Annotated in this window: 51 protein-coding genes (2 of these 51 running past the window's edge); 26 read left to right on the forward strand and 25 right to left on the reverse strand. The window is 60.7% G+C overall.

The window, feature by feature from the left end; translation table 11 throughout:
* Positions 1–300, forward strand: the 3' end of a protein-coding gene (locus tag WIR04_RS11700; protein ID WP_338887056.1) for an arginyltransferase. It extends 417 nt beyond the left edge of the window; 300 of the gene's 717 nt are visible here — the last part of the coding sequence; its start codon lies beyond the left edge, outside the window; its stop codon occupies positions 298–300.
* A 68-nt stretch (positions 301–368) separates the two neighbouring features.
* Complete coding sequence (infA, locus tag WIR04_RS11705) at positions 369–587, forward strand: translation initiation factor IF-1 (RefSeq protein WP_005300033.1); 219 nt, start codon at positions 369–371, stop codon at positions 585–587.
* A gap of 69 nt (positions 588–656) precedes the next feature.
* Here the strand turns inward: infA and clpA are convergent, their stop codons facing one another.
* Positions 657–2909 (reverse strand): ATP-dependent Clp protease ATP-binding subunit ClpA, encoded by a 2253-nt coding sequence (gene clpA / locus WIR04_RS11710; RefSeq protein ID WP_025326755.1) that lies wholly within the window; start codon positions 2907–2909, stop codon positions 657–659.
* A 60-nt stretch (positions 2910–2969) separates the two neighbouring features.
* On the reverse strand, positions 2970–3287 hold the full coding sequence (gene clpS, locus WIR04_RS11715) for an ATP-dependent Clp protease adapter ClpS (protein WP_005325410.1): 318 nt from the start codon (positions 3285–3287) through the stop codon (positions 2970–2972).
* 228 nt (positions 3288–3515) lie between these two features.
* On the opposite strand from clpS, the gene cspD reads away from it, so the two are divergent.
* A complete protein-coding gene (gene cspD / locus WIR04_RS11720; protein WP_005300025.1) occupies positions 3516–3734 on the forward strand; it encodes a cold shock-like protein CspD in 219 nt (72 codons plus the stop codon).
* A 126-nt stretch (positions 3735–3860) separates the two neighbouring features.
* Here the strand turns inward: cspD and asd are convergent, their stop codons facing one another.
* The gene (gene asd / locus WIR04_RS11725) at positions 3861–4973 is read right to left on the reverse strand and encodes an aspartate-semialdehyde dehydrogenase (protein ID WP_338887059.1); all 1113 of its coding nucleotides are present in this window, start codon (positions 4971–4973) and stop codon (positions 3861–3863) included.
* A 329-nt stretch (positions 4974–5302) separates the two neighbouring features.
* Here asd and sugE point away from each other — a divergent pair, with 329 nt between their 5' ends.
* Positions 5303–5617 (forward strand): quaternary ammonium compound efflux SMR transporter SugE, encoded by a 315-nt coding sequence (gene sugE / locus WIR04_RS11730; RefSeq protein ID WP_025326753.1) that lies wholly within the window; start codon positions 5303–5305, stop codon positions 5615–5617.
* An 80-nt stretch (positions 5618–5697) separates the two neighbouring features.
* Here sugE and WIR04_RS11735 read toward each other — a convergent pair whose 3' ends face one another.
* A complete protein-coding gene (locus tag WIR04_RS11735; protein WP_338887062.1) occupies positions 5698–6396 on the reverse strand; it encodes a B3/4 domain-containing protein in 699 nt (232 codons plus the stop codon).
* 310 nt (positions 6397–6706) lie between these two features.
* On the opposite strand from WIR04_RS11735, the gene ycaO reads away from it, so the two are divergent.
* The 3 genes from ycaO (at position 6707) to pflB (ending at position 12021) form a co-directional block, all read left to right on the forward strand.
* On the forward strand, positions 6707–8467 hold the full coding sequence (gene ycaO / locus WIR04_RS11740) for a 30S ribosomal protein S12 methylthiotransferase accessory factor YcaO (protein ID WP_338887064.1): 1761 nt from the start codon (positions 6707–6709) through the stop codon (positions 8465–8467).
* 381 nt (positions 8468–8848) lie between these two features.
* On the forward strand, positions 8849–9697 hold the full coding sequence (focA, locus tag WIR04_RS11745; RefSeq protein ID WP_025326750.1) for a formate transporter FocA: 849 nt from the start codon (positions 8849–8851) through the stop codon (positions 9695–9697).
* A 41-nt stretch (positions 9698–9738) separates the two neighbouring features.
* The gene (gene pflB / locus WIR04_RS11750) at positions 9739–12021 is read left to right on the forward strand and encodes a formate C-acetyltransferase (protein WP_025326749.1); all 2283 of its coding nucleotides are present in this window, start codon (positions 9739–9741) and stop codon (positions 12019–12021) included.
* 122 nt (positions 12022–12143) lie between these two features.
* Here pflB and phnX read toward each other — a convergent pair whose 3' ends face one another.
* Genes phnX through phnW form a run of 3 tightly spaced genes read right to left on the reverse strand, consistent with a single transcriptional unit; the run spans position 12144 to position 15512 of the window.
* The gene (gene phnX, locus WIR04_RS11755; RefSeq protein ID WP_338887067.1) at positions 12144–12983 is read right to left on the reverse strand and encodes a phosphonoacetaldehyde hydrolase; all 840 of its coding nucleotides are present in this window, start codon (positions 12981–12983) and stop codon (positions 12144–12146) included.
* Positions 12976–14373, reverse strand: a complete 1398-nt coding sequence (locus tag WIR04_RS11760) for an aspartate aminotransferase family protein (RefSeq protein ID WP_338887069.1) — start codon at positions 14371–14373, stop codon at positions 12976–12978. The genes phnX and WIR04_RS11760 overlap by 8 nt, the downstream gene beginning before the upstream one ends.
* Complete coding sequence (gene phnW, locus WIR04_RS11765) at positions 14373–15512, reverse strand: 2-aminoethylphosphonate--pyruvate transaminase (RefSeq protein ID WP_338887071.1); 1140 nt, start codon at positions 15510–15512, stop codon at positions 14373–14375. Before phnW ends, WIR04_RS11760 begins: the two co-directional genes overlap by 1 nt.
* 229 nt (positions 15513–15741) lie before the next feature.
* Between phnW and phnR the strand changes: the two genes are divergently transcribed.
* From phnR to WIR04_RS11790, 5 genes are all read left to right on the forward strand, one after another.
* On the forward strand, positions 15742–16449 hold the full coding sequence (gene phnR / locus WIR04_RS11770) for a phosphonate utilization transcriptional regulator PhnR (protein WP_338887073.1): 708 nt from the start codon (positions 15742–15744) through the stop codon (positions 16447–16449).
* A gap of 134 nt (positions 16450–16583) precedes the next feature.
* Entirely contained in the window at positions 16584–17603 is a 1020-nt protein-coding gene (locus tag WIR04_RS11775; RefSeq protein ID WP_338887075.1) for a putative 2-aminoethylphosphonate ABC transporter substrate-binding protein, read from the forward strand.
* Between the two features lie 271 nt (positions 17604–17874).
* Positions 17875–18969 (forward strand): putative 2-aminoethylphosphonate ABC transporter ATP-binding protein, encoded by a 1095-nt coding sequence (locus tag WIR04_RS11780; RefSeq protein ID WP_338887077.1) that lies wholly within the window; start codon positions 17875–17877, stop codon positions 18967–18969.
* Positions 18966–20714, forward strand: a complete 1749-nt coding sequence (locus tag WIR04_RS11785; RefSeq protein ID WP_338887079.1) for a putative 2-aminoethylphosphonate ABC transporter permease subunit — start codon at positions 18966–18968, stop codon at positions 20712–20714. Before WIR04_RS11780 ends, WIR04_RS11785 begins: the two co-directional genes overlap by 4 nt.
* Before the next feature lie 18 nt (positions 20715–20732).
* Positions 20733–22139, forward strand: coding sequence for an FAD-dependent oxidoreductase (locus WIR04_RS11790; RefSeq protein WP_338887080.1), 1407 nt, complete (start codon positions 20733–20735; stop codon positions 22137–22139).
* Between the two features lie 100 nt (positions 22140–22239).
* Here WIR04_RS11790 and WIR04_RS11795 read toward each other — a convergent pair whose 3' ends face one another.
* The 11 genes from WIR04_RS11795 to sdhC form a co-directional block, all read right to left on the reverse strand.
* Entirely contained in the window at positions 22240–22695 is a 456-nt protein-coding gene (locus WIR04_RS11795; protein ID WP_338887081.1) for a YcgN family cysteine cluster protein, read from the reverse strand.
* 328 nt (positions 22696–23023) lie between these two features.
* The gene (locus WIR04_RS11800) at positions 23024–23650 is read right to left on the reverse strand and encodes a LysE family translocator (protein WP_338887082.1); all 627 of its coding nucleotides are present in this window, start codon (positions 23648–23650) and stop codon (positions 23024–23026) included.
* A 107-nt stretch (positions 23651–23757) separates the two neighbouring features.
* Complete coding sequence (locus WIR04_RS11805; protein WP_338887083.1) at positions 23758–24468, reverse strand: AraC family transcriptional regulator; 711 nt, start codon at positions 24466–24468, stop codon at positions 23758–23760.
* Between the two features lie 428 nt (positions 24469–24896).
* The gene (sucD, locus tag WIR04_RS11810; protein WP_139435410.1) at positions 24897–25769 is read right to left on the reverse strand and encodes a succinate--CoA ligase subunit alpha; all 873 of its coding nucleotides are present in this window, start codon (positions 25767–25769) and stop codon (positions 24897–24899) included.
* Positions 25769–26935, reverse strand: a complete 1167-nt coding sequence (gene sucC / locus WIR04_RS11815; RefSeq protein WP_338887084.1) for an ADP-forming succinate--CoA ligase subunit beta — start codon at positions 26933–26935, stop codon at positions 25769–25771. The genes sucD and sucC overlap by 1 nt, the downstream gene beginning before the upstream one ends.
* Before the next feature lie 106 nt (positions 26936–27041).
* The gene (gene odhB / locus WIR04_RS11820) at positions 27042–28232 is read right to left on the reverse strand and encodes a 2-oxoglutarate dehydrogenase complex dihydrolipoyllysine-residue succinyltransferase (RefSeq protein WP_025326738.1); all 1191 of its coding nucleotides are present in this window, start codon (positions 28230–28232) and stop codon (positions 27042–27044) included.
* A gap of 92 nt (positions 28233–28324) precedes the next feature.
* Entirely contained in the window at positions 28325–31135 is a 2811-nt protein-coding gene (gene sucA, locus WIR04_RS11825; RefSeq protein ID WP_307764571.1) for a 2-oxoglutarate dehydrogenase E1 component, read from the reverse strand.
* A 114-nt stretch (positions 31136–31249) separates the two neighbouring features.
* Positions 31250–31966, reverse strand: a complete 717-nt coding sequence (locus WIR04_RS11830) for a succinate dehydrogenase iron-sulfur subunit (RefSeq protein WP_025326736.1) — start codon at positions 31964–31966, stop codon at positions 31250–31252.
* Positions 31967–31983: 17 nt separating this feature from the next.
* Entirely contained in the window at positions 31984–33750 is a 1767-nt protein-coding gene (gene sdhA, locus WIR04_RS11835; RefSeq protein ID WP_025326735.1) for a succinate dehydrogenase flavoprotein subunit, read from the reverse strand.
* Position 33751: 1 nt separating this feature from the next.
* The gene (gene sdhD / locus WIR04_RS11840) at positions 33752–34096 is read right to left on the reverse strand and encodes a succinate dehydrogenase, hydrophobic membrane anchor protein (protein ID WP_005326929.1); all 345 of its coding nucleotides are present in this window, start codon (positions 34094–34096) and stop codon (positions 33752–33754) included.
* Complete coding sequence (gene sdhC / locus WIR04_RS11845; RefSeq protein WP_025326734.1) at positions 34090–34479, reverse strand: succinate dehydrogenase cytochrome b556 subunit; 390 nt, start codon at positions 34477–34479, stop codon at positions 34090–34092. The genes sdhD and sdhC overlap by 7 nt, the downstream gene beginning before the upstream one ends.
* Before the next feature lie 423 nt (positions 34480–34902).
* On the opposite strand from sdhC, the gene WIR04_RS11850 reads away from it, so the two are divergent.
* The 3 genes from WIR04_RS11850 (at position 34903) to WIR04_RS11860 (ending at position 37186) form a co-directional block, all read left to right on the forward strand.
* Complete coding sequence (locus WIR04_RS11850; protein ID WP_041205909.1) at positions 34903–36189, forward strand: citrate synthase; 1287 nt, start codon at positions 34903–34905, stop codon at positions 36187–36189.
* A gap of 95 nt (positions 36190–36284) precedes the next feature.
* A complete protein-coding gene (locus WIR04_RS11855; protein WP_111910967.1) occupies positions 36285–36599 on the forward strand; it encodes a DUF4377 domain-containing protein in 315 nt (104 codons plus the stop codon).
* A gap of 92 nt (positions 36600–36691) precedes the next feature.
* Positions 36692–37186, forward strand: coding sequence for an N-acetyltransferase (locus WIR04_RS11860; RefSeq protein ID WP_338887096.1), 495 nt, complete (start codon positions 36692–36694; stop codon positions 37184–37186).
* 61 nt (positions 37187–37247) lie between these two features.
* Here the strand turns inward: WIR04_RS11860 and fabB are convergent, their stop codons facing one another.
* Positions 37248–38459 (reverse strand): beta-ketoacyl-ACP synthase I, encoded by a 1212-nt coding sequence (gene fabB / locus WIR04_RS11865; RefSeq protein ID WP_111910965.1) that lies wholly within the window; start codon positions 38457–38459, stop codon positions 37248–37250.
* 90 nt (positions 38460–38549) lie between these two features.
* On the opposite strand from fabB, the gene mnmC reads away from it, so the two are divergent.
* Positions 38550–40565 carry a bifunctional tRNA (5-methylaminomethyl-2-thiouridine)(34)-methyltransferase MnmD/FAD-dependent 5-carboxymethylaminomethyl-2-thiouridine(34) oxidoreductase MnmC gene (mnmC, locus tag WIR04_RS11870; protein ID WP_338887099.1) on the forward strand — a complete coding sequence of 672 codons (2016 nt, stop codon included), beginning with the start codon at positions 38550–38552 and terminating at the stop codon, positions 40563–40565.
* 89 nt (positions 40566–40654) lie between these two features.
* Here mnmC and WIR04_RS11875 read toward each other — a convergent pair whose 3' ends face one another.
* Entirely contained in the window at positions 40655–41260 is a 606-nt protein-coding gene (locus WIR04_RS11875) for a DUF922 domain-containing protein (RefSeq protein WP_338887101.1), read from the reverse strand.
* A 321-nt stretch (positions 41261–41581) separates the two neighbouring features.
* Here WIR04_RS11875 and dcuC point away from each other — a divergent pair, with 321 nt between their 5' ends.
* From dcuC to WIR04_RS11900, 5 genes are all read left to right on the forward strand, one after another.
* A complete protein-coding gene (gene dcuC, locus WIR04_RS11880; RefSeq protein ID WP_338887103.1) occupies positions 41582–42934 on the forward strand; it encodes an anaerobic C4-dicarboxylate transporter DcuC in 1353 nt (450 codons plus the stop codon).
* 102 nt (positions 42935–43036) lie between these two features.
* Positions 43037–44698 (forward strand): bifunctional metallophosphatase/5'-nucleotidase, encoded by a 1662-nt coding sequence (locus WIR04_RS11885; RefSeq protein WP_338887105.1) that lies wholly within the window; start codon positions 43037–43039, stop codon positions 44696–44698.
* Positions 44699–45093: 395 nt separating this feature from the next.
* Positions 45094–46737 carry a hypothetical protein gene (locus tag WIR04_RS11890; RefSeq protein WP_338887107.1) on the forward strand — a complete coding sequence of 548 codons (1644 nt, stop codon included), beginning with the start codon at positions 45094–45096 and terminating at the stop codon, positions 46735–46737.
* A gap of 136 nt (positions 46738–46873) precedes the next feature.
* Positions 46874–47377, forward strand: coding sequence for a M48 family metallopeptidase (locus tag WIR04_RS11895; protein WP_338887109.1), 504 nt, complete (start codon positions 46874–46876; stop codon positions 47375–47377).
* A gap of 81 nt (positions 47378–47458) precedes the next feature.
* Positions 47459–48223 (forward strand): DUF2927 domain-containing protein, encoded by a 765-nt coding sequence (locus WIR04_RS11900; RefSeq protein ID WP_338892552.1) that lies wholly within the window; start codon positions 47459–47461, stop codon positions 48221–48223.
* A 126-nt stretch (positions 48224–48349) separates the two neighbouring features.
* On the opposite strand, the gene WIR04_RS11905 is transcribed toward WIR04_RS11900, so the two are convergent.
* Positions 48350–48604 (reverse strand): DinI family protein, encoded by a 255-nt coding sequence (locus tag WIR04_RS11905; protein WP_025326722.1) that lies wholly within the window; start codon positions 48602–48604, stop codon positions 48350–48352.
* Between the two features lie 253 nt (positions 48605–48857).
* Here WIR04_RS11905 and WIR04_RS11910 point away from each other — a divergent pair, with 253 nt between their 5' ends.
* On the forward strand, positions 48858–49127 hold the full coding sequence (locus WIR04_RS11910) for a type B 50S ribosomal protein L31 (RefSeq protein ID WP_139744400.1): 270 nt from the start codon (positions 48858–48860) through the stop codon (positions 49125–49127).
* Complete coding sequence (ykgO, locus tag WIR04_RS11915; protein ID WP_338887115.1) at positions 49124–49249, forward strand: type B 50S ribosomal protein L36; 126 nt, start codon at positions 49124–49126, stop codon at positions 49247–49249. Before WIR04_RS11910 ends, ykgO begins: the two co-directional genes overlap by 4 nt.
* Positions 49250–49317: 68 nt before the next feature.
* Here ykgO and araC read toward each other — a convergent pair whose 3' ends face one another.
* The 4 genes from araC to WIR04_RS11935 form a co-directional block, all read right to left on the reverse strand.
* Positions 49318–50187 carry an arabinose operon transcriptional regulator AraC gene (gene araC, locus WIR04_RS11920; protein ID WP_262109861.1) on the reverse strand — a complete coding sequence of 290 codons (870 nt, stop codon included), beginning with the start codon at positions 50185–50187 and terminating at the stop codon, positions 49318–49320.
* 174 nt (positions 50188–50361) lie between these two features.
* The gene (araH, locus tag WIR04_RS11925) at positions 50362–51363 is read right to left on the reverse strand and encodes an L-arabinose ABC transporter permease AraH (protein WP_338887119.1); all 1002 of its coding nucleotides are present in this window, start codon (positions 51361–51363) and stop codon (positions 50362–50364) included.
* 50 nt (positions 51364–51413) lie between these two features.
* Positions 51414–52910 carry an L-arabinose ABC transporter ATP-binding protein AraG gene (araG, locus tag WIR04_RS11930; RefSeq protein ID WP_338887122.1) on the reverse strand — a complete coding sequence of 499 codons (1497 nt, stop codon included), beginning with the start codon at positions 52908–52910 and terminating at the stop codon, positions 51414–51416.
* A gap of 74 nt (positions 52911–52984) precedes the next feature.
* Positions 52985–53968: an arabinose ABC transporter substrate-binding protein gene (locus WIR04_RS11935; protein WP_338887125.1), complete on the reverse strand. Its 984-nt coding sequence runs from the start codon at positions 53966–53968 to the stop codon at positions 52985–52987.
* Positions 53969–54329: 361 nt separating this feature from the next.
* Between WIR04_RS11935 and WIR04_RS11940 the strand changes: the two genes are divergently transcribed.
* The 3 genes in view from WIR04_RS11940 to araA are tightly spaced (at most 15 nt apart) and all read left to right on the forward strand, a layout consistent with a single transcriptional unit that may run on beyond the window.
* On the forward strand, positions 54330–56006 hold the full coding sequence (locus WIR04_RS11940; RefSeq protein WP_338887127.1) for a ribulokinase: 1677 nt from the start codon (positions 54330–54332) through the stop codon (positions 56004–56006).
* A complete protein-coding gene (locus WIR04_RS11945) occupies positions 56003–56701 on the forward strand; it encodes an L-ribulose-5-phosphate 4-epimerase (protein ID WP_338887130.1) in 699 nt (232 codons plus the stop codon). Before WIR04_RS11940 ends, WIR04_RS11945 begins: the two co-directional genes overlap by 4 nt.
* Before the next feature lie 15 nt (positions 56702–56716).
* Positions 56717–57671, forward strand: partial view of an L-arabinose isomerase gene (araA, locus tag WIR04_RS11950; RefSeq protein WP_338887132.1) — the 5' portion only. The gene runs 545 nt beyond the window's last position; the window shows 955 of its 1500 coding nt (coding positions 1–955); its start codon is at positions 56717–56719; its stop codon lies beyond the right edge, outside the window.

Raw genomic sequence — 57671 nt, forward strand, 5'->3', positions numbered from 1 at the left:
CCACCGCTCTACCTGGAAATTCGCAAGGAAGGACGTCTCATCGGGGTGGCCACCACGGACCTGCTCCCCCACTCCATGAGCGCCATGTATACCTTCTTCGATCCGGACTATGCCGACCGCTCGCTGGGCACCTTTGCCATTCTGAGCCAGTTGGAACTGGCCAGGCGCACCGGTCGCAGCTGGCTGTATCTGGGCTACCTGGTGGAGGCCTGTCGCAAGATGAATTACAAACGCCAATACCTGCCCCACGAGCTGCTGGTACAGGGAGAATGGAAAAATATCGACACCAAGCCCGAGTAAACTTTACACATAGCCTTAAATCCGGCATGATCCAGCGGTTTTTTGTTGTGGCTTATCAAGAGGATTCAATGGCTAAAGAAGACAGTATTGAGATGCAGGGTACCATTCTCGAAACCTTGCCCAATACCATGTTCCGTGTGGAACTGGAAAATGGTCACGTGGTTATCGCTCATATTTCCGGCAAGATGCGCAAAAACTACATCCGTATCCTGACTGGGGACAAAGTAACGGTGGCTCTGACTCCGTACGATCTCTCCAAGGGACGTATTGTTTTCCGCTCTCGCTAAGCCAGGAATTCAGCAAAAAACCCCAGCCTCTCGGTTGGGGTTTTTTGTCGTTTCTGGCCTCAATCACATTTAGTGAGAGACAGCTTCAACATTGACCTGGAAGTCAAAGCTGAGGCTGTTATTCACCAGCTCCACTCTCACCACTCCGCCTTCGACCAGTGAGCCAAACAGGATCTCATTGGCCAACGGCTTCTTGAGGTGCTCCTGAATGACCCGTCCCATGGGTCTTGCACCCATTGCCCGATCATAACCTTTCTCGGCCAACCAGTGGCGCGCCTCTTCAGATACCTCCAGTGACACCCCTTTGGCATCCAGCTGTACCTGCAGTTCGACGATGAACTTGTCGACGACCTGATGGATCACCGCCATGTCCAGATGGTTGAACCAGATGGTGTGATCGAGCCGGTTGCGGAACTCCGGGCTGAACGTCTTGTTGATCACCGCCATGGCGTCGTGGCTCATGTCCTGCTGCTGGAAGCCAATGGACTTGCGCTGGGTCTCCTGCACACCCGCGTTGGTGGTCATCACCAGGATCACGTTGCGAAAATCGGCCTTGCGTCCGTTGTTGTCCGTCAGGGTGCCGTTGTCCATAACTTGCAACAGCAAGTTGAAGACATCCGGGTGCGCCTTCTCGATCTCGTCCAGCAGCACCACCGAATGGGGATGCTTGAGCACAGAATCGGTCAGCAAGCCGCCCTGCTCGAAACCCACATAACCCGGAGGCGCCCCGATCAGGCGGGAGACGGTATGGCGCTCCATGTATTCGGACATATCAAAGCGCAGTACCTCGACTCCGAGCGCCTTGCCGAGTTGCTGGGTGACTTCGGTCTTGCCTACCCCGGTCGGGCCGGCAAACAGGAAGCAGCCCACAGGGCGACGCTCGTTGCCAAGGCCGGAGCGTGACAGCCGGATGGCATCGGTCAATACGGTGATGGCCTTGTCCTGGCCGAACACCACCATCTTGAGGTTGCGCTCCAGGTTCTTCAGCACCTCCTTGTCGGAAGAGGAGACTGATTTCTCCGGGATGCGGGCAATCTTCGCGACTATGGCCTCGATTTCCGGCACATTGATCACTTTTTTACGCTTGCTGACCGGCAGCAGACGTTGCCCCGCCCCCGCCTCGTCGATCACGTCGATGGCCTTGTCCGGCAGGTGACGGTCATTGATGTACTTGGCGGAGAGCTCGACCGCGGCACGGATGGCCTTGACGGTGTAACGAACGCCATGGTGCGCCTCATAACGGCTCTTGAGCCCCATCAGAATACGGGTGGTGTCATCTATGCTCGGCTCGACGATGTCGATCTTCTGGAAACGGCGCGCCAGAGCCCGATCTTTTTCAAAAATCTGGGAGTATTCCTGATAGGTGGTGGATCCCACGCAGCGCAGCAGACCATTGGAGAGCAGCGGCTTGATGAGGTTGGCCGCATCCAGCTGGCCGCCAGAGGCTGCACCCGCCCCAATGATGGTATGGATCTCGTCGATGAAGAGGATGGCACCTTCCTGGCGTTCAATCTGCTTGAGCAGCACCTTGAGACGCTTCTCGAAGTCACCGCGGTACTTGGTGCCTGCCAGCAGGGAGCCCATGTCCAGAGAGTAGATGGTGCTGTTTGCTATCACCTCGGGCACGTCACCCTTGACGATGCGATAGGCGAGCCCCTCGGCGATGGCGGTCTTGCCCACACCGGCTTCCCCCACCAGCAAGGGATTGTTCTTGCGGCGACGGCACAACACCTGGATGGTACGACTCAGCTCCTGATCGCGACCGATAAGCGGGTCGATGCGCCCCTCCAGCACCAACTGGTTGAGGTTGGTGGCGAAGCTCTCGATCTGGGCGGAGGAGACCTCATCGTCGGACTCGGCATTGTTGCCGCCACTCTCGGGCTTGCTGTCTTTGCGCACCCCGTGGGAGAGGAAGTTCACCACGTCCAGCCGGCTGATCTCGGCCTTTTTCAGGAAGTAGGCGGCCTGGGACTCCTGTTCGCTGAAGATGGCGACCAGCACATTGGCGCCGCTTACCTCGGTATTGCCCGACGACTGGACATGGAACACGGCACGTTGCAGCACGCGCTGGAAACCAAGGGTCGGTTGGGTTTCTCTGTCTTCGTCATCGCGGGGGATGAGCGGGGTCGTTTGATTGATGAATGCGCGAATTTCCTTGCGCATCTGCTCCACATCCGCACCACACGAACTCAGCGCCTCATGGGCTGAGCTGTTATCCAGCAGGGCTAACAACAGGTGCTCGACGGTCATGAATTCGTGGCGCTCGTCACGGGCCAGTTTGAAAGCCTCGTTCAGCGTCTTTTCTAGATCTTTGTTCAACATAGGCACCTCCCCTCAGTACAGCAACAATGCGGTGTCGTTATCGCCATCAAGTCATCAGATTCAAGCCTTTTCCATGGTACATAGCAGTGGATGTTCGTTATTACGTGAATAGGTGTTGACCTGGACCACTTTGGTCTCGGCAATCTCGGCGGTAAATGTGCCGCAGACTCCCTTACCACTATAATGCACGCTCAGCATGACCTGAGTCGCCTTCTCCAGATCCATACCAAAGAACCTTTGCAGCACCTCCACCACGAACTCCATCGGTGTGTAGTCATCGTTGTTCAAGACGACCTTGTACATGGGTGGCGGTTGCAGCTTCGTTTTCTCTGCTTCTGCAATCTCTTCATTAGCAAAGAGTTCTTTCTGCTTGCTCATAGTTGCGCTTTGGTACCTCTAGATTACTACCGTCTCGCTCAAGATTGTCAATAGACTTGTTAACCAGATCACATCGGTTGTTAACAACTTCTTGACTCGCTTAAAAGTTGGACTAGATTGGTTACTTGCTAATCGGCGCCCGTCTGCTACGGGGTGATGCTCTAGTTATATAAGGCTGGCGCAGGTTACTCAACGACTTCAGGGTAATCAATAAAAGGATGTAGATGTATGGCAACCGGAACAGTCAAGTGGTTCAACAACGCAAAAGGATTTGGGTTTATCTGTCCGGAAGGCGGTGGTGAAGACATCTTCGCTCACTACTCCACGATTCAAATGGAAGGTTACAAGACCTTGAAAGCGGGTCAGGCAGTCAACTTTGAACTGCAGCAGGGGCCGAAAGGAAATCACGCCTCTGTCATCGTGCCAAACGAAGCACAGAACATGTAAGAGTCAAACTGGATAAATTAAAAAACGGCATCCCGCAAGGATGCCGTTTTTTTATGTCGCTCGCTGCACCGACACAATAAGAAAGGCCAGGCCTTCCTTATTGTGTGCTCTTGCAAGCTATCCCTGTCAGCGGGCCAGCAGGATGTTGAGCATGCGGCGCAGCGGCTCGGCGGCGCCCCACAGCAGCTGGTCACCCACGGTGAAGGCGGCCAGGTATTCCGGGCCCATGTTGAGCTTGCGCAGACGACCGACCGGGATGTTGAGAGTGCCGGTAACGGCGGCCGGGGTCAGCTCCCGGGCCGTAACGTCGCGATCGTTCGGGATCACCTTGACCCAGTCGTTGTGAGCGGCCAGCAGGGCCTCGATCTCGGGGAGCGGCACGTCTTTCTTCAGCTTGATGGTGAAGGCCTGGCTGTGGCAACGCAGGGCGCCGATCCGCACGCAGAGGCCATCCACCGGAATGGCGGCATCTTCAATGCCGAGGATCTTGTTGGTCTCGGCCTGACCCTTCCACTCTTCGCGGCTCTGGCCGTTGTCGAGCTTGGTGTCGATCCAGGGGATGAGACCACCGGCCAGCGGCACACCAAAGTTGTCCACCGGCAGGGTGCCAGAGCGGGTTTTCTCGGTGATCTTGCGCTCGATGTCGAGGATGGCGGAGGCAGGATCCGCCAGCTCTACCGCCACTTCGTCGCGCAGCAGCCCCATCTGGGTGACCAGCTCGCGCATGTGGCGCGCGCCACCGCCCGATGCGGCCTGATAGGTGGCCACACTCACCCACTCAACCAGATCGCCCTTGAACAGGCCACCCAGGGCCAGCAGCATCAGGCTGACGGTGCAGTTGCCGCCGACGAAGGTCTTGATCCCCTTGTCCAGCGCCTCGTCGATCACGTCGCCGTTGACCGGATCCAGGATGATGACGGCATCTTTCTCCATGCGCAGGGAGGAGGCGGCATCAATCCAGTAACCCTGCCAGCCGGAGGCCAGCAGACGGGGGTAGACATCCTTGGTGTAGTCGCCACCCTGGGCGGTGATGATGATCTCCTGTGCGGCCAGCGCCTCGATATCGAAGGCGTCCTGCAAGGTACCGGCATCGACGCCGAAATTGGGGGCGGCCTCACCGGCCTGGGAGGTGGTGAAGAAGGTGGGTTGAATGCGGGCAAAATCCTTCTCTTCCTGCATCCGGCTCATCAGTACCGAACCCACCATGCCACGCCAACCGACCAAACCTACTTTTTTCATAATTTCCTACCCTGGATAGCTGCTGTAAAAATGAAGTCTCATACGCCGTGATCCCTTGCCGGACGCGGGTCCGTTCACAAATTGGCCACAAGCATGATGTGTAATTAATGCGTCTGTCCACATTACGGATTGTGGCGACGGGCGCAAGTCGAATTGCGCAATAATCTGTGTCATTTGCCGCAATAACCATGGGTTCCGGGCTACCGCGCCTGGCGGACTCCCTATCGGTCAGGCATCATGAAGCCCGACTGGCAACCACTGCCCCCTGGGGACGACCCCAAGGCCTTCTTGACTCGCAGGGACGACCCTGCCCCGCGTGGAATACTCATATGCCCTGGTTACTCCTGCTACTGGCCGGCCTGTTCGAGGTCGCCTGGGCCATCGGCCTCAAGTACACCGACGGTTTCAGCCGTCCCCTCCCCACCCTGCTGACCCTCTCTGCCATGGGGGTGAGCGTGCTGTTGCTCGCCATGGCGGTCAAACAACTGCCACTTGGCACCGCCTACGCGGTCTGGACCGGCATAGGCGCGGTCGGCACTGTGTTGATGGGGATCTGGCTGTTCAACGAGCCGGCCACCCTGGCCCGGGTGCTTTGCCTGCTGCTGATCATCGGCGGTATCCTGGGGCTCAAGTTTATCGGCTGATAACGAGATGGAAGCGTAGTCCCGCGGCGCCCCACCGGCGCGTATAAAAATGGCCACCCAGGGTGGCCAATATGTTTTCCTCATGCTCCGTCGGGGTTTCCTATCAATACGCTCTCTATCCGGGCGCCCGGCATCATCTGCCTCAACCCCTCGATCAGCCGATCACCGGCCTCCTGCAGCGCCGCCAGCGGCATTTCAGGCAAGCTTTCCAGGATGAACCACATCTGCCCGGACTCGGCGCTGAGCCGGGTTCTGGTCCCCTGACGCCAATTCCAGCGGCGACAGGTCACGCCTCTGTCATCACACCAGACCACCTCGCCAGGTTCGGGGGTCTCGTGGGCAGGGGCCCCCTCCTTCATGGTGTCAAACAGTTCGGTGCCATCGGCAATGATCAACCGGGGCGACCCCTCATAAGCGGTGAGATCCTCCCCACCGACGGGGATGGCGTATTCGATGCTGATGGCGTTGTAGAGATCGACGACGGGATCGATGCAAGGCAGGCTGCCCTCCCGTTGCACCCGCTTGAGCAGCGCTTGTGCCGAACAGGGGGTCCGCTGGGGCTTGGCACCGAAGCGTTTGAACACCTCGCCCCAGGCGGACAGATGATCCTGTGCCCAGGGCGCACCGCCCGCCGCAACGGATTGACAGGCCCGCGCCAGCGCTTGTGCGCCGACGTTGCGATCGACCATGGTGGCCCCGTCGACCTGGATGCTCAGGGCCCGGAATCCCGGGGCCAGCCTGGTCACCCTGGTATCAATCTGTGGTGTCATGAATGGCATAGCAACTCCCAATAAATGATCCGTGGCGAAGGCGATAACGGTAGACGAGGCCAAGTGGCCCATGCCCGGAGGGCACGCGCGCGATGCTTGTCACCACGAGGAAACAAGTCGGGCCCATGATGGACTGCGGCATGACATAAAAAAAACTACTTTTTCTTAATGTTGTTCAGGAGAGCTAATAACTCAGACCATGCCGGCCACCGACGGCAACCTGACCCGCACCTGGAAGGGGATTGTCCTGGCCGCTTTTCCCGCCACTCATGCTATTATCTGCGACCGAACATGAGCCATTAAAAATCAGGATATTGTGATGACCGACCACACTTTTATTCCCGGCAAGGACGCGGCGCTGGAAGACTCCATCGAGCGGTTCCAGACCAAGTTGCAGGCCCTGGGATTTGATATCGAAGAGGCCTCCTGGCTCAACCCCGTGCCCAACGTCTGGTCCGTGCACATCCGGGACAAAGAGTGCGCCCTCTGCTTCACCAACGGCAAGGGAGCCAGCAAGAAGGCGGCCCTGGCTTCGGCCCTGGGGGAGTATTTCGAGCGTCTCTCCACCAACTACTTCTTCGCCGACTTCTATCTGGGGGAGCAGGTTGCCAATGGCGACTTCGTCCACTACCCGAACGAGAAGTGGTTCCCCATCGAGGGTGACCAACTGCCCGCCGGCCTGCTCGACAGCTTCACCCGCAAGTTCTACAACCCGGATGGCGAAGTGACTGCCGACATGCTGGTGGATCTGCAATCCGGCAACGAAGAGCGCGGCATCGTCGCCCTGCCCTTCGAGCGTCAGTCCGATCATCAGACCGTCTATATCCCGATGAACATCATCGGCAACCTCTATGTCTCCAACGGCATGAGCGCCGGCAACACCAGGAACGAGGCCCGCACCCAGGGCTTGTCCGAGGTGTTCGAGCGCCACGTGAAGAACAAGATCATCGCCGAAGCCATTAGCCTGCCCGAGATCCCGAGCGAGGTGATCGCCCGCTACCCCGGCATCAAGGCCTCCATCGATGCACTGGAAGCCGAAGGCTTCCCCATCTACAGCTTCGATGCCTCTCTGGGTGGCCGCTATCCGGTCATCTGCGTGGTGCTGCTCAACCCGAGCAACGGCACCTGCTTTGCCTCCTTCGGCGCCCACCCGCGCTTCGAGGTGGCCTTCGAGCGGACCGTCACCGAGCTGCTGCAGGGCCGTGGCCTCAAGGATCTGGACGTCTTCGTGCCGCCGTCATTCGACAACGAGCAGGTGGCTGATCACCACAATCTGGAGACCCACTTCATCGACTCCTCCGGCCTCATCAGCTGGGACCTGTTCAAGCAGGAAGCCGACTTCGAGTTTGCCGACTGGGACTTCCGCGGCAGCTCCCAGGAGGAGTTCGATCACCTGATCGGCATCTTCCACGAGCTGGAGCAGCCGGTCTACATCGCCGACTACGAGCACCTGGGCGTCTACGCCTGCCGCATCCTGGTGCCGGGCATGTCCGACATCTATCCGGTCGAGGATCTGCTGCTGGCCAACAACACCATGGGCGCCCACCTGCGGGAAACCATCCTGGCCCTGCCGTCCCTGGAGTGGGACGCGGAGCAGTACATGGCACTCTTTGATCAGCTGGATGAAGAGGGTCACGACGAGCGCACCCGGGTGCGCGAGCTGCTTGGCATCGCCGCCGCCAAGGGCACGGCCCTGCATACCCTGCGGGTGGGCGAGCTCAAGGCCATGCTGGCGCTGGCCGCCGGTGAGCTGGAAAGCGCGCTGGATCTCATCGACTGGACCATGGAGTTCAACCAGTCGGTGTTCCCGGCGGATCGCGCGAACTACTACCGCGCCCTGCGCGCCTGCGTCGAGCTGTTCCTGGATGAAGAGCGTGACCCCGAGCAGTACCGCCCGGTGTTCGCCCGCATGTTCGGGGAAGAGACGCTGGCGCAGGCCTGGGCCCATGCCCGCGGCGAGGCTCGTTTCCACGGGCTGGAGGCGGCCGATCTGTCCCTCTCCCAGTTCCCGCTGCATCAGAAATTGCTCGCGGCCTACGAGAAACTGCAAAAAGCCAAACGAATCCATACATGGAACTGATATGCTAGTGTGACGAAGGGGCCTGATGGCCCCTTCTGTTTTATGGGCTACGCTTTGGCGGGCCCTTACTCAAAGATGAAATAAATAACAAAAAATACCTCTTAGGGGGTTGTCAAATTGAGGTTCATCATGTTCGGGAGGCGTAAAGGTGCATTGCCGGTGCTTTTTTTGATGCGAAAGATATAAATTCTTAAAAATCATAAGATTAAAAACAGACCCATTTCTGTTTCACCTGAAACCTGGTGTAAAGTCAAGCTTCCAGGTGAAGAAAAAACCTGTAGTAAAATTACATTCACAATCTGTAATTCTTGATCGGAGTCAATTTTGGGGATCAACCCCTTTGTTATGATTTCCACAGGCAAAATATGCAGGTACTGAGAATTGAAAGCAGAATCTCCCTTTGATTGTCTGAAGCCCGAAGCCATAGCCGCGCTGGCAGAAGACATTACCTATGCCAAGGCAACCAAGCCCGCCCACAAGGTCATTCCTCTGGCCATCACGGCAGGTGCTTTCATCGCCATCGCATTCGTGTTCTATATCACCGTCACCACGGGATCGAGCGGCATGGCCTGGGGAATGTCCAAGCTGGTCGGCGGTCTCTGTTTCTCCCTCGGTCTCATTCTGTGCGTACTGCTCGGTGCCGAGCTCTTCACCTCCACCACCCTTACCCTGGTGGCCAAGGCCGCCAACCGCATCAGCTGGGCTCAGCTGTTCAAGAACTGGGGTCTGGTCTACTTCGGCAACCTCATCGGCGGGCTTATCATAGTTGCGCTCATCATCATGTCGGCCGAATACACGGCGGCGGATGGTCAGTGGGGGCTGAATGCCATGAAAGTGGCCCAGCACAAGATCCATCACAGCTTCTTCGAGGCCCTGGCCCTTGGCATCCTCTGCAACCTCATGGTGTGTCTCGCCGTGTGGATGGCCTTTGGTGCCCGCACTGCCACCGACAAGGTGATGGTGATGCTGCTCCCCGTCGCCATGTTCGTGGCCTCCGGCTTTGAGCACAGCATCGCAAACATGTTTATGATCCCGGTCGGCATCGCCATCCATGCGGTAGCAGGCCCGGAATTCTGGCAGGCCATCGGCCAGGACCCGGCCACCTTCGCCGACTTGACCGTATCCAACTTCGTCCTAAACAACCTCATTCCGGTCACCCTTGGTAATATCATTGGTGGCGGCGTCATGGTTGGTCTGACTTACTGGTTTATCTTCCGTCGCCATCATTAAGGATGGCGGCAGACACATAAATACCTTGAGAGGTAATGAAAATGGCAGAACTTAACGAACAGTTCCAAAAAGCATGGGAAGGCTTCGCGGCCGGTGAATGGCAGACCTCTGTCAACACCCGTGACTTCATCCAGAAGAACTACACCCCGTATGAAGGTGACGAGTCCTTCCTGGCTGGCGCGACCGAAGCTACCACCAAGCTGTGGGACAAGGTCATGGAAGGGATCAAGATCGAGAACCGCACTCACGCGCCGGTCGATTTTGATACCGACCTGCCCTCCACCATTACCGCTCACGATGCCGGCTATATCGATCAGAGCCTGGAGCAAATCGTTGGTCTGCAGACCGACAAGCCGCTCAAGCGCGCCATCATCGCCAACGGCGGTATCAAGATGGTCAAGACCTCTTGCGAAGTCTACGGTCGTCAACTTGACCCCATGGTCGAGAAGATCTTCACCGAGTACCGCAAGACTCACAACCAAGGCGTGTTCGACGTTTACACCAAGGACATCCTGAACTGCCGTAAATCCGGCGTCATCACCGGTCTGCCGGATGCCTACGGCCGTGGCCGCATCATCGGTGACTACCGCCGTGTTGCCCTGTACGGTATCGACTTCCTGATGGCCGACAAGCTGGCCCAGTTCAAGTCCCTGCAGGCCGACCTGGAAAACGGTGTCAACCTGGAAGCCACCATCCGTCTGCGCGAAGAGATCTCCGAGCAGCACCGTGCCCTGGCCCAGATGAAGGTGATGGCCGCCAAATATGGCTGCGACATCTCTGTACCGGCCAAGACCGCCAAAGAAGCCGTGCAGTGGACCTACTTCGCCTACCTGGCGGCAGTCAAGTCCCAGAACGGTGCCGCCATGTCCTTCGGTCGTACCTCCAGCTTCCTGGACGTCTACATCGAACGTGACCTGAAGAAAGGCCTGCTGACCGAGCAAGAAGCCCAGGAGCTGATGGACCACATGGTCATGAAGCTGCGTATGGTTCGCTTCCTGCGTACTCCTGAATACGATTCACTGTTCTCCGGCGACCCCATGTGGGCAACCGAGACCCTGGCCGGTATGGGCGTTGATGGCCGTACCCTGGTCACCAAGAACAGCTTCCGTATGCTGAACACCCTGTACACCATGGGCCCGTCCCCTGAGCCGAACCTGACCATACTGTGGTCCGAGAAGCTGCCGGTCGGTTTCAAGAAGTACTGCGCCAAGGTATCCATCGAGACCTCTTCCGTTCAGTACGAGAACGATGACCTGATGCGTCCGGACTTCAACAACGATGACTATGCCATCGCTTGCTGTGTGTCCCCGATGATCGTCGGCAAACAGATGCAGTTCTTCGGTGCCCGTGCCAACCTGGCCAAGACCATGCTGTATGCAATCAACGGCGGCATGGACGAGAAGCTCAAGATCCAGGTCGGCCCGAAAACCGAAATGGTCAAGTCCGAGTACCTCGACTACAACGACGTGATGGATCGTCTGGATCACTTCATGGACTGGCTGGCCAAGCAGTACGTCGCCGCCCTGAACATCATCCACTACATGCACGACAAGTACAGCTACGAAGCCTCCCTGATGGCGCTGCACGACCGTGACGTCTATCGCACCATGGCTTGCGGCATCGCCGGTCTGTCCGTGGCAGCCGACTCCCTGTCTGCCATCAAGTACGCCAAGGTCAAGCCGGTTCGTGACGAAGATGGCGTTGCCATCGACTTCGAAATCGACGGCGAGTACCCGCAGTTCGGTAACAACGACGCTCGCGTCGATGACATCGCCTGTGACCTGGTCGAGCGCTTCATGAAGAAAATTCAGAAGCTGAACACCTACCGTGGTGCCGTGGCGACCCAGTCCGTGCTGACCATCACCTCCAACGTGGTGTACGGCAAGAAGACCGGTAACACCCCGGATGGCCGTCGCTCCGGTGCGCCGTTCGGCCCGGGTGCCAACCCGATGCACGGTCGTGATCAGAAGGGTGCTGTTGCGTCCCTGACTTCCGTCGCCAAGCTGCCGTTCGCCTACGCCAAAGATGGTATCTCCTATACCTTCTCCATCGTACCGAACGCCCTGGGCAAAGACATGGAAGCCCAGAAAGCCAACCTGGCCGGCCTGATGGATGGTTACTTCCACCATGAAGCCAACCTGGAAGGTGGTCAGCACCTGAACGTCAACGTGATGAACCGTGAAATGCTGCTGGACGCCATGGAAAACCCGGAGAAATATCCGCAGTTGACCATCCGCGTATCCGGTTATGCCGTTCGCTTCAACTCTTTGACCAAAGAGCAACAGCAAGACGTCATCACCCGTACCTTCACCGCCTCTCTGTAATAGCGTCTCGGTGAACAAAAACCGGCGCCAAGGCGCCGGTTTTTTTATGTCTGCTCTTCAGGGCTCAGGGGCTTGCAAGGCCGATGACAACCCAAGCCTCCCCTTCCCTCTCACCACCTTGTTCAGGGCCGCTCCCCTGCCGCCAGACGGCGATTGATATCGGCGATGACGGGGGCTATGTCGGCCAGGGTATCGATCACATAGTGGGCACCCGCCCCCCGCAGCTTGGCCTCTGCCGGTGCGCGCCGGGCGGCTATCTCCACCTCGCTCATGGCATCAAATTCTTCCCAGGTGGCACCGAACTCGTTGCCGGAAACCGACAGACCTACGGTCCACATACCGGCGTTCAGCCCCTCGCTGATACCCGGCACGGCGTCATCGACCTTGATGCAGCGATGCACTGCACTCACTCCCAGCTCAATCAGGTTGGCCAGCGCCATCCAGGGGCCGGGGCGCCCACCGGCCTTGAGATCGTCGGTGGCAACCCAGTGATCGGGGCGATAGCCGTGATCGGCCGCCGCCGGTACCAGCGCCTCCATCACCGGGCGGGGATAGCCGGAGCAGGAGCCAATGCGCAGCCCTTTTGCTCGCAGCCCATCCAGCACCGGCAGCACGCCCGGGATGGGGGCGGCGAAGCGGGTCACGGCGGCAATCTGCAGCGGCATAAAGGTGTGATAGAGGTGGTCCACCTCGGCGTGGCTCATGGGGTGGCCGAAGCGGGCCTGCCAGCGCGCATCCACCGAGGAAAGACGGCCCAGGGCGGCGATATGATCCCACTTGCCAAGGCCCATGGGCTGGCGCGCTTCCTCCAGGCTCACGGGGAAGTCATAGGCGCGGGCGAAGGCCTCGACGAAGATGGAGGTGGGGGCGAAGGAGCCAAAATCGACGACGGTGCCGGCCCAATCGAGGATCAGTGCCTCCACATCGGTGCTCGGGTCTGCGGCAATCTGCAAGTCAGTCATGGTGATGTTCCTGTTTCGGTGAAAGGGCGATCTCGCCAAGGGCGTGATCGAGAATGTTGATGGCGCGCACCAGATCGGCGCGGGCGATGTTGAGCGGGGGCGAGAGCTGGATGACATTGCCCTGGGAGACCTTGAAGCTGAGCCCAAGCGCCAGACAGCGGTAGAGCAGCCGCTCGGCGGCTCGGCTATTGCGCGCTCGACTCTGGTGATCGACCACCAGATCCAGCGCCCACAAGAGGCCGATGCCGCGCACCTGACCGATCAGCGGGTGGCGCTCGGCAAGCGCCGCGAGCTCGCGCGCCATAAAGCGGCCATCCTCCTGCACCTTGGCCAGCAGCCCCTCTTCACGGATGGTGGCTATGGTGGCGAGGGCCGCCGCGCAGCCGATGGGGCTCTTCTCGTGGGTGTAGTGACCGAGCGAAATAGCCGCAGCCTGATTGAAACGATCCCGGGTGATAAGCGCGGCAAAGGGCACTACCCCGCCCCCCAACCCCTTGCCGAGACAGATGATGTCCGGCTCTATGCCAAACTCCTCGAAGCTGAACCAGTGGCCGGTGCGCCCCAACGCATTGGGGATCTCGTCGACGATCAGCAGCACCTTGTGGCGATCGCAGATCTCCCGCACCCGCCGCCAGTAGGCCTTTGATGGCACCTGCACATCGGTGTTGCGGATGGGCTCGGCGATAAAGGCACCAATGCCCCCCTCCTTCTCGATGACGTACTCCAGATAATCGGCGTAGTGCACGTCATCCTCTTCCCCGCGATACCAGACACCGCGATAGCGGGTGGGGGGGGCAATGCGCTCCACCCCGGCCATCAAGGGGCCCATGCCCGCGCGAAAACAGGCCTCGCCACCGACCGAGATGGCATCGAGGGAGGCGCCGTGAAAGGCATCCCACAGGGACACCACCTTGCTGTTGCCGGTGATAAAGCGGGCGAGCTTCAAGGCAATGCCCACCACCTCGCTGCCGCCGGGGGCGAACAGCACCCGGTTGAGATCCCTGGGAGCCAGCTCGGCCAAGGTGCGGGCGCAGTCGATGGCGACCTGATGGGTGTAGCGGCGGGGCGCGAACGGCAGATCGGCGAGTTGCTGCTGCACCGCGGCCACCACCTTGGGGTGGCCGTGGCCCAGCTGATGGACGCTGTTGCCGTGAAAATCGAGGTAACGCTCGCCCGATACGCTGGTCAACCAGCTCCCCTGCGCGCGCTCAAGCAGATCGAGACAGGGGGTGGAGAGCGCCTGATGGAGGAAGTAGCGGCTATCCTCCGCCAATCCCGCCTGCACCGCCTCGCTCTGGCCTGTCCACCAGCGTGCCCGTCCCTCCCCCAGATTGATGTCCCCTTCGCTGTCGGCCCGGCCGCTGCACTGAAGAGCATCGCGCATCATCATCACGCCTCCCCTTGCCAGTAGCAGGCGCTGGCCATGGCGGCAAGCAGGGCACGCACCCGCTCTGGGGTCACGTCGCCGATATTGCCGATCCGGAAGCAGTCAGCCTGGGAGACCTTGCCCGGATAGATGACAAAGCCCTGCTCCTTGAGCCGCTGATAGAAGTCGGCGAAGCGGTAGTCCGGGTGAGCCGGGGAGTAGAAGGCGGTGATGATGGGGGATTGCCACTGCTCGGGCAGCAGCGGCGCAAAGCCGAGTTCAGCCATCCCCGCCACCAGAATGCGCTGGTTCTCGCTGTAGCGCTGATGGCGGGCGGCAATGCCCCCCTCCTCTTCCAACTCGCGCAGCGCCTGGGCAAAGGCGAGCACTGTGTGGGTGGGCGAGGTAAAGCGCCACTTGCCCCCCTGCTGCTCCATGGTCTGCCACTGGGCATGCAGGTCGAGGGAGACCGAGCGGGCGCGACCGGCGCAGGCCGTCAGCGCGGCGCGACGGGCGATGACGAAGCCAAAGCCCGGCACCCCCTGAATGCACTTGTTGGCGGAGCTGATGAGAAACTCGATGCCAAGGCGCCCCATGTCGATGGGGATACCGCCAAAGCTGCTCATGGCATCGACGATAAGGCGAATGCCGCGGCGCTGGCAGAGTTCAGCCACCTCTTCAAGGGGGTTGAGCATGCCGGTGGTGGTTTCGCAGTGCACCATGGCCAGATGAGTGATCTCGGGGTGGCGCACCAGCATGGCGTCGATGGCGGCAGGCTCGGGGCGAGTGGTCTCGCCGCAGTCGAGCTCATGGTGGCGCAGGCTGAGGCAGCGGGCCATCTCCCCCATGCGAGCGCCGTAGGCGCCGTTGTTGATGATGAGCAGACACTCGTCGGCACCGATGGCCGACCCCAGCACGCTCTCCACCACATAGCTGCCGCTCCCCTGCAGCAACACGGCGCTGTAGTCACTTTCATATTCCGGGCCAGTGGCCAGCCGCACCAGCTCGCGGCGGATGGGCTCCACCACGCCGAGGTTGTAGTCCGCATCCCAGGTGCAACTGTCTTGCAGCATGGCGGCGCGCACAGTGGCGGTGGTCGAGAGGGGGCCCGGGGTCAGCAGCAGGTAATCGACGGCGGCGGGGGCCGCAGGAATATGGGTCATGACTTCGCTCCTTTTGGTATATACCAGAATGAGCGCATTGTGGGTAACTGCCCCGTCAAGGTCAAAGGGGTGGGGCCATGTGCAACAAAAAATTCATTTTCGGCGCCGGGATCGCGATAATCTAGGAAGCCTGAACAACAGGGGCAACACTGGTATCTACCAACGCATTATATCGCCTCCATTTAGCGACCAACCCGGTGCCCCAACCACTGCCCAGCCAAGGATTTTCATGAGCAAACCCCAATACCTGCAGATCAAGGATGCCCTCGCCAACCAGATCCTGGCGGGGGGCTTGGCCCCCAACGACAAGCTCCCCTCCGAGCGGCTGCTGGGGGAGCTTTACGGCACCACCCGGGTCACCATCCGCGAGGCGCTGGTGCAGCTGGAGGCCAACGGCCTTATCTATCGGGAGGATCGCCGCGGCTGGTTCGTCACCCCGCCGCGCTTTCGCCTCAATCCCAGGCGCACCTCCAACTTTCACCAGATAGTGCGGGAGCAAGGGGGCGAGCCGCGCACCGAGCTGCTGGAGAAAAGCCGCCAGGCGGTGCCGCCGGCGTTGATGGCACGGCTGCAGCTCAAGCCGTTCGACAGCCTGTTTCTGCTCAAGCGGCTGCGCTATGCCAACGGGCGCGCCATCTGCTATTGCGAAAACCACTGCCTGCCAGAGCGGGTGCCCGGTCTGCTGGAGCTGGATCTTGCCGGCAGCCTGACCGAGATCTACCAGGCCCATTACGATCTTCACTACGCCCGCATGCAGGTGCGCTTCTTCCCCACCGCCCTGCCGGATGAGGTGGCCAAGGCGCTGGGGGCCACCGCCGGGCTACCCGCCCTGCGCCTGGAGCGGCTCAACTTCGATCAGCACGGTCGGGTGCTCGACTTCGATCTGGAGTACTGGCGCCACGACAGCCTGGAGATAGAGGTGGATACCCAGGATTAGGAACAGACAAGTTAAGTACGGCAAATCGAGTGCGGCAAAACGTCACTGAGCCGTCACCGTACCGTCATAAAGTTCCCCTAGCCTCTGCTTCGACCAATCTGGTTTATACCAAGCCAACCAAAATGGAGAAGAGGATGAAACAGGGAACCCATTTGCTGGCCGCCGCCGTGCTGGCCGCCATGACAACCCCGGCACTGGCCGCGACCGATCTCACCGTCTACACCGCCTTCGAGCCGGAGCAGCTCGGCGAGCTGAAGACGGCGTTTGAGCGCCAGCACCCGGATATCAACATCAAGTGGGTGCGCGACTCCACCGGGGTGGTCACCGCCAGGCTGCTGGCTGAAAAAGCCCAGCCCAAGGCCGACGTGGTATGGGGACTGGCGGCCACCAGCCTGATGCAGCTCGATCAGCAGCAGATGCTCAATGCCTATGCACCGAAAGGGCTGGATAAGCTCGACAGCCGCTTTCGCGACAGCAAGGCCGAGCCCCACTGGATCGGTCTGGACGCCTTCTTCAGCGCCATCTGCTTCAACAAGGTAGAGGCGGAGAAACAGGGGATCCCGGCCCCCACCAGCTGGGCCGACCTCACCAAGCCCATCTACAAGGGCAAGGTGATCATGCCCAACCCCAGCTCCTCCGGCACCGGCTACCTGAGCGTCGCCGGCTGGCTGCAGACCATGGGCGAAAAGCAGGGCTGGCAATTTATGAACGGCCTGCACCAGAACATCGACCGTTACACCCACTCGGGCTCGGCCCCCTGCAAGCTGGCTGCCAGCGGCGAGACGGTGATCGGCATCTCCTTTGACTTCCCGGCCACCAGCCTCAAGGCCAAGGGGGCCCCCATAGAGGTGGTGTTCCCGAAAGAGGGTTCGGGCTGGGACATGGAAGCCGCCGCCATCATCAAGGGCACCCCCAAGCTGGAGGCCGCCAAGCAGCTGCTCGACTTTGCCGCCACCGAACAGGCCAACGCCCTCTACAACAAGTCGTTCGCAGTGGTCGCCATCCCTGGGGTCGCCCAACCGAGAGCGGGCTATCCGGCAGATATCAAGGGGCAAATGATCGACAACGATTTTGCCTGGGCTGCCCGCGAGCGCAACGCCATCCTGACCCAGTGGAGCGCCAGCTTCGACGGCAAGTCGGAAGCCAAACAGTAACAGTGACAGGAGCGGTTTGTGCACCCCAGACAAACCGCTGCCAATAAACTGCTTGTCGAAGGCCAACAGCTGTTGGCCTTCGCTTTCTGGGTTTCGCTCCCTGTTTTTGTTTCACCCTCGATTGGCGACGCCTCGCCCATCTGCATAGGGCCAAGCCACCTGCCGAATGTCCGCCGTCATCTGACTGTCATCGAGCTGTCATCCCGCGATCACCTGACCGTCACACTTTACCCGCAAACTGGTATATACCAAATCAGTAGCGAGTCGAACCATGACCCAGCCCTATCTGGACATTCAACATCTCAACAAGCAGTTCGGTGCTTTTCAAGCCCTCAAGGGGATCTCTCTGACCATTGAGCCGGGGGAGTTTATCTGTTTTCTCGGCCCCTCCGGCTGCGGCAAGACCACATTGCTGCGAGCCATCGCCGGGCTGGATCTGCCGGACAGCGGCGAGATCTGGCAAGGGGGACGGGAGATCTCCCTGCTACCTCCCCAGGAGCGGGACTTTGGCATAGTGTTTCAGTCCTATGCCCTCTTCCCCAACCTGACGGTGGCCCAGAACATCGCCTTCGGCCTTGAGAACCAGGGGCTGGCACGGGATGCCATCAAGGAGCGGGTGGATCACTGGCTGGCTCTGGTGGATCTCGATGCCCAGTCCCACAAGTACCCGAGCCAGATCTCCGGCGGTCAGCAGCAGCGGGTGGCGCTGGCCCGGGCGCTCGCCCTCTCCCCCGGTCTGCTACTGCTGGACGAACCGCTCAGCGCCCTGGATGCCCTGGTGCGCACCCACCTTCGCAGCGAGATCCGCGCCCTGCAGCAGCGCCTCGGTATCACCACCATCATGGTGACCCACGATCAGGAAGAAGCCCTGACCATGGCGGACCGCATAGTAGTGATGGAAGGCGGCCGCATCGTACAGGTGGGCACACCGCAGGAGATCTACCACCAGCCTGCGAGCCGCTTCGTGGCAAGCTTCGTCGGCACCATGAACTTCCTCGAGACCCTGGTGCTCGGCCCCACTCAGGTGCGCCTCAACGAACAGCCCTTGACGCTCGCCAACCAGGCAGCTGCCGGCAGCAAATTGCAGGTGGCGATCCGCCCCGAGGCGATCACCCTGGGCGCCCCCCATGAGCCTTTTCCTGGTCAACATGGCGTAGAAGCGCAGATAGATCAGGTGGAGTTTCTGGGTGCCGCCCAGCGCCTTATCTGCACCGCCGACACCTATCTGGGCCCACAGCAAATTCTGGTAGAGCGCCCGACCCAAGAGCTGCCCCACCACGAACGGGGTGGCTGGCGAAGCGGCATGCGCTGCTCCCTGCACTGGCCCGCCGGAGCGATGCAGCTGTTTGAAGGAGAGCGCCCATGACCGCCCCCCTCGCGACCTCCTCTCTGCTGCCGCCAGCGACAGCCCGGCAAGACGCCCGCTGGCAGCGCCTTTGTCGCGGCTGGAGCCGGGATCAGCTGCTGCAACTGATCCTGCTGGTGCTCGGTATCGCCCTGCTGGTGGGGGGCCTCTTGCTGCCGCTGCTCACCATGCTGCAAAAGAGCCTGCAGGATGAAAACGGCCTCTCGGTGGGCCTTGCCAACGTCAAAGCCTACTTCGACTCCCCTCATCTGGGGCGCACCCTCGGCAACACCCTCTGGCTCGGGGTGCTGATCACCGCGCTGGTCGTGACCATCGCCTTTGGCTACGCCTATGCCCTCACCCGCACCTGCATACCGGGCAAGCCCCTGTTTCGCCTCATCGGCCTGATCCCGCTCTTGATGCCCTCCCTGCTGCCCGCCATCAGTCTGGTCTACTGGTTTGGCAATCAGGGGATCGCCAAGGGGCTACTTGGCGGCGAGAGCATCTACGGCCCCATCGGCATCGTCATTGGCCTTGGCTTCTGGTGCTTCCCCCACGCCCTGATGATCCTTATCACGGCACTGGGTCAGAGCGATGCCCGCCTTTATGAAGCTTCCCGGGTGCTCGGCAGCAGCGGCTGGCGCACCTTTGTCACCGTCACCCTGCCTACCGCCCGTTATGGCCTGCTCAGCGCCGCCATTGCCGTCTTCACCCTCACCATCTGCGACTTCGGGGTGGCCAAGGTGATTGGCGGCCAGTACAGCGTGCTGGCCACCGACATCTACCGGCAGGTGATCGGCATGCAGAACTTCTCGCTGGGCGCCGTTGCCAGCGTCACCCTGCTGCTGCCGGCGCTGCTCAGCTTTGCGCTGGAGCACAGGGTACGCAGCAAGATGCAGGAGCAGAGCAGCACCAAGGCGGTGCCCTATAGCCCCACGCCCCATCGGCTGCGGGATCTGCTGGCACTCGGCTGGTGTTCGCTGTGGGCCCTGCTGTTTCTGGCGCTGGTGGGCATGGCGGTCTATGGCTCCCTGGTACAGTTCTGGCCCTACAACCTCGGGCTGACGCTCGATCACTACGCCTTCGACAGCAACAGCGTTTACGGCTGGCAGCCCTTTACCAACACCCTGCAACTTGGCCTCTATACCGCGCTTATCGGCACAGTGCTGGTGATGGTGCTGGCCTGGGCACAGGAGAAGGGACGTCACTTCCCATGGCTACGCCAGTTGCTGCATCTGCTCGCCATGTTGTCACTGGCGGTACCCGGCATGGTGCTGGGGCTCGGTTACATCTTCTTTTTCAACGGCAACCCGCTCTTTGGCAGCCTCTACGGCACTCTCTATGGCACTCTGCCGCTGATGGTGCTCTCTTGCGTCATCCACTACTACACAGTGGGTCATATGACGGCGCTGACCAGCCTCAAGCAGTTGCCCAAGGAGCTGGAGTTGGTGGCCATCTCATTGCGCATTCCGCTCTGGAAGGCGTTCTGGCGGGTCACCCTGCCCGCCTCCCTGCCTGCGCTCTTGGAGATCTTCATCTATCTGTTCGTCAATGCCATGACCACCACCTCGGCGGTTATCTTCCTCTACTCGAGCGACAGCGTGCTCGCCTCCATCGCCGTGCTCAATATGGAGGATTCCGGCGATACCGCCGCTGCTGCCGCCATGGCCACCCTGATCCTGCTGGCCGCCGCCACCGTCAAGCTGCTCCAGCTCTTTTTGAGTCGCGCCCTGCTGGATCGCACCCAGCGCTGGCGCCACCAATAACCTTATCGAGGAGTCATGATGTCCACTCTCCCCTTCTGGCTGGCCGAAGCGCTCGCCGCCGAACAGCCCGAGCCCCCCACGCCCCTTCAAGGCCAGCACGAAGTGGATGTCTGCATCGTCGGCGGCGGCTTTACCGGGCTCTGGAGCGCCATTGCCCTTAAACAGGCCGAGCCTCACTTGCGTATCCTGGTGCTGGAAAAAGATCTGTGCGGCAGCGGCGCCTCCGGGCGCAATGGCGGCTGCCTGCTCATCTGGTCGGCCAAATACCTGACGTTAAAGCGCCTCTTTGGCGAAGAGCAGGCTGCCTGGCTGGTGCAAAGCTCCGAGCAGGCGGTGCACGAGATCGCTCGCTTCTGCGAAAAGCACAACATAGAGGCAGAGCTGAGGGTCGAGGGCACCTGCTACACAGCCACCAGCGAGGCACAACGCGGCCTGATGGATCCGGTAGTGCGGGAGCTACAGCAGGCCGGCCTTAACCAGTGGCAGGCGATTGAAGAGGATGAACTGGCGAGCCAGAGCGGCTCCCAGGTTCATCTGGAGGGGCTCTACAGCCCCCACGCGGGCTCGGTGCAACCGGCACTGCTGGTGCGCGGCCTGCTGCGGGTGGTGCGGGAATTGGGGGTCGAGGTCTATGAAGGATCGCCTATGCAGCGCCTTGAGGCGGGCAAGCCTGCACGGGTGCAGACGCCAGAGGCCATCGTCCACGCCCGCAAGGTGGTGCTGGCCCTCAACAGCGCCATGACGGCGCACTTTCGCGAGTTTCGCCGCAGCATAGTGCTGGTCTCCTCGGATATGGTGATAACCGAACCCGCGCCACAGGCACTTGCCGCCCAGCAGCTCGCGCACGGCCGCTCCGTGGTGGATGGCCGCACCTTCGTGCACTACTACAGATCCACCCCGCAAGGGCGGCTGATGCTGGGCAAGGGGGGCAACACCTTCGCCTTTGCCAACCGCCATCTCGCCGAGTTCGATGCCCCCAGCCGTTATCTTGCCCCTCTCACCTGTACCCTGCGCCGCTTTTTTCCTGCCCTCAAGGATGTGCCCATCGCCGCCAGCTGGTGCGGCGCCTCCGACCGCTCGGTGGATGGCCTCCCCTTCTTCGGCCACTGGCGAGCGCAGCCCAACGTTGTCTACGGCCTCGGCTATTCCGGCAACGGGGTGGCGCAGAGCTGGATCGGTGGCCAGATCCTTGCGGCCCTGGTGCGCGATGAAGTGCGGGAAGAAGACAAGCCGTGGCGCGAATGCGCCCTGGTGAGCGGTCCGCGCGGCTATTTTCCACCCGAGCCGTTTCGCTGGCTGGGGGCCATGGCGGTGCGCAACGCCATCCGGCGCAAAGAGAAGGCGGAAGATGAAAACCGCCCAGTGCCCTGGTATGACAAACAGCTGGCCAAACTTGCCGATGCGGCGGGCAAGGCCGACAAATAGGGGCCGCACGGCACGCCAACATGCAGAAGGGGCAGGAGAGTATGACTCCCCTGCCCCTTCGCAGTTAGTACGGCGGATGGCCCGATAGACAGGCCTGGCGTTAGCTGGCCCAGGTGATGATGTGATCTATCCAGTCGCCAGCATCCACCTCGTGCACCACCTTGCCGCGCACCGACTGACCGGCCTGATGCATGGCGCTGCGGCTGCCGGTGATGAGCGGGTGCCACTCAGGCAGGCTCTGCCCCTCCGCCAGCAGGCGGTAGGCACAGCTCGACGGCAGCCAGTCATACTCGGCAATCTTGTCGAAGGTGATCTGCAGGCAGTCCGGCTCTTTTTTAAAGCGGTTCCCGTAGTCGGAGCACTGGCAGGTCTTGGTATTGAGCAGGTTGCAGGCCACGTTGGTGAACACCAGCTCCTCGGTGTCCTCGTCGATCAGCTTGTTCAGGCAGCACTTGCCGCAGCCGTCGCACAGGGACTCCCACTCGGACATGGTCATCTGTTGCAGGCTCTTCACCTGCCAAAAGGGGGCGTTCTGCACGGGTTCACTCTGCTGCATAAAAGTTGGCTCACTCAATACACTGACAAGCGCGTGGTTATACGCCCTATGGCCTGATTTTTCAAGGTTGGCGGCTATGACACGATTACGAAGCGAATGCTGCCAACAGTAGAAACAGAGGTTATCTCGATGCAATGCAGTCGTAACCTGACAGTCCAAGCACCTCTGACTGAAGGGGCTATACAGAGTCGATTCATATCGTTCTGTATCATTATCTTCCTTAATTCAGGAACGGTGGATAACCCAATATTTCCGCGGTCAAAAGGAGGTGATCCCAGAACTACTACAAAACATCCCACAGGGTATTGTCACCATTTAGCACTGTGATTCATATCTGGCTAGATAATACTAGGTTTAACGCCATTCCTATTAATACAATGCTGCAAGACTTGTTTAGTCCGACTTGAACTGCCGGTCGAGATTGTATCCAAGGAGATAATACTCCAGCCATGTAGCCTATCGGCAACTTTACAAACAATGTAAGCAATGCAAATGCTGCCCCTAAATATAATAATGTCTGCATCGGTTGAGTACTGTCCGCACTAACAAACTGAGGAAGATATGCAAAATAGAAGACTGCTATCTTTGGATTACTTATATTAGAGAACATTCCTTTAAAGAAAAAGGAATACATGCTTCCACCGGTTTCTTCCACATTGTTGAAACCAATTGCTGGCGCTTTAAATAGTTTTATCCCAAGATAGAATAGGTAAGCTGCACCAATATATTTCATAATATTAAAGGCGAACTCAGATGTTTGTAACAAAGCACCTAATCCTAACGCTACCAAAAGCGTATGACCCAACAATCCAGTCGCGACTCCAGAGGCTGTAATCATGCCAGCCTTAGAGCCTCTGGCTATTGAATTGGATAGTACTAACACCATATCTTGCCCTGGAGCCAAGACGATTAATAATGATGTGGTTACAAAAAGGAATACTGCTGAGTCTATCATGGATGATCATCTCAAGTTCTATATCAAGTTTCTAAAAGATACCATTATATTTTCACCTCTAGTTTGTTGATAAGCCGATTTAGTATTGCCAAAAGCTGATTGTTGTATTATCTCGCTCTCAGCTTTCTGGGCGGATAGCCGAAGTACTGACTAAATCGAGAACTAAATGCAGATGAGTCCTGATATCCGACATCACCAGCTATAACATTGATAGGGTAGTCAGTATTGACCAGCAGTGCTCTTGCTTTCTCCATTCTCAGGTGTAACAGATATTGCCCTGGTGTTTGACCTGTTTCTTTTTTAAATAACGCCTTGAATTGACTTATGCTCAGACAAGCCACTGATGCCAATTCATCTAGTGAAGGTGACATACGGATATCGTTTTCCAAGAGTTCTATTGCTCGGGAGATTCTCTTATCTGTATTAAGTAGAAATGGTTGTTCACTCAGAAGCTGGAAAAACCATTTCCCCATACTGCTTTCCAGTGTCGGACTAGTTCGGTACTCAAGTTGCTTTTGAACAAAGAAGCAGAAAGCTTGAACAGGCTCAGAGATTTTCACAAAAGATTCTTGTAGCTTCTCTATATTTGCAGGAAGTTCACTTAGATCTGCAACCAGAAAATATGACCCTTTTTCTGGTGCAAATGTGTGCTCATCCCCTGCAAGAGTTATGATACATTGTCCAGGAACCCCTCTTCCTGTATGCCGGCCTGTATGCATGTCAACAGCCCCGATCAAAGGGAACACTAGTTGGTGATGATCATGTGCATGAGTATGTGATACAAACGTATATGAGCGAATTGAAAGTTTAGCCGTCATATGTACACCAACGTTGTGTGCATCCATTCGCCAACGGATTTATCTTAGCTGACGTGCATTGAAGAGATGGATGATGTATGTAACGTGCTAGACTAGCATTAATTCTTTTAAGATATCAAGTATGCCGTCTTGTCAATGGCTTCTTATTATCTACACCTCCTTTTATTGACGAGCAGATAAATAAAGGCATGCAAATGCCATATATCCCCTCAGTTCTGCCTGTTTCTGCGCTATTGGCTCATAAACGTTCATCCTTGGCAATTACTCTAACTGAAGGAGTCATCTGTAATAATGGTAATCAGCGCTGAGGTTAAAATAGTGAAGCGCATTTAGACACTATTGGAAAGGATGTCCATATAAGGTTTTCAATCATAAAAAAGCCGACCCTAAGGTCGGCATTTTCAATTAGAGATAACAGGCTAAAGAACTTACCAGCCGGTTACTTCACGCAGGGCCTTGCCGATATCGGCCAGGGAGCGCACGGTTTTTACGCCGGCATCTTCCAGGGCGGCAAATTTCTCTGCTGCCGTGCCTTTACCACCGGCGATGATGGCGCCCGCATGACCCATGCGCTTGCCAGCAGGGGCGGTGACACCCGCGATGTAGGAGACCACCGGCTTGGTGACGTTAGCCTTGATATAGGCCGCGGCTTCTTCCTCGGCGCTACCGCCGATCTCGCCGATCATCACTATGGCTTCAGTCTTGGGATCGTTCTGGAACATCTCCAGGATGTCGATGAAGTTGGAGCCCGGGATGGGGTCGCCACCGATACCGACGCAGGTGGACTGGCCGAAGCCCTCGTCCGTGGTCTGCTTGACCGCTTCGTAGGTCAGGGTGCCGGAGCGGGAGACGATGCCCACCTTGCCCGGCTTGTGGATGTGGCCCGGCATGATGCCGATCTTGCACTCACCCGGGGTGATGACGCCCGGGCAGTTGGGCCCTATCATGCGCACGCCGGTTTCCTGCAGCTTCACCTTGACCTGCAGCATGTCCAGGGTCGGGATGCCTTCGGTGATGGTGACGATGAGCTTGATGCCCGCGTCGATGGCTTCCAGGATGGCGTCCTTGCAGAACGGGGCCGGAACATAGATGACGGAGGCGGTGGCGCCGGTGGCTTCCACGGCGTCACGGACTGTGTTGAACACCGGCAGGCCCAGGTGAGTGGTGCCGCCCTTGCCTGGGGAGACGCCGCCGACCATCTGGGTACCGTAGGCAATGGCCTGTTCGGAGTGGAAGGTACCCTGACCGCCGGTGAAGCCCTGGCAGATCACCTTGGTGTCTTTGTTGATCAGAACGCTCATTATTTGGCCTCCGCTGCTTTAACCACTTGCTGAGCTGCGTCAGTCAGACTCGTTGCGGCGATGATATTGAGGCCGCTGTCGGCCAGTTTACGGGCACCCAGTTCGGCATTGTTGCCTTCCAGACGCACTACCACGGGCACCTTGACCCCCACTTCCTTGACCGCGCCGATAATGCCTTCCGCGATCATGTCGCAGCGCACTATGCCGCCGAAGATGTTGACCAGCACGGCTTGTACCTTGCTGTCAGACAGGATGATCTTGAAGGCCTCGGTCACGCGCTCCTTGGTGGCGCCGCCGCCGACGTCCAGGAAGTTGGCCGGTGAACCGCCGTGCAGGTTGACGATGTCCATGGTGCCCATGGCCAGACCGGCGCCGTTGACCATGCAGCCGATGTTGCCATCCAGCGCCACATAGTTCAGCTCCCACTGGACGGCGTGCGCTTCGCGGGGGTCATCCTGGGAAGGATCGTGCATCTCGCGCAGCTTGGGCTGACGGTACAGGGCGTTGGCGTCGATGTTGATCTTGCCGTCGAGGCAATGCAGGTTGCCCTTGTCGGTGATGACCAGGGGGTTGATCTCCAGCAGGGCGAAGTCGCAATCCAGGAACATCTGGCCCAGACCCATGAAGATCTTGGTGAACTGCTTGATCTGATCGCCGACCAGACCCAGCTTGAAGGCCAGCTCGCGGGCCTGGTAGGGCTGCGGGCCCACCAGGGGATCGATGGCAGCCTTGTGAATGAGTTCCGGGGTTTCGTGGGCGATCTTCTCGATGTCCACGCCACCCTCGGTGGAGGCCATGAAGACAACGCGGCGGCTGCCACGGTCAACCACGGCGCCGAGGTAGAGCTCCTTGGCGATGTCGGTGCAGGACTCTACCAGGATCTTGGTGACCGGCTGACCGTTGGCGTCAGTCTGATAGGTCACCAGATTCTTGCCGAGCCAGTTCTGGGCGAAGGCACGGATCTCGTCCTTGCTCTTGGCCAGCTTGACGCCGCCCGCCTTGCCGCGCCCACCGGCGTGGACCTGGCACTTGACGACCCAGGTATTGCCGCCAATCTTGTCGGCCGCTTCGGCCGCTTCCTGCGGGGTAGCGCAGGCATAACCTTCGGAGACCGGCAGGCCATACTCGGCAAACAGCTGTTTTGCCTGATATTCATGCAGATTCATAGATGCTCTATCCGTGTTGTAGGTATTTCCGTCCGGGGCTCGTGTTTCTCAATCCCCTGTGAATGGGGGCCTGGGCGGCCCCTCGTTATCTTTCAGTCACTCTTGCTCAGACATCCAGCAGCAGACGGGTCGGGTCTTCCAGCAGCTCCTTGATGGAGACCAGGAAGCCCACGGACTCGCGGCCGTCGATGATGCGGTGATCGTAGGAGAGCGCCAGGTACATCATCGGCAGGATCTCGACCTTGCCGTCGACGGCCATGGGTCTGTCCTGGATCTTGTGCATGCCCAGAATGGCGCTCTGGGGCGGGTTGATGATGGGGGTAGACATCAGGGAGCCGAACACGCCGCCGTTGGTGATGGTGAAGTTGCCGCCGGTCAGTTCGTCCACGGTCAGCTTGCCGTCACGGCCCTTGCCCGCCAGATCCTTGATGGCCTTCTCGATGTCGGCGAGGCTCATGTTGTCGCAGTCACGCAGCACAGGGGTCACCAGACCACGGGGGGTGGAGACGGCGATACTGACGTCGAAGTAGCTGTGATAGACGATATCGTCACCGTCCAGCGCCGCGTTCACTTCCGGGTAGCGCTTGAGGGATTCGACAACGGCCTTGACGTAGAAGGACATGAAGCCGAGCTTGATGCCGTGCTTCTTCTCGAAGATCTCGCCGTACTGCTTGCGCAGCTTCATGATGGGCGCCATGTTGATCTCGTTGAAGGTGGTCAGCATGGCGGTGGTGTTCTTGGCCTCCAGCAGACGCTCGGCGATGCGCTTGCGCAGACGGGTCATGGGCACGCGCTTCTCGGTGCGACCAGCCAGCGGGGCTATGGGCGCAACCGGTGCGGCAGCCACTGCAGCGACGGGGGCTGCCGGCTTGCCCAGGTTCTTGATGAAGGCATCCACGTCTTCCTTGGTGACGCGACCACCCTTGCCGGTGCCGGTCAGCTTGGCCACGTCGATGTCGTGCTCGGCCACCAGGCGGCGCACTGAGGGGCTCAGGCCGTCGGCAGCGTCATCGGCTGCCACTTCCACCGGCTTCTCCTTGGTCTCTTCACCGGCCACCGGGGCCGCCTTGAGGATGGCGATCAGCTGGCGGGAGAGCACTGTCGCGCCTTCCAGTTGCAGGATGTCACCCAGCACGCCGGCTTCCGGCGCGGGGACTTCCAGCACGACTTTATCGGTTTCGATGTCAACCAGTACTTCGTCACGGGCAACCAGATCACCCGGTTTCTTGTGCCAGGTGGCGATGGTGGCGTCCGCCACTGATTCCGGCAGGTCCGGTACCTTGATCTCGATAGTCATGTAATCAGTTCCTTGTTACTTCTTGGCCAGCAGGCTTGTTCCAGAGACGGAGAGGGTCGGCTTCACGGAGCCCCCTCCCCTTCACAACTCGTTTATTCCAGGGTCAGCGCGTCTTCCACCAGGGCTTTCTGCTGCTTGGCGTGGACAGACATGTAACCGACGGCCGGTGAGGCCGAGGCCGGGCGACCGGCGTAACGCAGACGGGCATTGCTTGGCAGCACGCTGTCATAGTGATGACGGGTGCTGTACCAGGCGCCCTGGTTCTGCGGCTCTTCCTGACACCAGACGAAATCGGTGACGTGGGCATAATCGGCCAGGATGGCGCGCACTTCCTCTTCCGGGAAGGGGTAGAGCTGCTCGATCCGCACCAGGGCCACGTCCTGCTGCTCCGCCTTGCGACGGGCATCGAGCAGGTCGTAGTAGACCTTGCCGGAGCAGAAGACCACCCGCTTGACGGCTTTCGGATCCAGGGCGTCGATCTCGCCGATGGCGTTCTGGAAAGTGCCTTCCGCCAGTTCGTCGAGCTTGCTCACCGCCAGCGGGTGGCGCAGCAAGGACTTGGGCGTCATCACGATGAGCGGACGGCGCATCGGGCGCACCACCTGGCGGCGCAACATGTGGAACACCTGGGCAGGGGTGGAAGGCACGCATACCTGCATGTTGTGCTGGGCACACATCTGCAGATAGCGCTCCAGACGGGCGGAGGAGTGTTCCGGGCCCTGCCCCTCGTAACCGTGGGGCAGCAGCATGGTCAGACCGCACATCCGGCCCCACTTCTGCTCGCCGGAGGAGAGGAACTGATCCACCACCACCTGGGCGCAGTTGGCGAAGTCGCCGAACTGGGCTTCCCAGATGGTCAGACCGGCCGGCTCCGCGCTGGCGTAGCCATATTCGAACGCCAGTACCGCGTTTTCGGTCAGCACCGAGTCGTAGATCTCGAACGGACCTTGCTCGTCGTGCAGGTTGCACAGCGGGGTATAGGTGCTGGCATCGGTCTGGCTGTGCAGCACGGCGTGGCGATGGAAGAAGGTGCCACGGCCGGAGTCTTCCCCGGTGAAGCGGATACGGGAACCCTTGTCCACCAGGGTGGCGTAGGCCAGGGTCTCGGCGAAGCCCCAGTCCACCAGCTTCTCGCCGGCGGCCATCAGGCGGCGATCTTCGTAGATCTTCTCGACCTGGCGTTGCAGCACATGGGTCGCCGGGTACTGGCTGATGCGCTCGCCGAGGGACTTGAGGTGATCCATGGGCACTGTGCTGTCATAGGGCATGGCCCAGTCGTGACCCAGGTACGGGGTCCAGTCCACGGAGTGCAGCTCCATGGGACGCCACTCCTTGCTCACCCGCTCGCCCCGATCCAGGGTATCGCGATAGTCGTTGACCAGGGTGGTGGCCAGCTCGGGAGTGATGGTGCCTTCGCCAATCAGCTGGTCGGCGTAGATCTTGCGCGGCGTCGGGTGCTGCTTGATCTTCTGGTACATCAAGGGCTGGGTCGCGCTCGGCTCGTCCGCTTCGTTGTGACCGTGACGACGGTAGCAGACCAGCTCGATCACCACGTCGCGCTTGAAGGTATTGCGGTAATCCAGCGCAATCTGGGTCACCAGCACCACGGCTTCCGGGTCGTCCCCGTTGACGTGCAGTACCGGCGCCTGCACCGCCTTGGCGATGTCGGTACAGTATTCGGTGGAGCGCAGGTCACGTTGATAGGAGGTGGTGAAGCCGACCTGGTTGTTGATGACGATGCGCACAGTGCCGCCGACGCCGTAGGCACGGGTCAGGGACATGTTAAAGGTCTCGGCCACCACCCCCTGCCCCGCGATGGCGGAGTCACCGTGGATGGTGATGGGCAACACGCTGGAGCCGTCCTTGTCACCGCGTCTGTCCATGCGAGCACGCACGGAGCCGATGACCACGGGGTTGACGATCTCGAGGTGGGACGGGTTGAAGGCCAGCGCCAGGTGGACGTTGCCGCCCGGGGTGGCGAAGTCGGAGGAGAAGCCCATGTGGTACTTCACATCCCCTGTGCCCCAGGACTCGCCGTGCTTGCCGGCGAACTCGTCGAACAGGTCCTGGGCGCGCTTGCCCAGCACGTTGATCAGCACGTTCAGGCGACCGCGGTGGGCCATGCCGATGACGGCCTCCTTGCAGCCCTGCTCACCGGCGCGGCGGATCAATTCTTTCAGCATGGGCACCATGGCATCACCCCCTTCCAGGGAGAAACGCTTGGCCCCCGGGAACTTGGCGCCCAGGTATTTTTCCAGCCCTTCGGCGGCGGTCAGGCTCTCGAGGAAGCGGGTCTTCTCCTCGGTGCTGTAGTTGCCCTTGGCTTCGATGGATTCAAGACGGTCTTGCAGCCAGCGCTTCTCCTCGGTGGAGGTGATGTGCATGTAGTCTGCACCTATGCTGCTGCAGTAGGTTTTCTTCAGCGAGGCGTAGAGATCGGAGAGCACCATGGTCTCGCGACCGATGGCGTAGGAGCCCACATTGAAGGTGGCTTCCATGTCTGCGCCCTGCAGGTTGTGGAAGGCGGGATCCAGTTCGGCAACGGTTTCACGGGTCCAGAGGCCGAGGGGATCCAGATTGGCATTCTGGTGACCGCGGAAGCGGAAGGCGTTGATCAGCTGCAGTACGCGCACCTGCTTGGCATCCACCTGGGGATCGGAGACCGGAGCGCTGTAACGGGAGGGATCCTTGGCCAGGCGGCGGAAATAGTCGCGAACCTGGGAATGGGGTTGTTCAACTGCATGGCCATTGACCTGGGGCAGCTCGCTAAACAGGCTGCGCCACTCATCGGCCACGGAGTCGGGGTTTTCCAGGAAGGATTCGTACAAATCCTCAATGTAGCTTGCATTCGCACCAGCCAGGTGAGATGACTCCAACCAGGCCTTCATCACGCCGTTATGCATTTCTATCCCTTGTACATCTTGTTCACTGCAGCGCAGCTTGTAGGGTCATAGCCATCCCGGGACGGGATGGCTATCCAGAGGTCGGGCCCGGCGCAAGGCGTCCTGGCCCTGGTATCAAACAGCCCGGTTGAGCAACATCGACTTGATCTGACCGATGGCCTTGGTCGGGTTCAAGCCCTTGGGACAGACGTTCACGCAGTTCATGATGCCGTGGCAGCGGAACACGCTAAAGGCGTCATCCAGGTTGCCCAGTCGTTCAGTGGCGGCGGTGTCGCGGCTGTCTGCCAGCCAGCGGTAGGCGGCGAGCAGCCCGGCCGGGCCGATGAACTTGTCCGGGTTCCACCAGAAGGAGGGGCAAGAGGTGGAGCAGCAGGCACAGAGAATACACTCGTACAGGCCATCCAGCTTGGCGCGCTCTTCGGGGGATTGCAGGTGCTCACGCACGGGCGGCAGTTTTTCATCGTTGATGAGGAAGGGCTTGACCTTCTCCCACTGGGTGTAGAACTGGGTCATGTCGATCACCAGATCGCGGATCACTGGCAGACCAGGCAGGGGCCGGATGACGACCTTGTTGCCCTTCTTCAGCAGATCGGAGAGCGGGGTGATGCAGGCAAGACCGTTCTTGCCATTCATGTTGAGACCGTCTGATCCACAGACCCCTTCGCGGCAGGAGCGGCGGAAGGAGAGCGTGGGATCCAGCTCTTTGAGCTGGATCAGTGCGTCGAGCACCATCATGTCGGAACCTTCAGGAATATCAAGACGATATTCCTTCATATGCGGGACGTTATCAACATCCGGGTTGTATCTGTAAACAGAGAATGTGACGTTCATTGTGGTTGCCTCCGCAATCAGTAAGTCCGCACCTTGGGTGGGAATGCCTCACGGGTTTTCGGAGACATGTTGACAGCACGACGGGTCATGGACTCGGTGTCCGGATGATAGAGGCTGTGGCACAGCCAGCTCTCGTCGTCACGCTCCGGGAAGTCGAAGCGGCTATGGGCGCCCCGGCTCTCGGTACGGAAGTTGGCGGCAACCGCGGTGGCAAACGCCGTCTCCATCAGGTTGTCCAGCTCCAGGCACTCGATGCGCTGGGTGTTGAACTCCTTGGAGGTGTCGTCCAGACGGGCATTCTTGAGGCGCTCGCGGATGAGTTTCAGCTCGGCCAGCCCTTCTGCCATGGCGTCCCCTTCACGGAACACGGAGAAGTTGTTCTGCATGCAGCGTTGCAGGTCACGGCGGATCTCGGCGGGATCCTCGCCATCGCGGTTGTTCTCCCAGCGATTGAAGCGGGCCAGCGCCGCGGCGATATCGGATTCGGAGGCCTCGCGACCATGATCCATCTCGCCCAGGGTCTCCACCAGGTGCATGCCGGCGGCACGACCGAACACCACCAGATCCAGCAGGGAGTTGCCACCCAGGCGGTTGGCACCGTGCACGGAGACGCAGGCTATCTCCCCCACCGCGAACAGGCCGACCACAGGGACGTCGTTGCCGTCTTTATCCTGAGTCAGGCACTGGCCGTTCACGCTGGTCGGCACGCCGCCCATCATGTAGTGGCAGGTCGGGATGATGGGAATGGGTTCCTTGACCGGATCCACGTGGGCGAAGGTGCGAGAGAGCTCGCAGATGCCCGGCAGACGGGATTCCAGCACCTCTTTGCCGAGGTGATCCAGCTTGAGCTTGATGTGCGGACCCCAGGGACCGTCACAACCACGGCCTTCTCGGATCTCGATCATGATGGAACGAGCCACCACGTCGCGACCGGCCAGGTCCTTGGCGTTCGGCGCATAACGCTCCATGAAGCGCTCGCCATCTTTATTGAGCAGATAGCCGCCTTCACCACGGCAACCCTCGGTCACCAATACCCCTGCCCCGGCGATGCCGGTGGGGTGGAACTGCCAGAACTCCATGTCCTGCACGCCAACCCCGGCACGCAGTGCCATGCCGACGCCGTCACCGGTGTTGATGTGGGCGTTGGTGGTGGACTGGTAGATACGACCGGCGCCGCCGGTGGCGAGCACCGTGGCCTTGGCCTTGAAGTAGACGACTTCACCGCTCTCCATGTCGATGGCGGTACAGCCAACGATGTGGCCATCCTGGTTCTTCACCAGATCCAGGGCATACCACTCGGAGAAGACGGTGGTCTTGTTCTTGACGTTCTGCTGATACAGGGTATGCAGCAGGGCGTGACCGGTCCGGTCGGCCGCGGCCGCGGTACGGGCCGCCTGCTCGCCGCCAAAATTCTTGGACTGACCGCCGAAGGGGCGCTGATAGACAGAGCCGTTGTCGAAACGGGAGAAGGGCAAGCCCATGTTCTCCAGCTCATAGATGGCCTCGGGGCCGGTCTTGCACATGTATTCAATCGCTTCCTGGTCACCGATGTAATCGGAGCCCTTGACGGTGTCATACATGTGCCACTGCCAGTTGTCGTCATGGGCATTGCCCAGGGCGACCGTGATCCCGCCCTGGGCGGAAACCGTGTGGGAACGAGTCGGGAAAACCTTGGAAAGCAGTGCGCAGCTCTTGCCGGACTGGGCAATCTGCAGCGCGGCGCGCATGCCGGCACCACCGGCACCGATCACGACCGCATCAAATTCACGAGTTGGAATAGTCACCTTACACACCCCACAGCACGACGAAACCCGTCATCAGATAGACGAACAGCACCACCACCAGCGCAAACTGCAGCGCACCGCGCAGCCCGACCGGCTTGATATAGTCGGTCAGCACCTGCCACAGACCGATCCAGGCGTGGATCAGGACGCACAAGAGCGTCAGCAGCGTGAAGACCTTGGTGAAGGTTGTGGCGAAGAAGCCGGTCCACACCTCGTAGGTAATGTCGTTGAAGGCGACAAAGCCGACCAGATAGAGGACGTAAGCCGTCATGATGAGGGCGGTGGCGCGGATCAGGATGTAATCATGAACACCGCTGCGCCCGAAAGTTGCAGAATTGGTTACCATACCAGTACCCCCGCCAATACCGCCAGAATCCCGGTAATCACGAAGCCCACCCGGGCACTCTGATTCGCGGAATCCAGCTCTTCCCAATGCCCCATGTCCATGACCAGATGACGCAGGCCGCCCACTATGTGGTATGCCAGCGCAGTCAGGATCCCCCACAACACGAACTTGACCAGGAAGTTGTCCATGATGGCAACGACGGTTTCAAATCCTTCGGGAGAGGAGAGTGAAGTACCAAGCATCCACAGCAAGATGGCCAGCGCCACAAAGGTGATGACCCCTGAGACACGGTGCAAGATGGAAGCGATGGCGGTGACAGGAAAGCTGATCGTTTGCAGGTCGAGGTTTACAGGTCTCTGTTTATTTTTCACGGCTTTGCCCACTCAGCTCCATTGAGCACGTTAGTTATTGTTTTCACACGCTTTGAGGGCTAGGAGTGGCATTTGTTAGGTTTTTGTTACCAAAACAACTCAGAAAAGCCAAAAACAACATTTTAGATATCACATCTGGCTTTGCGAAAGCGTTTCAAACACCGACGGCCATCACCCACGAGGCGCAGTATATCGGCGGCCTTAACCAATGACAATCAATTAGCTACATAGAAAACCCAAAACCGTAAACCAGATCTCACAACCGCTTTAACAAGTCATTAATGATCATTCAAGAAAATTGACAAGAAGGTGGTTCTCTGGTTCAAATAAGGCGCTCCAGCCGCCGTGGTACGGGTAAGAACCTTTGCCAGCGTCATGAAAGTCGTAATAAAGTAGGGCTGGAACCAAATTATAAAAGAGCAAAGGAGACGTGCTATGGCTGATAAGATAGCCACCCTACATCTGCCCGGAAAAGAGCCGGTAGAACTACCGATCCTGTCCGGTACTGTTGGACCCGATGTAATCGATGTCAGAAAACTGGGCGCGCAAGGGTATTTCACCTTCGACCCCGGCTTTATGGCCACCGGTGCTTGCAAATCATCCATTACCTATATCGACGGAGATCAGGGTGTCTTGCTGCACCGTGGTTATCCCATCGCCCAGTTGGCCACCCAGGCCAGTTACCTGGAAGTCTGCTACATACTGCTGTACGGCGAGGCGCCCACCAAGACGCAATACGCGGAATTTGAACGCCTGGTCACCCGCCACACCATGGTGCACGAGCAGATCGCCTTCTTCTTCCGCGGCTTCCGCCGTGACTCCCACCCCATGGCGATCATGTGCGGTGTGGTCAGCGCCCTGTCCGCCTTCTATCACGATGCCCTCGACATCAACAACGAAGAGCATCGCGAGATCTGCGCCTTCCGTCTGCTCTCCAAGATGCCGACCCTGGCTGCCATGTGTTACAAGTACTCCATCGGCCAGCCCTTCATGCAGCCGCGTAACGCCCTCTCCTATGCCGGCAACTTCCTGCACATGATGTTTGGCGTACCGACCGAAGAGTACAAGGTCAACCCCATCGTCGAGCGGGCCATGGATCGCATCTTCACTCTGCATGCGGATCACGAGCAGAACGCCTCCACCTCCACCGTGCGTCTGGCCGGCTCCTCCGGCGCCAACCCCTTTGCCTGTATCGCCGCGGGGATTGCCTCCCTGTGGGGTCCGGCCCACGGCGGTGCCAACGAAGCCTGCCTCAAGATGCTCGAAGAGATTGGCTCCGTGGATCGCATCCCCGAGTACATTGCCAAGGCCAAGGACAAGAACGATCCCTTCCGTCTGATGGGTTTCGGTCACCGGGTCTACAAGAACCACGATCCCCGTGCCACCGTGATGCGCGAGACCTGCCACGAGGTACTGACAGAGCTGCAGATCAAGGATCCGCTGCTGGATGTGGCCATGGAGCTGGAGCGCATCGCGCTGTCCGACCCCTACTTCATCGAGAAGAAGCTCTACCCGAACGTGGACTTCTACTCCGGCATCATCATGAAGGCCATCGGCATCCCCATGTCCATGTTCACCGTGATCTTCGCCATCTCCCGCACCATCGGCTGGATAGCCCACTGGAACGAGATGCACTCGGACCCGGATCAGAAGATCGGTCGTCCGCGTCAGCTCTATACCGGCCTGGCCCAACGGGATTTCACTCCGCTCGATCAACGCTGATCCGGCAAGTTGTCATGGTTTGTTACAAAGGCGGTCATTGACCGCCTTTTCATTTGAGGGTTTAATCGCGCCCTTTTACGCCAAGGACACCCGTCATGAAAGCTCCCCTGCTCCTCTGCTCCGCCCTGTTGCTCAGCGCCTGCCAGAGCACCCCGACCACAGAGACCCTCTATATCCAGGACAAGCTGGCCGACTGCGTCGGTGTCGCCCCCATGAAGTGCATGCAGGTGCGCAGCCAGCCCGGTGAGAGCTGGACCCTCTTCTACCAGCAGATCGAGGGCTTCACCTTCGAGCCAGGTTTCCGCTATCAGCTGGAAGTGCGTACCGAACAGCTCACCGACGTGCCGGCAGACGCCTCCTCGGTGCGCTATCAGCTGATCAAGGTGGTGAGCAAAGAGGCCATTCGCTGAGCCTTGAGGGCCCCGGTTCCGTTTGCGCGCCCCTTGGGTTATGCTGACCCCTTCTTTCAAGGGTTGACCAGGGGCGCACGCCCCCCAGTACGATGATCAAGATAAGAACCATACGCCCCCCAGACTGGCCCGCCATCATGGCCATTCAGAGCGAGTGCTACCACCAACTGGAGCCCGAGCCCCTCGAGGTGATGAGCAACAAGGCAGAGCTCGCCCCCGCCTGCTGCTGGGTCGCCGAGCGCCAGGGCAAGGTGCTGGGCTATCTGCTCTGCCATCCCTGGCGCGCCCACTGCCCTCCTCCGCTCTCGCAACCCTTGCAGTCCCTCACCGACCACGAGGAGTTCTACCTGCACGATCTCGCTGTCAGTGGCGAGGCGCGCGGTCTGGGGGTGGGCCAGCGGCTGCTCGCCACTGCCCTCGCCTTTGCCAGCGATGAGGGTTACCAGCATGCCGGGCTGGTGGCGGTGCAGGATGCCCCGGCCTTCTGGCGCAAGCAGGGCTTCGTGCCAGCCAGGACCCCCAAGTCGCTGGAGGAGTATGGCGAGGGCGCCGTCTATATGCGGCTACCTTTGACCGAACCGGCCTGAGACCCAGTTCAAGCCAATAAAAAAGGCGCCTTGCGGCGCCTTTTTTCACTTCATCGGTTCATCAAGCCTTGAACTTGCTGAAGACCAGGGAGGCGTTGGTACCGCCAAAGCCGAAGCTGTTGGACATGACGGTATTAAGATCGGCGGTTTCGTAGGCGCGCACTATGGGCAGACCCACCGCCTTCTCGTCCAGGTTCTCGATGTTGATGCTGGGGGCGATGAAGCCGTGTTCCATCATCAGCAGGGAGTAGACGGCCTCATGCACACCGGCGGCGCCCAGGGCATGACCCGTCATGGCCTTGGTGGCGGAGAGCTTGGGCGCATTGCTGCCAAACAGGGTCTGGATGGCTTCAAGCTCCTTGGTATCACCGACCGGGGTGGAGGTACCGTGGGTGTTGATGTAGTCCACGGAGCCGACGTCCTTCATCGCCATCTTCATGCAACGCACAGCGCCTTCACCGCTCGGGGCGACCATGTCGTAGCCGTCGGAGGTGGCACCGTAACCGGTGATCTCGGCGTAGATGTGGGCACCGCGGGCCAGGGCATGTTCCAGCTCCTCGACCACCAAGATACCGCCGCCACCGGAGATGACGAAACCATCGCGGTCCGCATCATAGGTACGGGACGCCTTTTCAGGGGTGTCATTGTACTTGGTGGAGAGGGCGCCCATGGCGTCGAACTGTATGGTGGAAGACCAGTCCAGCTCCTCGCCGCCGCCGGCGAAGACGATGTCCTGCTTGCCAAGCTGGATCAGCTCCAGTGCGTGACCTATGCAGTGGGCAGAGGTGGCACAGGCGGAGCTGATGGTGTAGTTGACACCCTTGATCTTGAACGGGGTGGCCAGGCAGGCAGAGGTGGTGGAGGACATGGTGCGCGGCACCATGTAGGGACCCACGCGCTTGACCCCTTTCTCACGGGCAATGTCCGCAGACTCGGAGGTGTTCTTGCCGGAGGCGCCGCCGGATCCGACCACTATGCCGGTACGCTCGTTGGAGACCTGATCCTCTGGCAGACCCGCGTCAGCGATGGCCTGCTCCATGGACAGATAGGCATAGGCCGCAGCGTCACCCATGAAACGCATGACTTTACGGTCGATCAGTTCAGACGGATCGAGTTTGATGTTACCCCAGACACGGCTGCGCAGGTTGTATTGTTCAAACTGCTCGGAATAGGTGATGCCGGATTTGCCTGCTTTCAGGGAGGCCAGCACCTCTTCCTTGTTGTTGCCGATACTGGAGATGACGCCGATACCGGTGATCACTGCTCTTCTCATTAATTCATCTCGTCTGGAAAAACTGGCACCGAGTCTACCCGCTTTCGGCTGCCAAACTGGTCTGCTTTCACGTAGAATGCCCGCGAATTTATGACGCGAGCAGAGGAAAACGTGAGTCAAACATCCTTACATCATGCCCGATTGGACTGGAATGAAGCGGGAACTCCAGTCTCCAGTGAGTTCGGGGATGTGTACTTTTCCAATGATAACGGTCTAAGTGAAACCCGCTACGTCTTTTTATTGCAAAATCGCCTACCGGCACGATTTTCGCACCACGATAGTGACAGTTTCGTGATTGGCGAAACAGGTTTCGGCACAGGTCTTAACTTTCTGGCGACAATGGCCGCCTTCCTGGAACAGGCGCCCCAATCAGGCAACGGCTCCCGCCTGCACTTCATCAGCTTCGAGAAATACCCCCTGGCCCAGGCCGATCTGCGCAAGGCCCTGGCGGCCTGGCCCGAGCTCGCGTCCTTAAGCCAGCCTCTCATCGACCAGTGGCCGCTGCCGGTATCCGGCTGCCACCGCCTGCTGTTTGCAGACGGTCGCATTCGCCTCGATCTCTGGCTTGGCGACATCAAGGAGATGCTGCCCCAGGTGCCTCACGGGCCCCAGGGCCTGGTGGATGCCTGGTATCTGGATGGCTTCTCGCCGGCCAAGAATCCCGAGATGTGGACGCAAGCGCTGTTCGATGGCCTGGCTCGCCTCGCCCGCCCCGCCGCAACCCTCTCGACCTTTACCTGCGCCGGTTTCGTGCGCCGCGGCCTGATTGACGCCGGCTTTGCCATGAAGAAGGTGAAAGGGCACGGCAGCAAGCGGGAGATGCTGGCAGGGATGCGAGAGGGCAAAGTGCCTGAGCAGAGCATCTCCCCCTGGTATGCCCGCCCCGCCGGCCGGGACGGCGAGGTGCTGATCATCGGCGGCGGCATCGCCTCGGCCATGACGGCACTCTCCCTGGTGGAACGGGGCCGCAAGGTGACCCTGTTGTGCGAAGAGGGCGAGCCGGCCACCGGCGCCTCCGGCAACCGGCAGGGTGCGCTCTATCCCCTGCTCAATGGGGAGCACGATGCGCTGTCGCGCTTCTATTCCCTGGCCTTTGGCTATTCCCGCCAGCGGCTGCTGGCGCTGGCCGAGCGCCATCCCGTCGCCTTCTCCCTGTGCGGCGTCACCCAGCTTGGCTATGACGAGAAATCCGCCGCCAAGCTCGCCAAGATGGGTCAGGGTCCCTTCCCCCCCGAGCTGATGCATGCCATGTCAGCCACTGATGTCGAACAGGCTGTCGGCCTGCCCTGCGGCCATGGTGGCGTCAGCTACCCCCTGGGGGGCTGGCTCTGCCCAGCGGATCTCACCCGCGCCGCCCTGAAAGAAGCGCAAGCCAGCGGCCTGCTGCGCCTTGAGTACTACACACCGGTGAGCACCATTAGCGAACTGGCGGACGGCTGGCAGGTGGAGAGCCAGGATGGCCGCCAGTGGCTGGCCCCCAACCTGGTGGTGGCCGCCGGTCACCAGCTGCCCGCCCTGATCCCCTTTGCGGAGTTGCCGCTCTACCCGGTGCGCGGTCAGGTGAGCCATGTACCGACCACGGCGCGGTTAAGCGAGCTCAGGACGGTTCTCTGTTACGACGGCTACCTCACCCCGGCCCACGACGGAGCGCACTGCATCGGGGCCAGCTATGGCCGCAACCAGAGCACCCTCGCGTATAGTGCCGAGGAGCAGGCCCAGAACCAGGCGCGGCTGCAAGCCTGCCTGCCGGATCAAAGCTGGCCTGCCGAGGTGGATGTGAGCGGCAACGAGGCGCGAGTGGGAGTGCGCTGCGCCAGCCGGGATCACCTGCCGGTGGCGGGGCCAATCGCCAGATTGGCAAGCCTGGCGGATCACGATCTCAAGGCCCCCGCTGATCGGCAGAGCGCGCTGCCCCTCCACCCGGGTCTGTTTGTGCTGGGGGCCCTCGGCTCCCGGGGCCTGTGCTCGGCACCGCTCTGCGGTGAGCTGGTCGCGAGCGAAATTTGCGGTGATCCGCTGCCGCTGGCCGCCGATCTGCTGGAGGCGCTGCATCCCGCCCGCTACTGGGTGCGCAGGCTGCGCAAGGGCAAGCCGCTACGGGACTAGGCCAAGGAGGCGCGGCGGCCGCCGCACCATTCAGCGCACCAATAAAAACGGGCTTCCCCAGGGAAGCCCGTTTTTATTGGTGATGACGCTCAACTGCCCTCTGGCCAGCTGACCCCGAGCTTGCGCCCCCGATCGGTCTGCTGCGCCAGGGTGGCGAATCGATCGCGGGTCGCCTCCAGCACTGCCTGTCCCTGTTGCCAGCCCTGATACTGCAAGGCGGCACAATCCTGGGCGACGGGCAGCTGGGCGAGCCGGATGCCGAGCTGGCTGACGCTCTCCAGCAGAATGTCCTTGTGACGGCTCTCGTAGTCGAACATGGCCGCCACCAGCTTGTCCCACTTCTGCCGCTCCGCCGCAGACGCCCTGGCCTTGTCCATCCAGTTCGGCACCCTGACCTGGATGCGGGCCGTCACACTGGCCTTATCCAGCTCGCAGCGCGCCGGGGTCGCCCTGGTCTGCAACTGCCAGGAGAGCTGATAGCTGGCCCTGCCGATATGGCCGTCCGCCTGAGTAGGCGACAAGGCGGTGATCTGGCGCATCACGGCGGCCACATCGGCCCCAAAGACCCGGTAGAACTGGAAATCGACCTTGATATCGGGCGCCACCCGAATACCTGCATAATGGGAGGGTGCAGCTCCGATTGAGGCGGCATATATGAGGGCCGCCACCACCCCTGTCTTGCTGAAGAGTCCCATCGCTGTGCTGCCTTGCTCCTTGTGAGTCCGGCGTAATTTCAATTAATAATCAATGAATTAATAGTCAGTGTGGGAGATTAACCGTGATCAGGGCTGCTGTCACCTGCTCTCGGAGCCGGGAGCGGCAAAGGGACGGGATCCGACCCTGCTCCAGATGGGGATTTGCAAGGGAGATCACAGCCAGCCACCATCCTCATGGTGAATTACTCCTTATGAGGTAATAATCCCGGCGTTTTTGTTGGCACATGTCAGGCTAGCCAGTCCAACCCTCTGCTCAGCCCGCTAGATGCCCGACGTCACTCCATACTCAGGAACCTATTTATGATGGAACTCCTTATTGGCACCCTGGTCACCCTGGCCGTGGGTCGCTACATCTTCAAGGACTATTCGGCGACCGGGGTGCTGCTCGGCGGTGGCCTCTTGCTGCTGGCGATCACCGCCTTGATGGGCAAGGCGGTGCTGCCTGCCAGCGTCGCCTCCACCGGCCACGTGGCCACCGATGTATTCGAATACGTGCGCTTCCTGCTGGTGGACAGGGGCGGCGGCCTCGGCATGCTGATCATGGTGCTGTGCGGCTTTGCCGGCTACATGAGCCACATAGGCGCCAACACCATACTGGTGAAGCTGGCCAGCAAGCCCCTCGGCATCATCAAGTCCCCTTACATATTGCTGGTGGCTGCCTACCTGGTGGCCTGCGCCATGTCGCTGGCGGTGAGCTCCGCCACCGGCCTCGGCGTGCTGCTGATGGCGACCCTGTTCCCGCTGATGGTCAACATGGGGATCTCCCGTGGCGCCGCGGCCGCAGTGTGCGCCTCCCCGGCCGCCATCATACTGTCTCCCACCTCGGGGGACGTGGTGATGGCCGCCCAGGCCGCCAACATGGAGCTCATCGACTTTGCCTTCAAGCTGACCCTGCCCATCTCCCTGACGGCCATAGCCGCCATGGCGGTGACCCACTTCTTCTGGCAGCGCTATCTGGACAGAAAGTCCGGCGAGCACAACGAGGCGGTTGCCCCGAGCGATCTCATCACCGATGCCCCCGGCTTCTACGCCATACTGCCGTTCACCCCCATCATCGGCGTGCTGCTGTTTGACGGCAAGCTGGGCCCCAAGCTCGACATAGTCACCATCATCGTCATCTGTCTGGTGCTGGCCGCCCTGCTGGAACTGGTGCGTAAACGCAACGGCAAGGAATTGCTGGACGGCCTGCAGGTGTGCTGGCGCAGCATGGCTGACGCCTTCGCCGGCGTGGTCATGCTGCTGGTGGGGGCCGGGGTCTTCGCCCAGGGGCTGATGGGGCTCGGCTTCATCGCCAACCTCCTGGATCTGGCCCAGAGCTTTGGCACAGGCGGCATCGTCATCATGCTGGTGCTGGTGGTCATCACCACCCTGGCCGCCTTCACCACGGGGTCCGGCAACGCCCCCTTCTACGCCTTCGTGGAGCTGATCCCGCACCTGGCCACCAGTCTGGGTGTCAACCCCGCCTACCTGGTCATCCCCATGCTGCAGGCCTCGAACCTGGGTCGCACTATTTCGCCGGTCTCCGGGGTGGTGGTCGCCTGTGCGGGCATGGGCAACCTCTCCCCGTTCGAGGTGGTCAAACGCACCTCTATGCCGGTCGCCGTCGGCCTGCTGGTGGTGATCCTCGCCACCCAGATCCTGGTGCCTGCCTGAGTACCGTCTGACTCTTTTCCAGCCCGGCGTCTGCCGGGCTGGCATCCCCCCCACCCCTTGCAGTAGACTCGGTGCTCTTTTTCCCCTAAGGAGGACCGAGCCTTGAGTATTACGGTTCAACTTGCCCACTTCAGTGACTGCCACTCCCATTTCGATGGCGCGCCCATGCGCTTCTCCCCAGAGGGTAAGTCCGAGTGGCGTACCCAATGTGGCGGCTACGGCCGCATCCTGACCCGGCTGACCGCCCTGCGCCAGCAGGCCGCTGCCGCCGGCCAGACCTGCCTGCTGCTGCACGGGGGTGACACCTTCCAGGGGTCGCTCTATTTCAACCGCTTCAAGGGACGGGCCAACGCCGACTTGCTCGGCCTGCTGCGACCTGATGCCATGGTGATCGGCAACCATGAGTTCGATCTCGGCAACGGTCCGCTGGTGGAGTTTTTGCGCCAGCTCGACTATCCGGTGCTGGCCGCCAACCTTGACAGCAGCCAGGAGCCGGCCGATGCCCCGCTGCGACTGCACGGCTTGCCTCACCTGTTTGATGCCAGCCGCCCCTGGCACAGGCGCGTCATCGACGGCGTCCCCTTTGCCCTGCTCGGCATCACCTTGCCGCAGATGGCCGCCATCGCGAGCCCGGATCCCCACACCCGCTTCCACGGCATAGAGGAGACCCTCAGCGCCGCCCTCGGCGAGATCAAGGCCGAAGGAATAAAGCACATCATATTGCTCAGTCACCTGGGGCTGGAGCAGGACAAGCGGCTGGCGGCCCGCTTCCCCGAACTCAGCCTGATTGTCGGCGGCCACACCCACAGCCAGCTGGGGGATCTGGCCCCGCTCGGGCTGATAAGCGAGGGAGACTACCCCTTGATGATCGAGGGGGTTGCCATACTGCATGCGGCCCACAGCGCCCTCTGTCTCGGGGTGTGCGAGCTGGAATTTGATGAGCGCGGGCGAGTTTGCCAAAGCCACGGCCAGCTGGAGTGGCTGCCCTGGCAGCCCTGGCCCTTTGCCTCTCCCCCGCCGGCAGGCCTCCATTTCTGCGAGCCGGCTGCCGAGCTCGAGCAGCACCTGGCCAAGCGTTACCAGCCCGAGCTCGAGACCATGACCCGGCGCATAGTGACCCGCCTCGCCGGGCCACTGCACCATCAGCGCCTGCCCGATGTCGCCCTGCCCGCCGGCAGTCAGGTCGCCCCCCTGGTGGCCCAGGCCATGCTGGCCGGCGCCCGCGAACAGGTGGGTCAGGTGGATTTCGCCCTGCACAACGCAGGGGGGGTGCGCTGCTCGCTCGAGCCCGGGCCCCTCAGCGAGGCAGACATCGCCGGGCGCCTGCTGCCCTTTGCCATTCCGCTCACCCTCTACCGGGTGCACGGCCATGAGCTGGCGGAGGCGCTGGAAGGTGCCATCGACAACGCCACCAACAACGGGGTGGTCGGCAATGGCAGCGGCAGCTTCCCCTATACCGCCGGGATGCGCTTCTGTTATCAGGCAGACAGGCCCAAGGGGAGCCGGATCACCCGCCTCGAATGGGAGGTGAGCCCGGGTCAGTGGCAGAGCGTCGAGATGGATGCCATCTATCGGGGGGTCTCCAGCGCCTACACCGCCTCCGGCAAGGAGGGCTACACCGCCCTGGCCCGCACCCTGACCCAGCACAATCAGGAGCTCGGCATCACCCTGGCCGATGCCTTTATCCGCTGGGCCCGCCATCTGCCCGAGCTGGCCCCCCTGCCGCCGCTGGTGGAATACCAGGGCGCCAGCCCCATGGCCTGAGTCCTCTCACCGGGCCATCTCCTGTCAAGGCGCCGCTTTTCTTCGTGAGAGCGGCGCTTATTACATTTTTTCGAGCACAGTCCCCAGCCCCATTGCAGCGGATTGCCGGCCTCGGCAACACCAGGCAACAGCGGGTCCCGCTAATCATTTAGCCCACTGCAGGCACTGAAAACGCTACTTTTATACATTATTTCAAACACATCACCCCAGCCTATTGCATCGGACTGCCGACCTCGGCAACACCAGGTACCGCCGTTCGTCTTGTGCAATTCAGGCACTGAAAACGCTACTTTTGTACATTATTTCAAACACATCACCCCAGCCCATTGCATCGGACTGCCGGCCTCGGCAAGATAGGCCCGCTTTTACGTCTTTCCCGCAGGAACAGGTCATCCATGAATCACGCCATCCGTTTTACCCCTCAGCGCTACAACCCCGGGCTCAAGCCGCCGGTTGTCCTGCTCACCGCCCTGATGGCGCTGCTGTTTTGCTTGCGCAACCCGCTGTTCCACGGCATGGCACCAGGCTTTGATGCCTCCCTGTTTGCTGTGATGGGCAAGATGTGGAGCGAGGGGGGCGTGCTCTATCGGGACATGATCGACATCAAGGGCCCCATGATCTTCGCCCTCGACGCCCTCGGTTACCATCTGGGGGGCTTCTTCGGGATCTGGCTGCTGGAGTGGGTCCTCTGCTGGCTCGGCCTGCTCGCCAGCTGGCAGGCCTTCTCCCAGCTGGGGCTCTCCCTGCGGGCCCGCCTCGGCAGCATGCTGGCGATCCTGGCGCTCTACAGCACCCGCTACTACTACGGCAACATGACCGAGGACTGGACATTCCACCTGGCCCTCATCGCCCAGTGGGCCTTCATCACCCTGCTGCTGGACAAGCAGTTTCGCTGGGGCCCGGCCCTGGTGGCGGCCCTCACCTTCGCCATAGTGGCCTGGATGCGCACCAACAACGGCGCCTTCTGGGGTGCCTGGTATCTGGTGCTGTTCTGCCACTGGTGTCTGCGTGAGCAGTGGCGCTGCGCCTTCGGTCTGCTCTGCTCCAGCCTGTTGGGGCTGGCCCTGGTCGGCGGCCCGCTGTTCGCCTACTTCCAGCACCACGGGTTGCTGGCCGAATTCAAATACTACGCCTTCGGCATCTTCTTCGAAGGGAGCTACGGCAACGGCTTCTCGCCGGAAGTGGGGGCCGTCGGCTTGCTGCGCACCGGCCTCGTCATGCTGCTGCCGGCCTTCATTGTGCTGATGCTGGGACGCCGCCAGGAGTGGTATCTGCCCGCCCTTTGCGCCACCCTGTTCGGCGTGCTCTTCACCCTGATCGCCAACTCCGTCTCCGGCCATGTGTTCGATCACTACGACGTGCTCTACCTGCAGCTTGGCCTGCTGCCACTCGCCTGCCTGCTGGATCGCAGCGAGCAGCAATCCGATGCCCTGGGCATGCTCTGCATCTCCCTGGTGGTGCTGACCGCCAGCTGGCTGCTGGCCCAGCAGCTCGGTTACGGCTGGAGCACTAAGGAGTGGTCGCTGCCGCGGGTGCGCGAAGTGCTCGGCAACAGTCTGCTGTGGGCCCTGCCGGTGCTCATCCTGGTGCCGCTCTGGCGCGCCTGGGATGTGCGCAGCGCCACCCCCTGGCTGGCCTCTCTGGCCATGCTGGCGCTCCTGGTCAACAACGCCTGGGAGGGCAACCTCAAGGGCAAGCCGTTCAATCCGCCGGCCCAGGTAAGGGTCGACAGGATCAAGGCCGAAACGGTGCCGGCCGACAAGATCTGGGTCGATGGCATACAGCCGCAATACTATCTGTGGACAGATCGCCAGCCCGCCTCCGCCTATCTGTTCTTCGCCAACGTCAATCCGCCCTATGACGTGCGCGAGCGGGTGCTGGCCGACATCCGGCGGCAGGACCCCAAGTTCATCATCGCCAAGCCGGAGCGGGTGGCAGAGCAGCTGAAAACGCCGAGTTCCCCCTCCAGCCTCGCCTTCTATCAATATCTGACGGACCGCTACGAAGAGGTGGATCCGGGTCTCTATCGCCGTCGTTGAGAGCGGTTGACGACAGTCGGGGCCGTCGCTGGCAACAGCGACGGCCCCTTTCATTGGCGTACAGATACCTGTTGTGTTCAAGGGGGCCCATCATGATTACAATGGCGCTCTTTTTTAGTGTGAAGGGGGAGACATCATGGCGGATCTGACCTATCTGGGGGGCTATCCTGACCCGCTCAAGAGCCAGGTACAGCAGTTGATCGCGGCGGGAAAACTCGGCGAGATGCTGGCCAAACGCTACCCCGAGACCCACCTCATCCAGAGTGACAAGGCGCTGCTGGCCTATACCATGGAGCTGAAAAACCGCTACCTGAAAAGCTCGGCGCCGCTCTCCAAGGTGATCTTCGACGGCAAGATCAATGTGATCAAGGATGCCCTCGGCCTGCACACCTATGTCAGCCGGGTACAGGGCAACAAGCTCAAGGCCAAGAACGAGATCCGCATCGCCGCCCTGTTCAAGGAGGCCCATCCCGCCTTCCTGAAGATGATAGTGGTGCACGAGCTGGCCCACTTGCGGGAGAAGGATCACAACAAGGCCTTCTACCAGCTCTGTCAGCACATGGAACCGGACTATCATCAACTGGAGTTCGATCTCAGGCTCTGGCTCACCTGGCGTGACATCGAACGCTCCTCGGGCTGACCCTATCGATTGCAAGGAGGCAAGATGATCCCAGGGCACATTCGTTCAGGGCACAGCCGTCGTCATGTCGCGCCAGGCCGGATGCTGGCCCTGTGGCTAGCCGCGCTGCTGCCCTGCTCTCTGCAGGCAACCGAACGCTGGCAGAGCAACGACTATCTGGTCCAGAGCTTCATGGAAGTCGCCATGAAGCGAGAATATGGGCATGAGGCTCAGGTACGCTTCTCCCGCTGGCAAGGCCCCATCCGCCTCAAGCTCATCAACGAATTTGGCGACAAGGCGCTGCAGGCCGAGGTGGTCAAGGTGCAGAGCCAGCATCTGGCCAGGATCACCGGCCACCCCATACAGCTTGTCAACGACAACCCCAATCTCACCCTCATCATGACAAGGCACCAGCAGATGGCCAGTTGGGCCGGCCGTACCATGCGCCGGGATGACTCTGTCAGCATTGCCCTCAAGGAGGGGATCTGCCTGGCCAATTTCGCCACCAATGCCCGCTACGAGATCACCCGTGCCACCATCATCATCCCGGTGGACTACAGCCGGGCCAAGGGCCGCTTCCTGGATTGCGTGGTGGAAGAGCTCACCCAGGTGATGGGGCTGCCCAACGACTCGAACAAGGTGTTTCCCTCCATCTTCAATGACAACAGCATCGACAGCTTCCCCACCGGTCTCGACTATGTGCTGCTCAAGCTTGCCTATCATCCCGCACTCCGGGCAGGGATGACGGCAGACGAGGTGCGCACTGCCCTGCCCGTTGCCCTCAAGGCGCTTCGCGCCAATGGCGACATCGCAGGGGCCAACCAGCGGGTACAGAGCGGCAGCCTCAAACGTTGGGCCGGGCTCTGAATCTCCTTGCCAGGCTAAGCGCCCGATCGCCTGCCCACAAACACGAAACGCAGCCTTGAGCTGCGTTTCGTTCAAACCGGGGAACCTGCCCTGGCCAGGACAGGCAAACCGACAACCGGCCCCTGATCAGGCCTCGGCGCCTTCTGCCTCCGGCATCCAGCTCTCGGCGTTCTCCCACACTTCCTGCACCATGGTCTCGGCCAGTTCCCTGTCCTCCTTGCTGGCACGGCTGACCGTCAAGGCCATGGCACTGCCCGGGGCGACTCGCACATGCAGATCAGGGAATCGCTCGCCCAGTTGCTTGAGCAACTCCTGGCGCAGCGCCTCCATGGTCGCAGTGGGGATCTGATGTTTTCTGTCGATGATGATTTCCAGGCGCATAGGATAGGTCTCCATGATGATGGACTGTATTTTTATACAGTAAAAACCAAAAGTAAAGGCTGAGCTTCTCGTTCCCCTTCCATCGCTCAACAATCCATCGCTCTCCCCTTTCATCACCATATCCGCATTCCCTCCCGCCCCTTACCTGAACGCGCTCCATCCTGCCTGGCTACCTCGGGAGAAAAAATGGTTGATATTGGTTCTCATCCATCGCATCATAAACCAGTGTTATAACATAACACTCGAGACAATCATGCGCCCCAACATTCACCCTGAATACCGCAAGGTCCTGTTTCACGATCTGGCCAGCAACACCTGCTTCCTGATCGGATCCACCTTGCAGACCGATCGCACCAAGCAATGGGAAGATGGCAACACCTATCCCTATGTGACGCTGGATGTCTCCAGTGCCTCCCACCCCTTCTATACCGGCAAGCAGAAGCAGGTCGGCAAGGAAGGCCAGGTAGCCCGCTTCGGTCAACGATTCGGCCAATTCTTCAACAAAGGAAAAGAGAAATCATGAAAGTGCTCGCCTCCCTGAAATCAGCCAAGTCACGTCACCCGGATTGCCAGGTCGTTCGTCGACGCGGCAGGCTGTTCGTGATCTGCAAGAGCAATCCCAGATTCAAGGCTCGCCAGGGCTGATCGCCCCCCTGCCCTTCGTGGATAACACCAGCCCTCATCACGAGGGCTTTGTCATCTCTGGGTTCTTCTCACAACGGGGTGGCGCACTTGCGGTATTCGGTGGGGCTGACCCCGACCCGCTTTCGGAACACCCGGGAGAAGTAGAGCTGATCGTCATAACCCACCTGCTGGCCTATGGTGGCCACCGACATGGGGGTGGTCTGCAGCAGCAGCTTGGCCCGCATGATCCGCTGATCCTCGCGCCAGCGCACTATGCTCACCCCCACCTGCTCGCGGAACAGGTGGGCGAGGCGCGAGGGGGACAAGAAGACCTGCTCCGCCAGCGCCTCCACCGAGATCTCGGCACAGAGCGACTCGCTCAGGATCTGGCACGCCTGGTGAACTCTGTGATCTATGGTGGGGTAGGCACTGAGGGAAGAGGCCTCGTAGCAGCGAATGAGCAGCCGCTCCAGCAGGTTCATGGCCAGCTGTTCCGACATGGGTCTGAGCTGCTGGTGGGTCTCTTCGATGTCGAGGAAGAGGGCGTCAAATTCGGCGAGCAACTGGCTGTCCGCCAGTTGCAGACGCCCCACCCGCTCCGTCACCTGAGGCCACTTGAGCCAGTCGGCCCAATAGGCCCTCGGCCGGAAATAGACCCAGCGGTGATACCACTCCCGGGCATCCGGCGCCCGGCCGTAATAGTGCACGGCCGCAGGCGGGAACAGCAGCAGGTCGCCGGGCTCCACGGTGAAGGCCTGATCCCCCTGAAAGATCTGCCCCTTGCCCCTGATGGTCAGGTTGACGATGAAACCCTTCATGCCCTGGGGGCGGTCGATGATGAAGTCGAGGGCGCTCCCCTGCTCTATGGGGGTCATGCCCGAGACCAGGAAGACGTCGAAGGCGTAGCCCGGCAACAGGGGATTGAGTTGTTTCGGCTTCTCTTTTTGCATCGAAGACATGGCGGAAAACAGCGCTTGGGTAAAAAAATCGGCTTGGGCCATTGTAGAGATCCGGCGTTGGAACAACCTATTTTCGCAAGCGGCCTGATGTGAATTTATTGAACTGGCTCACAGCTTGCTTGAAGGAGGCACCAGGCCAGCGAGGGCCAACCCGGTGCCGGAGGGAGCAAGAGATCAGACGCGCGCCTTGCGCACCTGCTTGTAGCGGTCGAACAGCACGGCGGCGAGCAGGATGAGGCCGCGCACCACGTACTGGGCGAAGGGGGAGATGTTGAGCAGGTTCATGGCGTTCTCCATCAGCCCCAAAATCAGCACACCGGCGATGATGTAGGAGATCTTGCCAATCCCCCCCTTCATGGAGACCCCACCCAGCACGCAGGCGGAGATCACCACCAGCTCGAAGCCGATGGAGGTCATGGGCTGTCCCGAGGTCATGCGCGAGGCGAGTATGATGCCCGCAATGGAGGCGATCAGCCCGGTCATGGTGAAGATGATGATCTTGGTGCGCACCACGTTGACCCCGGCGAGGCGCGCGGCCTCCTCGTTGCCCCCCATGGCCAGGGTGTTGCGGCCGAAGGTGGTCTTGTTGAGCAGCAGGCCGAACAGCACGAAGCAGAGCGCCGTCAGCCAGACCGGGGTCGGGATCCCGAGCAGGGCGGAGTTGCCGAGCTCGAAGAAGCCCTCTTCCACTATGCCGACCGCCTTGCCGTCCGAGATGATGTAGCCCACCCCGCGCGCCATCTGCATGGTGGCCAGGGTGGTGATGAGGGCGTTGATCTTGAATTTGGCCACCACTATGCCGTTGATGAGGCCAAACAGCACCCCCACCGACATGCCGGCCAGGATGCCGACCGTGATGCTCTCGGTGGCGTTGATGCCCACGGCGCAGGCGACGCCGGAGCAGGCCACCACGGATCCGACCGACATGTCGAATTCCCCTGAGGCGAGGCAGAACAGCATGCCGCAGGCCACCATGCCCGACATGGAGACGGCGAGCCCCAGGCCGCGCATGTTGATCAGGCTGGCGAAGTTGGGCACCAGCGCGCAGGCCAGCAGGAACAGGATGGCGAAGATCACCAGCATGCCGTACTGATCCCAGACGCGGGCCAGTTGTACTCTGGAGCCGGTGGCCGCAGGGACTGTCGCGGCCTGACCGGCAGAGGTAGTTGTTGTCATGGTATTTCTCCTAAAAAATCTGGGTGCTATCCCGTTGCAGTCACGGGGGATTAACGGGCCGGCATGGCCAGATTGAGTGCCTTGACCTCGTCGGCCTCGTCGTGGGAGAGCTCCCCTGCTATCACCCCCTCCCGCATGACCATGATCCGGTCCGCGATGCCCAGCACCTCCGGCAGCTCGCTCGAGACCACCACCACGGCGATGCCCACCTTGGCCAGATCGTAAATCACGTTGTAAATCTCGTTCTTTGCCCCGACGTCTATGCCGCGGGTCGGCTCGTCGAGCAAAATCACCTTCATGTCTTCGGAGAGCCAGCGCCCCAGAATGGCCTTCTGCTGATTGCCGCCGGAGAGGTTCATGATGACCTGATGGGGGGACGGGGTCTTGACCCTCATGTCGCGGATCCTGAGCCTCGCGTTCTCGTCCTCCCATTTCTGGTTGATCCAGAAGCCCCCCCACGCCTTGTGGCGGCGGGCACTGATGTTGATGTTCTCCTGCACCGAGTGGATGGGGATGATGCCGAGGGCCTTTCTGTCCTCGGTACAGAGCATGATGCCGCTGTGAATGGCGTCGATGGGGTTGCGGATGGGCACCGGCTTGCCAAACACGGCAATCTCGCCCCCACGCGCCTTCTCGGCACCGAAGACAAGCTTCATCAGCTCGCTGCGACCGGCCCCCACCAGCCCGAAGATCCCGAGGATCTCCCCCCGTTTCACCTCGAACGACACCGGCGCCTTGAGTCCCGGCCCCATCAGGTTCTCCACCTTGAGGCCCACTTCTCCTAGCTGTCTCGGGCTGTAGCCATAGATGTCGGTCAGATCCCGCCCCACCATGGTCTTGACCAGCAGATCCCGGTCCACCTCGGCCATGGAGGCGAAGGTGCGTACGAACTGGCCATCCTTGAACACGGTGATGGCATCGCACAGGGCGAAGATCTCGTCCATGCGGTGGGAGACATAGAGAATGACCTTGCCCTCGTCCCGCAACTGGCGAATGACCCGAAACAGCTGATCTATCTCGCGGGACGACAGGCTGCTGGTCGGCTCGTCGAAGGCGATGACGCTGGCATCCCGGGTCAGGGCCTTGGCGATCTCCACCATCTGCCATTGCCCGAGGGACAGGTACTTGAGCGGTGTCTCGGGGGAGACGTCCATGCCGAGGCGCGCCAGCTGTCTCGCCGCATCCTGATAGAGCTTCTCCCGATCGATGACGCCGCGCCGGGTGGGCAGCTGGCCGAGGTAGATGTTCTCGGCGATGGTCATCTCGGGGACCAGATGCAACTCCTGATAGATGATGGCGATCCCGCTCTCCAGGGCATCGACCGTGTCTTGAAACACCTTCTCCTGGCCGGCCAGCTTCATCACCCCTGTGGTGGGCGCCTGAAAGCCGCTCAGGATCTTGAGCAGGGTGGATTTGCCCGCGCCGTTCTCCCCCATCAGCGCGTGCACCGAGCCCTGCTGGCAGGAGAAGGAGACGTTCTGCAGCGCCTTGACGCCGGGGAACTCCTTGCTGATGCCGCAAAACTCCAGATAAGGAACCTGATTCATGTGTTCACTCCAGCCAACCGGCATGACGCCACTGCGTCATGCCGGTCTCGGTGTCAGGGTTTAAATGGCGTCAATCACAGACCTTTCTTCTGCAGCTCGACCTTGAAGTTGTCGCGGGTGATGAGCACCACATCGGTCACTTCGGTGAACTTGGCAGGCTCGGTGCCATTGACGACCCAGTCATGGAGCATCTGGATGCTCTTGTAACCGTGCACGTCCGGGCTTGGCAGCAGGGAGCCGAGGAAGCCGGTGGCGCTGGACTTGGAGAGCTCGTTCACCGCATCCACCCCGTTGATGCCGATGCCGATGACGTTCTCGGCCTTGAAGCCCTGCCCTTCGGTGGCACGAACGCCGCCGAGCACCGTATTGTCATTCATGCCGACGATGAGCCAGTTTTTGACCTCGGGGTGCTGCACCAGCATGGAGTTGGCGGCATCCAGGGCCCCCGGAATGTCGTTGGCCTTGGTAGGAGAGCGGTAGATCTGGCCTTCGGGGAAACCGGCGGCCTTGAGCGCCCCCAGGGAGCCTTCGACCCGGCGACGGGCGGTATCCAGCTCATCGGCAGTGATGGCGAGCACCCCGGTAGCCTTCAGGTCCCACTGGCGTTTTTGCATCTCCTTGTAGAGCTCCTGGCCCTGGCGCTCGCCTATCTTGGTGGCGGCCATCATCACCAGGGGCACCTGCTCCATGGGCAGCCCCTTGGCGTTGACGAACTGGTCATCCACAGTGATGACTTTCAGATCCATGCTGTTGGCCTTGGCCATGATGGCGGCCCCGAGCTTGGGGTCCGGGGTGCAGATGACGAAACCCTTGGCGCCATTGGCCGCCAGGCTGTCGATGGCATTGAGGGTCTTCTCCCCATCGGGCACGGCTATCTTGATCACCTCGAAACCGAGATCCTTGCCCGCCTTGTCGGCGAAGTTCCATTCGGTCTGGAACCAGGGCTCTTCCGGTTGCTTGACCAGGTAGCCCAGCTTCAGCGCCTCGGCCGAGAAAGCAGAATTTGCCATACCAAGGGCAAACCCCATCGCGATCATGCCTTTAACGATTTTGTTCATGCGAGTGTCTCCAGATGTTCCATCAATCCATGTATCCATGAAACGCAGCCATTGGGTCCATTCCTCTGACCGCCACATAAAAACATGTCCAAACATGACGTTATTGTTGTTGCTAGATGAGCGAACCAAGTTGTAATCGTTTTCACATGGAAAAATGGAGAGCAGGATCACGCCATGAGATTGCAGCCATTTTGTCTATATATTTAGCAAAATCGTTACATACGGAATCCTCGACAAGGGTCACCCTCTTGCGCTTGTAGCGTTTAAATCCATATTTCCAGCAGCCAATGGCTAACCGTCCGTCCGGTGCATCTCCTATGGTTCCTCCCCAGTTACCCCTCATTGATGGTCAGGAGCACATATGTCTGAGCACATCGTCATCGGACTCGATTTCGGCAGCGACTCGGTCAGGGCACTCGCCGTGCGCTGCCAGGACGGCGCCGAGCTGGCGACCCATGTCGTCTATTACCCACGCTGGCAGGCCGGCCACTACTGCCAGCCGGTCAACAACCAGTTCCGCCACCACCCCCTCGACTATCTGGAGTCCATGGAGCAGGCGGTGGTGGCGGTGGTGAGCCAGCTCACCCCGGCCCAGCGAACCGCCGTGCGCGGCATAGGGGTGGACAGCACAGGCTCCACACCGGCCCCCATCGATGAGGAAGGGCGCGTGCTGGCCCTGCGCCCAGAATTTGCCGACAACCCCAACGCCATGTTCGTGCTGTGGAAGGATCACACCGCCATCGAGGAGGCCGAGGCCATCACGGCCCTGTGCCACGGCGGCCAGTTCCCCGACTACAGCCGCTACATAGGCGGCATCTACTCCTCCGAGTGGTTCTGGGCCAAGATACTGCACGTCTCCCGAGCCGATGCGGCAGTGCGCGCCGCCGCCTGCAACTGGGTCGAGCTGTGCGACTGGGTGCCCGCCATACTGAGCGGCACCCAGGCTCCGGCGACCCTCAAGCGCGGGCGCTGCGCCGCCGGTCACAAGTCCCTCTGGCACCCGAGCTGGGGCGGCCTGCCCGCCGCCGACTTTCTCAATGCGCTTGATCCGCTGCTGACCCAGGATCTCGACTTCCCCCTCTTTACCGACAGCTGGACCGCCGATCTGCCGGTCGGCACCCTGACCCCGGAGTGGGCGGAGCGGCTGCACCTCTCCTGCGAGGTGGTGATCGCCGGCGGTGCCTTCGACTGCCACATGGGGGCCGTGGGGGCCGGGGCCGGCAACAATGCCCTGGTCAAGGTGATAGGCACCTCCACCTGCGACATCCTTATCGCCGATGAGGCCACCATCGGTGATCGTGCCATTGCCGGGATCTGCGGCCAGGTGGACGGCAGCGTGGTGCCGGGCAGGGTGGGACTGGAGGCGGGGCAATCGGCCTTCGGCGACATCTATGCCTGGTATCAGCGCCAGCTCGGCTGGCCGCTGGAGAGCCTCGCCGCCCAATACCCCGAGCTTCGTACCGCCATCGAGGCCCACAAGCGGGAGCTGTTGCCGAGCCTCGCCGCCGCCTGGGATCAGCAGCGCGATCTCGCCCACCTGCCAGTGGTGCTCGACTGGTTCAACGGCCGACGCACCCCTTATGCCAACCAGCGCCTGCAGGGCACCCTCACGGGCATCAACCTCGGCACCGATGCGCCTGACCTGTTCGGCGCCCTGGTGGCTTCCACCGCCTTCGGGGCCCGCAGCATCATGGAGTGTTTGACCAGCCAGCAGGTGCCGGTGGAGCAGGTGATTGCCCTTGGCGGCATCGCCCGCAAATCAACGACCGTGATGCAGACCTGCGCCGATGTGATGAACAGGCCCATCCAGGTGGTGGCCTCGGATCAGTGCTGCGCCCTGGGGGCGGCCATCTTTGCCGCCGTGGCGGCCGGGATCCATGGTGATGTGGCGGATGCCCAGCACCACATGGCGAGCGCCGTGGAGCGCACCCACCAGCCGGATCCGGCGCGGGTCGCCGAATACGAGCGGCTCTACCAGCGTTACCTCGCCTGGGGCGCCGCAGCCGAGCCCCTCTACAACCGGGAGGTACCGGCATGAGCCTCAACACCCTCAAGGAGCAGGTGCTCGCCGCCAACCTGGATCTGCCGCGCCACGGTCTGGTGACTTTCACCTGGGGCAACGTGAGTGGCATAGACCGGGAACAGGGTCTGGTGGTCATCAAGCCGAGCGGCGTCAGCTACGAGCGGATGCGGGTCGAGGACATGGTGGTGCTGGATCTCGCGGGCAAGCAGGTGGAAGGATCCTTGCGCCCCTCCTCCGACACCGCCACCCACCTGGTGCTCTATCGCACCTATTCCGAACTTGGCGGCGTGGTGCACACCCACTCCACCCACGCCACCGCCTGGGCCCAGGCCGGACGCCCCATTCCCATTTTCGGCACCACCCAGGCCGACTACTTCAACGGCGAGATCCCCTGCTCCCGCCTGCTCACCCCGGGGGAGGTCGAGGAGGACTACGAGGGGCTGACCGGTCATCTCATCGTCGAGACGCTCAGGCAGACCCCCATCCTCACCATGCCGGGGGTGCTGGTGGCCAATCACGGCCCCTTCAGCTGGGGCAAGAGCGCCGATGACGCTGTACACAACGCCGTGGTGCTGGAAGAGGTGGCCCGCATGGCCTGGCTCACCGGCCAGATCAACCCAGCGGCCCGCCCCCTGCCCCATTACCTGCTGGAGAAGCACTACCAGCGCAAACATGGCAAACACGCCTATTACGGCCAGACAAAAGCGTAAAAAGAGGACACCAAGATGGAATTGATGAAACAGCTGGAGGTGTGGTTCCTGGTCGGCAGCCAGCACCTGTATGGCGCCACCACCCTGAAGCAGGTGGCCGATCACGCCCACACCATCACCAACCAGCTCAACGAGGGGGCGAACCTGCCCCTCAAGATAGTGCTCAAGCCCACCGGCACCACCCTCGACGAGATAAGCAGCGTCGCTCGCGATGCGAACCACAGCGAGCAGTGCGTGGGGCTCATGGTGTGGATGCACACCTTCTCCCCCGCCAAGATGTGGATCCCGGCCCTGAGTCAGCTGCAAAAACCCCTGCTGCAGTTCCACACCCAGTTCAACCGGGATCTCCCCTGGAGCGAGATCGACATGGACTTCATGAACCTGAACCAGACCGCCCATGGCGGCCGCGAGTTCGGCTTCATGGGAGCCCGCCTGCGGCTGCCCCGCACCGTGGTGGTCGGCCACTGGCAGGATGAGGAGCCCAGACAGAAGATTGGCAACTGGATGCGGGTCGCCGCCGCCATCCACGACAGCCGCCACCTCAAGATCGCCCGCTTTGGCGACAACATGCGCAACGTGGCGGTCACCGAAGGCGACAAGATTGAGGCCCAGATCCAGTTCGGCTATCAGGTGAACTACCACCCGGTCGGCGATCTGGTGAAGGTGATCGACGCCGTGCCTGCAAGCGACATCGAGACGCTGCTGGCCGAATACGAAGAAACCTATACCCTCACTGAGGCGGTGCAGGCGGGTGGGCCGCTGCGTGCCTCCCTGTATGAGGCGGCGCGCCAGGAGCTGGGGATGAAGAAGTTCCTCACCGACGGCGGCTTTGGCGCCTTCACCACCACCTTCGAGGATCTTCACGGCCTGCACCAGCTACCGGGGCTCGCCTGCCAGCGCCTGATGCAGCAAGGCTTCGGCTTTGGGGCCGAAGGGGACTGGAAGACAGCGGCCCTGCTGCGCACCCTGA

The organism is Aeromonas rivipollensis (assembly GCF_037811135.1).
In the GTDB taxonomy this organism is placed as follows: domain Bacteria; phylum Pseudomonadota; class Gammaproteobacteria; order Enterobacterales; family Aeromonadaceae; genus Aeromonas; species Aeromonas rivipollensis.

Coding starts and splice junctions, on each gene's coding strand:
- infA (WP_005300033.1), top strand. CDS start 369: ATGGCTAAAGAAGACAGTATTGAGATGCAGGGTACCATTCTCGAAACC.
- clpA (WP_025326755.1), bottom strand. CDS start 2,909: ATGTTGAACAAAGATCTAGAAAAGACGCTGAACGAGGCTTTCAAACTG.
- clpS (WP_005325410.1), bottom strand. CDS start 3,287: ATGAGCAAGCAGAAAGAACTCTTTGCTAATGAAGAGATTGCAGAAGCA.
- cspD (WP_005300025.1), top strand. CDS start 3,516: ATGGCAACCGGAACAGTCAAGTGGTTCAACAACGCAAAAGGATTTGGG.
- asd (WP_338887059.1), bottom strand. CDS start 4,973: ATGAAAAAAGTAGGTTTGGTCGGTTGGCGTGGCATGGTGGGTTCGGTA.
- sugE (WP_025326753.1), top strand. CDS start 5,303: ATGCCCTGGTTACTCCTGCTACTGGCCGGCCTGTTCGAGGTCGCCTGG.
- WIR04_RS11735 (WP_338887062.1), bottom strand. CDS start 6,396: ATGCCATTCATGACACCACAGATTGATACCAGGGTGACCAGGCTGGCC.
- ycaO (WP_338887064.1), top strand. CDS start 6,707: ATGACCGACCACACTTTTATTCCCGGCAAGGACGCGGCGCTGGAAGAC.
- pflB (WP_025326749.1), top strand. CDS start 9,739: ATGGCAGAACTTAACGAACAGTTCCAAAAAGCATGGGAAGGCTTCGCG.
- phnX (WP_338887067.1), bottom strand. CDS start 12,983: ATGACTGACTTGCAGATTGCCGCAGACCCGAGCACCGATGTGGAGGCA.
- WIR04_RS11760 (WP_338887069.1), bottom strand. CDS start 14,373: ATGATGATGCGCGATGCTCTTCAGTGCAGCGGCCGGGCCGACAGCGAA.
- phnW (WP_338887071.1), bottom strand. CDS start 15,512: ATGACCCATATTCCTGCGGCCCCCGCCGCCGTCGATTACCTGCTGCTG.
- phnR (WP_338887073.1), top strand. CDS start 15,742: ATGAGCAAACCCCAATACCTGCAGATCAAGGATGCCCTCGCCAACCAG.
- WIR04_RS11775 (WP_338887075.1), top strand. CDS start 16,584: ATGAAACAGGGAACCCATTTGCTGGCCGCCGCCGTGCTGGCCGCCATG.
- WIR04_RS11780 (WP_338887077.1), top strand. CDS start 17,875: ATGACCCAGCCCTATCTGGACATTCAACATCTCAACAAGCAGTTCGGT.
- WIR04_RS11785 (WP_338887079.1), top strand. CDS start 18,966: ATGACCGCCCCCCTCGCGACCTCCTCTCTGCTGCCGCCAGCGACAGCC.
- WIR04_RS11790 (WP_338887080.1), top strand. CDS start 20,733: ATGTCCACTCTCCCCTTCTGGCTGGCCGAAGCGCTCGCCGCCGAACAG.
- WIR04_RS11795 (WP_338887081.1), bottom strand. CDS start 22,695: ATGCAGCAGAGTGAACCCGTGCAGAACGCCCCCTTTTGGCAGGTGAAG.
- WIR04_RS11800 (WP_338887082.1), bottom strand. CDS start 23,650: ATGATAGACTCAGCAGTATTCCTTTTTGTAACCACATCATTATTAATC.
- WIR04_RS11805 (WP_338887083.1), bottom strand. CDS start 24,468: ATGACGGCTAAACTTTCAATTCGCTCATATACGTTTGTATCACATACT.
- sucD (WP_139435410.1), bottom strand. CDS start 25,769: ATGAGCGTTCTGATCAACAAAGACACCAAGGTGATCTGCCAGGGCTTC.
- sucC (WP_338887084.1), bottom strand. CDS start 26,935: ATGAATCTGCATGAATATCAGGCAAAACAGCTGTTTGCCGAGTATGGC.
- odhB (WP_025326738.1), bottom strand. CDS start 28,232: ATGACTATCGAGATCAAGGTACCGGACCTGCCGGAATCAGTGGCGGAC.
- sucA (WP_307764571.1), bottom strand. CDS start 31,135: ATGCATAACGGCGTGATGAAGGCCTGGTTGGAGTCATCTCACCTGGCT.
- WIR04_RS11830 (WP_025326736.1), bottom strand. CDS start 31,966: ATGAACGTCACATTCTCTGTTTACAGATACAACCCGGATGTTGATAAC.
- sdhD (WP_005326929.1), bottom strand. CDS start 34,096: ATGGTAACCAATTCTGCAACTTTCGGGCGCAGCGGTGTTCATGATTAC.
- WIR04_RS11850 (WP_041205909.1), top strand. CDS start 34,903: ATGGCTGATAAGATAGCCACCCTACATCTGCCCGGAAAAGAGCCGGTA.
- WIR04_RS11855 (WP_111910967.1), top strand. CDS start 36,285: ATGAAAGCTCCCCTGCTCCTCTGCTCCGCCCTGTTGCTCAGCGCCTGC.
- WIR04_RS11860 (WP_338887096.1), top strand. CDS start 36,692: ATGATCAAGATAAGAACCATACGCCCCCCAGACTGGCCCGCCATCATG.
- fabB (WP_111910965.1), bottom strand. CDS start 38,459: ATGAGAAGAGCAGTGATCACCGGTATCGGCGTCATCTCCAGTATCGGC.
- mnmC (WP_338887099.1), top strand. CDS start 38,550: ATGACGCGAGCAGAGGAAAACGTGAGTCAAACATCCTTACATCATGCC.
- WIR04_RS11875 (WP_338887101.1), bottom strand. CDS start 41,260: ATGGGACTCTTCAGCAAGACAGGGGTGGTGGCGGCCCTCATATATGCC.
- dcuC (WP_338887103.1), top strand. CDS start 41,582: ATGATGGAACTCCTTATTGGCACCCTGGTCACCCTGGCCGTGGGTCGC.
- WIR04_RS11890 (WP_338887107.1), top strand. CDS start 45,094: ATGAATCACGCCATCCGTTTTACCCCTCAGCGCTACAACCCCGGGCTC.
- WIR04_RS11895 (WP_338887109.1), top strand. CDS start 46,874: ATGGCGGATCTGACCTATCTGGGGGGCTATCCTGACCCGCTCAAGAGC.
- WIR04_RS11900 (WP_338892552.1), top strand. CDS start 47,459: ATGCTGGCCCTGTGGCTAGCCGCGCTGCTGCCCTGCTCTCTGCAGGCA.
- WIR04_RS11905 (WP_025326722.1), bottom strand. CDS start 48,604: ATGCGCCTGGAAATCATCATCGACAGAAAACATCAGATCCCCACTGCG.
- WIR04_RS11910 (WP_139744400.1), top strand. CDS start 48,858: ATGCGCCCCAACATTCACCCTGAATACCGCAAGGTCCTGTTTCACGAT.
- ykgO (WP_338887115.1), top strand. CDS start 49,124: ATGAAAGTGCTCGCCTCCCTGAAATCAGCCAAGTCACGTCACCCGGAT.
- araC (WP_262109861.1), bottom strand. CDS start 50,187: ATGTCTTCGATGCAAAAAGAGAAGCCGAAACAACTCAATCCCCTGTTG.
- araH (WP_338887119.1), bottom strand. CDS start 51,363: ATGACAACAACTACCTCTGCCGGTCAGGCCGCGACAGTCCCTGCGGCC.
- araG (WP_338887122.1), bottom strand. CDS start 52,910: ATGAATCAGGTTCCTTATCTGGAGTTTTGCGGCATCAGCAAGGAGTTC.
- WIR04_RS11935 (WP_338887125.1), bottom strand. CDS start 53,968: ATGAACAAAATCGTTAAAGGCATGATCGCGATGGGGTTTGCCCTTGGT.
- WIR04_RS11940 (WP_338887127.1), top strand. CDS start 54,330: ATGTCTGAGCACATCGTCATCGGACTCGATTTCGGCAGCGACTCGGTC.
- WIR04_RS11945 (WP_338887130.1), top strand. CDS start 56,003: ATGAGCCTCAACACCCTCAAGGAGCAGGTGCTCGCCGCCAACCTGGAT.